This window comes from Streptomyces sp. NPDC034670, assembly GCF_055574875.1.
The window spans coordinates 1-41,085 of sequence record NZ_JBVITR010000017.1 but is presented as its reverse complement, the minus strand read 5'-3'; the positions used below and the strand labels follow the sequence as shown (position 1 = coordinate 41,085).

General features: G+C 73.6%; 42 protein-coding genes and 2 pseudogenes. 19 read left to right on the top strand and 25 right to left on the bottom strand.

Annotated features, from left to right (window positions below; translation table 11 throughout):
* Nucleotides 1-47, bottom strand: a pseudogene (locus tag ACZ56B_RS14540) (hypothetical protein); the annotation flags it as partial.
* A gap of 71 nt (nt 48-118) precedes the next feature.
* Between ACZ56B_RS14540 and ACZ56B_RS14535 the strand changes: the two are divergent.
* On the top strand, nt 119-1,090 hold the full coding sequence (locus ACZ56B_RS14535) for a GDSL-type esterase/lipase family protein (protein ID WP_468789798.1): 972 nt from the start codon (nt 119-121) through the stop codon (nt 1,088-1,090).
* Nucleotides 1,091-1,141: 51 nt separating this feature from the next.
* Nucleotides 1,142-2,779 carry a cellulase family glycosylhydrolase gene (locus tag ACZ56B_RS14530; RefSeq protein WP_468789796.1) on the top strand — a complete coding sequence of 546 codons (1,638 nt, stop codon included), beginning with the start codon at nt 1,142-1,144 and terminating at the stop codon, nt 2,777-2,779.
* Between the two features lie 61 nt (nt 2,780-2,840).
* Here the strand turns inward: ACZ56B_RS14530 and ACZ56B_RS14525 are convergent, their stop codons facing one another.
* Both ACZ56B_RS14525 and ACZ56B_RS14520 read right to left on the bottom strand, forming a co-directional pair.
* Complete coding sequence (locus ACZ56B_RS14525; RefSeq protein ID WP_468789893.1) at nt 2,841-3,494, bottom strand: class F sortase; 654 nt, start codon at nt 3,492-3,494, stop codon at nt 2,841-2,843.
* 203 nt (nt 3,495-3,697) lie between these two features.
* Nucleotides 3,698-5,245: a DNA primase gene (locus tag ACZ56B_RS14520; protein WP_468789794.1), complete on the bottom strand. Its 1,548-nt coding sequence runs from the start codon at nt 5,243-5,245 to the stop codon at nt 3,698-3,700.
* Between the two features lie 335 nt (nt 5,246-5,580).
* Here ACZ56B_RS14520 and ACZ56B_RS14515 point away from each other — a divergent pair.
* Nucleotides 5,581-6,147 (top strand): annotated as a pseudogene (locus ACZ56B_RS14515) (MFS transporter); the annotation flags it as partial.
* Between the two features lie 326 nt (nt 6,148-6,473).
* Entirely contained in the window at nt 6,474-7,352 is an 879-nt protein-coding gene (locus ACZ56B_RS14510) for an SDR family oxidoreductase (protein ID WP_468789792.1), read from the top strand.
* An 87-nt stretch (nt 7,353-7,439) separates the two neighbouring features.
* Here the strand turns inward: ACZ56B_RS14510 and ACZ56B_RS14505 are convergent, their stop codons facing one another.
* The gene (locus tag ACZ56B_RS14505; protein ID WP_468789790.1) at nt 7,440-7,832 is read right to left on the bottom strand and encodes a MarR family winged helix-turn-helix transcriptional regulator; all 393 of its coding nucleotides are present in this window, start codon (nt 7,830-7,832) and stop codon (nt 7,440-7,442) included.
* 236 nt (nt 7,833-8,068) lie between these two features.
* On the bottom strand, nt 8,069-8,821 hold the full coding sequence (locus tag ACZ56B_RS14500) for a TetR/AcrR family transcriptional regulator (RefSeq protein WP_468789788.1): 753 nt from the start codon (nt 8,819-8,821) through the stop codon (nt 8,069-8,071).
* 176 nt (nt 8,822-8,997) lie between these two features.
* Here ACZ56B_RS14500 and ACZ56B_RS14495 point away from each other — a divergent pair, with 176 nt between their 5' ends.
* On the top strand, nt 8,998-9,447 hold the full coding sequence (locus ACZ56B_RS14495; RefSeq protein ID WP_468789786.1) for a nitroreductase family deazaflavin-dependent oxidoreductase: 450 nt from the start codon (nt 8,998-9,000) through the stop codon (nt 9,445-9,447).
* Here ACZ56B_RS14495 and ACZ56B_RS14490 read toward each other — a convergent pair.
* On the bottom strand, nt 9,431-10,669 hold the full coding sequence (locus ACZ56B_RS14490; RefSeq protein WP_468789784.1) for a geranylgeranyl reductase family protein: 1,239 nt from the start codon (nt 10,667-10,669) through the stop codon (nt 9,431-9,433). The two genes, ACZ56B_RS14495 and ACZ56B_RS14490, sit on opposite strands and share 17 nt — an antisense overlap.
* Before the next feature lie 231 nt (nt 10,670-10,900).
* On the opposite strand from ACZ56B_RS14490, the gene ACZ56B_RS14485 reads away from it, so the two are divergent.
* On the top strand, nt 10,901-12,262 hold the full coding sequence (locus tag ACZ56B_RS14485) for a M20/M25/M40 family metallo-hydrolase (RefSeq protein WP_468789782.1): 1,362 nt from the start codon (nt 10,901-10,903) through the stop codon (nt 12,260-12,262).
* Between the two features lie 72 nt (nt 12,263-12,334).
* The gene (locus tag ACZ56B_RS14480) at nt 12,335-13,069 is read left to right on the top strand and encodes an MBL fold metallo-hydrolase (protein ID WP_468789780.1); all 735 of its coding nucleotides are present in this window, start codon (nt 12,335-12,337) and stop codon (nt 13,067-13,069) included.
* A gap of 15 nt (nt 13,070-13,084) precedes the next feature.
* On the opposite strand, the gene ACZ56B_RS14475 is transcribed toward ACZ56B_RS14480, so the two are convergent.
* The 3 genes from ACZ56B_RS14475 to ACZ56B_RS14465 all read right to left on the bottom strand — a co-directional run bounded on the left by ACZ56B_RS14475 (nt 13,085) and on the right by ACZ56B_RS14465 (nt 15,461).
* On the bottom strand, nt 13,085-14,125 hold the full coding sequence (locus tag ACZ56B_RS14475) for an NUDIX hydrolase (RefSeq protein ID WP_468789778.1): 1,041 nt from the start codon (nt 14,123-14,125) through the stop codon (nt 13,085-13,087).
* A gap of 144 nt (nt 14,126-14,269) precedes the next feature.
* Complete coding sequence (locus ACZ56B_RS14470) at nt 14,270-14,461, bottom strand: hypothetical protein (protein ID WP_468789776.1); 192 nt, start codon at nt 14,459-14,461, stop codon at nt 14,270-14,272.
* A gap of 31 nt (nt 14,462-14,492) precedes the next feature.
* Nucleotides 14,493-15,461, bottom strand: coding sequence for an ROK family protein (locus tag ACZ56B_RS14465; RefSeq protein WP_468789774.1), 969 nt, complete (start codon nt 15,459-15,461; stop codon nt 14,493-14,495).
* Nucleotides 15,462-15,672: 211 nt separating this feature from the next.
* Between ACZ56B_RS14465 and ACZ56B_RS14460 the strand changes: the two genes are divergently transcribed.
* The gene (locus tag ACZ56B_RS14460) at nt 15,673-16,749 is read left to right on the top strand and encodes a LacI family DNA-binding transcriptional regulator (protein ID WP_468789772.1); all 1,077 of its coding nucleotides are present in this window, start codon (nt 15,673-15,675) and stop codon (nt 16,747-16,749) included.
* A gap of 59 nt (nt 16,750-16,808) precedes the next feature.
* On the opposite strand, the gene ACZ56B_RS14455 is transcribed toward ACZ56B_RS14460, so the two are convergent.
* The 6 genes from ACZ56B_RS14455 to ACZ56B_RS14430 all read right to left on the bottom strand — a co-directional run bounded on the left by ACZ56B_RS14455 (nt 16,809) and on the right by ACZ56B_RS14430 (nt 20,825).
* On the bottom strand, nt 16,809-17,069 hold the full coding sequence (locus ACZ56B_RS14455; RefSeq protein WP_468789770.1) for a helix-turn-helix domain-containing protein: 261 nt from the start codon (nt 17,067-17,069) through the stop codon (nt 16,809-16,811).
* Nucleotides 17,069-17,566, bottom strand: coding sequence for a DUF2975 domain-containing protein (locus ACZ56B_RS14450; protein WP_468789768.1), 498 nt, complete (start codon nt 17,564-17,566; stop codon nt 17,069-17,071). Before ACZ56B_RS14450 ends, ACZ56B_RS14455 begins: the two co-directional genes overlap by 1 nt.
* Before the next feature lie 240 nt (nt 17,567-17,806).
* Complete coding sequence (locus ACZ56B_RS14445; RefSeq protein ID WP_468789766.1) at nt 17,807-18,769, bottom strand: electron transfer flavoprotein subunit alpha/FixB family protein; 963 nt, start codon at nt 18,767-18,769, stop codon at nt 17,807-17,809.
* Nucleotides 18,770-18,829: 60 nt separating this feature from the next.
* Nucleotides 18,830-19,618, bottom strand: coding sequence for an electron transfer flavoprotein subunit beta/FixA family protein (locus tag ACZ56B_RS14440; protein WP_468789764.1), 789 nt, complete (start codon nt 19,616-19,618; stop codon nt 18,830-18,832).
* A gap of 216 nt (nt 19,619-19,834) precedes the next feature.
* Entirely contained in the window at nt 19,835-20,344 is a 510-nt protein-coding gene (locus ACZ56B_RS14435; RefSeq protein ID WP_468789762.1) for a flavin reductase family protein, read from the bottom strand.
* A gap of 154 nt (nt 20,345-20,498) precedes the next feature.
* The gene (locus ACZ56B_RS14430) at nt 20,499-20,825 is read right to left on the bottom strand and encodes a thioredoxin family protein (RefSeq protein ID WP_468789760.1); all 327 of its coding nucleotides are present in this window, start codon (nt 20,823-20,825) and stop codon (nt 20,499-20,501) included.
* Nucleotides 20,826-21,182: 357 nt separating this feature from the next.
* On the opposite strand from ACZ56B_RS14430, the gene ACZ56B_RS14425 reads away from it, so the two are divergent.
* Complete coding sequence (locus tag ACZ56B_RS14425; RefSeq protein ID WP_468789758.1) at nt 21,183-21,911, top strand: lysophospholipid acyltransferase family protein; 729 nt, start codon at nt 21,183-21,185, stop codon at nt 21,909-21,911.
* Between the two features lie 162 nt (nt 21,912-22,073).
* Here the strand turns inward: ACZ56B_RS14425 and ACZ56B_RS14420 are convergent, their stop codons facing one another.
* The 4 genes from ACZ56B_RS14420 to ACZ56B_RS14405 all read right to left on the bottom strand — a co-directional run bounded on the left by ACZ56B_RS14420 (nt 22,074) and on the right by ACZ56B_RS14405 (nt 25,971).
* Nucleotides 22,074-22,646: a transglutaminase domain-containing protein gene (locus tag ACZ56B_RS14420; protein ID WP_468789756.1), complete on the bottom strand. Its 573-nt coding sequence runs from the start codon at nt 22,644-22,646 to the stop codon at nt 22,074-22,076.
* Nucleotides 22,647-22,715: 69 nt separating this feature from the next.
* Nucleotides 22,716-23,792 (bottom strand): threonine aldolase family protein, encoded by a 1,077-nt coding sequence (locus tag ACZ56B_RS14415; RefSeq protein ID WP_468789892.1) that lies wholly within the window; start codon nt 23,790-23,792, stop codon nt 22,716-22,718.
* Entirely contained in the window at nt 23,789-24,535 is a 747-nt protein-coding gene (locus tag ACZ56B_RS14410) for an SDR family NAD(P)-dependent oxidoreductase (protein ID WP_468789891.1), read from the bottom strand. The genes ACZ56B_RS14415 and ACZ56B_RS14410 overlap by 4 nt, the downstream gene beginning before the upstream one ends.
* Before the next feature lie 38 nt (nt 24,536-24,573).
* Nucleotides 24,574-25,971: a DUF6421 family protein gene (locus tag ACZ56B_RS14405; RefSeq protein ID WP_468789754.1), complete on the bottom strand. Its 1,398-nt coding sequence runs from the start codon at nt 25,969-25,971 to the stop codon at nt 24,574-24,576.
* Between the two features lie 245 nt (nt 25,972-26,216).
* Here ACZ56B_RS14405 and ACZ56B_RS14400 point away from each other — a divergent pair, with 245 nt between their 5' ends.
* On the top strand, nt 26,217-26,900 hold the full coding sequence (locus ACZ56B_RS14400; RefSeq protein WP_468789752.1) for a glycerophosphodiester phosphodiesterase: 684 nt from the start codon (nt 26,217-26,219) through the stop codon (nt 26,898-26,900).
* A 3-nt stretch (nt 26,901-26,903) separates the two neighbouring features.
* On the opposite strand, the gene ACZ56B_RS14395 is transcribed toward ACZ56B_RS14400, so the two are convergent.
* Nucleotides 26,904-27,446, bottom strand: a complete 543-nt coding sequence (locus tag ACZ56B_RS14395; protein WP_468789750.1) for a GNAT family N-acetyltransferase — start codon at nt 27,444-27,446, stop codon at nt 26,904-26,906.
* Between the two features lie 182 nt (nt 27,447-27,628).
* Between ACZ56B_RS14395 and ACZ56B_RS14390 the strand changes: the two genes are divergently transcribed.
* Both ACZ56B_RS14390 and ACZ56B_RS14385 read left to right on the top strand, forming a co-directional pair.
* A complete protein-coding gene (locus tag ACZ56B_RS14390; RefSeq protein ID WP_468789748.1) occupies nt 27,629-28,021 on the top strand; it encodes a VOC family protein in 393 nt (130 codons plus the stop codon).
* A 216-nt stretch (nt 28,022-28,237) separates the two neighbouring features.
* On the top strand, nt 28,238-29,008 hold the full coding sequence (locus ACZ56B_RS14385) for a VOC family protein (protein ID WP_468789746.1): 771 nt from the start codon (nt 28,238-28,240) through the stop codon (nt 29,006-29,008).
* 32 nt (nt 29,009-29,040) lie between these two features.
* Here ACZ56B_RS14385 and ACZ56B_RS14380 read toward each other — a convergent pair whose 3' ends face one another.
* Both ACZ56B_RS14380 and ACZ56B_RS14375 read right to left on the bottom strand, forming a co-directional pair.
* Nucleotides 29,041-29,676: a MarR family winged helix-turn-helix transcriptional regulator gene (locus ACZ56B_RS14380; protein WP_468789744.1), complete on the bottom strand. Its 636-nt coding sequence runs from the start codon at nt 29,674-29,676 to the stop codon at nt 29,041-29,043.
* Nucleotides 29,673-31,352: an FUSC family protein gene (locus ACZ56B_RS14375; protein ID WP_468789742.1), complete on the bottom strand. Its 1,680-nt coding sequence runs from the start codon at nt 31,350-31,352 to the stop codon at nt 29,673-29,675. The genes ACZ56B_RS14380 and ACZ56B_RS14375 overlap by 4 nt, the downstream gene beginning before the upstream one ends.
* A 173-nt stretch (nt 31,353-31,525) precedes the next feature.
* Here ACZ56B_RS14375 and ACZ56B_RS14370 point away from each other — a divergent pair, with 173 nt between their 5' ends.
* From ACZ56B_RS14370 to ACZ56B_RS14355, 4 genes are all read left to right on the top strand, one after another.
* Nucleotides 31,526-32,092, top strand: coding sequence for a DUF5134 domain-containing protein (locus ACZ56B_RS14370; protein WP_468789740.1), 567 nt, complete (start codon nt 31,526-31,528; stop codon nt 32,090-32,092).
* A 101-nt stretch (nt 32,093-32,193) separates the two neighbouring features.
* Nucleotides 32,194-33,129, top strand: a complete 936-nt coding sequence (locus ACZ56B_RS14365) for a M56 family metallopeptidase (protein WP_468789738.1) — start codon at nt 32,194-32,196, stop codon at nt 33,127-33,129.
* Between the two features lie 128 nt (nt 33,130-33,257).
* On the top strand, nt 33,258-33,929 hold the full coding sequence (locus ACZ56B_RS14360; protein ID WP_468789736.1) for a phosphatase PAP2 family protein: 672 nt from the start codon (nt 33,258-33,260) through the stop codon (nt 33,927-33,929).
* Between the two features lie 182 nt (nt 33,930-34,111).
* Nucleotides 34,112-34,819 (top strand): TetR/AcrR family transcriptional regulator, encoded by a 708-nt coding sequence (locus tag ACZ56B_RS14355; protein ID WP_468789734.1) that lies wholly within the window; start codon nt 34,112-34,114, stop codon nt 34,817-34,819.
* Here the strand turns inward: ACZ56B_RS14355 and ACZ56B_RS14350 are convergent.
* Nucleotides 34,807-36,309, bottom strand: a complete 1,503-nt coding sequence (locus ACZ56B_RS14350) for an LVIVD repeat-containing protein (protein WP_468789732.1) — start codon at nt 36,307-36,309, stop codon at nt 34,807-34,809. The two genes, ACZ56B_RS14355 and ACZ56B_RS14350, sit on opposite strands and share 13 nt — an antisense overlap.
* A 202-nt stretch (nt 36,310-36,511) precedes the next feature.
* Between ACZ56B_RS14350 and ACZ56B_RS14345 the strand changes: the two genes are divergently transcribed.
* Nucleotides 36,512-37,168 carry a DUF305 domain-containing protein gene (locus ACZ56B_RS14345; RefSeq protein ID WP_468789730.1) on the top strand — a complete coding sequence of 219 codons (657 nt, stop codon included), beginning with the start codon at nt 36,512-36,514 and terminating at the stop codon, nt 37,166-37,168.
* 87 nt (nt 37,169-37,255) lie between these two features.
* On the opposite strand, the gene ACZ56B_RS14340 is transcribed toward ACZ56B_RS14345, so the two are convergent.
* Entirely contained in the window at nt 37,256-37,717 is a 462-nt protein-coding gene (locus ACZ56B_RS14340) for a DUF6214 family protein (RefSeq protein WP_468789728.1), read from the bottom strand.
* 207 nt (nt 37,718-37,924) lie between these two features.
* On the opposite strand from ACZ56B_RS14340, the gene ACZ56B_RS14335 reads away from it, so the two are divergent.
* On the top strand, nt 37,925-39,343 hold the full coding sequence (locus ACZ56B_RS14335) for an NAD(P)-binding protein (protein ID WP_468789726.1): 1,419 nt from the start codon (nt 37,925-37,927) through the stop codon (nt 39,341-39,343).
* A gap of 21 nt (nt 39,344-39,364) precedes the next feature.
* On the opposite strand, the gene ACZ56B_RS14330 is transcribed toward ACZ56B_RS14335, so the two are convergent.
* Nucleotides 39,365-39,769, bottom strand: coding sequence for an ArsR/SmtB family transcription factor (locus ACZ56B_RS14330; protein ID WP_468789724.1), 405 nt, complete (start codon nt 39,767-39,769; stop codon nt 39,365-39,367).
* Nucleotides 39,770-39,893: 124 nt separating this feature from the next.
* Between ACZ56B_RS14330 and ACZ56B_RS14325 the strand changes: the two genes are divergently transcribed.
* Nucleotides 39,894-40,973, top strand: coding sequence for an NADH:flavin oxidoreductase/NADH oxidase (locus ACZ56B_RS14325; protein ID WP_468789723.1), 1,080 nt, complete (start codon nt 39,894-39,896; stop codon nt 40,971-40,973).
* Nucleotides 40,974-41,085 lie beyond the last annotated feature (112 nt).

Sequence of the window (41,085 nt, the reverse complement as noted above, 5' to 3'; positions counted from 1 at the left end):
TTGCACCACCCCCCCCCCCCTCCCCCCACCCCCCCCCCTCCCCCCCCCCCCCCCCCCCCCCCCCCCCCCCCCCCCCCCCCCCCCCCCCCCCCCCCCGAGGAGCACCCCGGTACGCGTCATGCCGCTGGGCGACTCGATCACCGGCTCGCCGGGCTGCTGGCGGGCCGTGCTGTGGAACCGCTTGCTGGACGCCGGCCACACGGACGTCGACTTCGTCGGCACCCTGCGCGAGCAGGGCTGCGCACTGGCCCACGACGGCGACAACGAGGGCCACGGCGGCGAACTGGTCACCCAGGTGGCGGACCGGGACCTGTTGCCCGGGCGGCTGGCGGCGACCCGGCCGGACATCGTTGTCATGCACTTCGGCACGAACGACGTCTGGAGCGCCCTCTCCCCCGACCGCATCCTCGCCGCCTACACGAAGCTCGTGACGCAGATGCGGGCGTCCAACCCGGACGTGCGCGTCCTCGTCGCCCAGCTCATCCCCATGAACCCCGCCGGGTGCGCCGCCTGCGCCCAGCGCGTCGCCGATCTCAACGCCCGGATCCCCGCGTGGGCCGGGGCGACGAGCACCGGCCGCTCCCCCGTGACCGTGGTCGACCAGTGGACGGGGTTCGACACGGCCACCGACACCTACGACGGCGTGCACCCCGACGCCGACGGCGACGAGAAGATCGCCGCCCGGTGGTTCCCCGCCCTGTCCGCCCTCCTGGAGGAAGGCGTCCCGGGCGGTCCCGGTGCACCGGGGGACGGCGATCCCCGGTGCACCGCGTCCTTCCGGGTCGTCGCCGCGTGGCAGGGCGGCCACCAGGCCGAGGTGACGGTGCGCAACACCTCCGCGGTCCCCGTGTCGGGCTGGACGGTGACGGTCGCGCCGGCGGACGACGCCCGCCTCGTCCAGGTCTGGAACGGCATCCTCACCACGGCCGCCGACGGCACGGCGAAGGTCACCGACGCGGGCTGGAACGGCGCCCTGGCCCCCGGCGCGAGCACCGCCTTCGGCCTCGTCGCCACAACCCCGGGAACCTCCGCCGCCCCCGCGGCGGACGTCGACTGCACGGCCACCCCGCGACACCCCCGAGACCCCTGAACACACGGCACGGAGCACACCACCCCCGCACCCCACCTCCACGGAGCCGCCATGAGACCCCCTGCCCGCACCGCCCCACGAGCGGCCGGCCTCGTCGCCGCCCTCCTGGGCCTGCTCCTCCCGCTCATCGCCCTCGGCACCCCGGCCCACGCGGCGCCCACCGGCTTCCGCGTCGAGAACGGTCGCCTGCTGGAGGCGTCCGGGAACGACTTCGTGATGCGCGGTGTCAACCACGCGCACACCTGGTACCCCGACCGGATCGGCGCGCTGGCGCACATCAAGGCCAAGGGCGCCAACACCGTGCGCGTCGTCCTCTCCAGCGGTGACCGCTGGACCCGCAACGACGCCGCCGATGTGGGGAACGTCGTCGCGCAGTGCAAGCAGAACCGGCTGATCTGCGTGCTGGAGGTGCACGACACCACCGGTTACGGCGAGCAGAGCGGAGCGGTCACCCTCTCCCGCGCCGCCGACTACTGGATCAGCGTGCAGAGCGCCCTGACCGGCCAGGAGAACCACGTCATCGTCAACATCGGCAACGAGCCCCACGGCAACACGGGTTACGCGAACTGGACGGCCGACACCAAGGCGGCGATCCGGAAGCTGCGCGCCGCCGGGTTCGACCACACCCTGATGGTCGACGCCCCCAACTGGGGCCAGGACTGGGCGTTCACCATGCGCGACAACGCCGCCTCGGTCTTCGCCGCCGACCCGGACGCGAACACCGTCTTCTCCATCCACATGTACGGCGTCTTCGACACCGCCGCCGAGATCAGCGACTACCTGGGCCGCTTCGTGGCCGCGAGACTCCCCGTCGTGGTCGGCGAGTTCGGCCACGACCACTCCGACGGCAACCCCGACGAGGACACCATCCTGGCCGTCGCCCAGCAGCTCCGCCTCGGCTACCTCGGCTGGTCCTGGAGCGGCAACGGCGGCGGCGTCGAGTACCTGGACATGGTCACGAACTTCGACCCGGACCGGCCGACCGACTGGGGACGGCGCCTCTTCGACGGTGCCAACGGCATCGCCGCCACCGCCGAGGAGGCCGAGATCTACTCCTCGGGTTCCGGCGGCGACACCACGGCCCCGACCGCTCCCGGCGCCCCGGCCGCCTCGGCGGTGACTTCCTCGTCGGCCACCCTCACCTGGGGCGCCGCCACCGACGCGCGCGGTGTCACGGGCTACGACGTCGTCCGGATCGACGGCGGCCGGGAGACCGTCGTCGCCACGACGGCCGGCACCTCCGTCACCGTCACCGGGCTCGCCCCGGCCACGTCCCACACCTTCGCCGTCTACGCCCGGGACGCCGCCGGCAACCGCTCGCCGCGCTCCGCCACGGTGACCGTCACCACACCCCCCGGCGGAACGACGGGAGCCTGCGAGGTCGGTTACCGGGTGACGGGCCAGTGGCCCGGTGGCTTCCAGGGCGAGATCACCGTCCGCAACACCGGCGGCTCGACGGTGAACGGCTGGACACTGCGCTGGACCTTCCCCGGTGACCAGCGGATCACCCACCTGTGGGGCGGCACCCCGACGCAGAGCGGCGCCGAGGTCGGCGTGACCGCCGCCCCGTACACCGCGACGATCCCCGCCTCCGGTTCCGTCACCCTTGGCTTCACGGCCTCGTGGTCCGGGGCCGGCCCCGGACCCACGGCGTTCAGCCTGAACGGCGCCCCCTGTTCCATGGCCTGACACGCGTGCTGCCCGGAAGGGATCGTTCTCCCTTCCGGGCAGCCGGCCGTGCGCCGTCGCCTCAGACCAGGTGGGCGAAGACCACCAGGTTCTCGGTGTAGTCCTTGGCGACACGGTCGTAGGCCCCCGCGCAGGTGATGAGCCGGACCTCGGCCCTGGGGGCGTCGGCGTACACGCGCTCGTCGGGGAAGTTCTTCTTCTCGAACGACTCCGTGTCGTGCACCTCGAACGTCGCCTTGCTCCCGTCGGCCCGCACCACCCGGAACCGGTCGCCCTCGTCCAGCTCGCCGAGCCGCGCGAACACGGCCGGGGACGTCGCCGTGTCCACGTGCCCGGCGATGATCGACGTACCCGCCTCCCCGGGGGACACGCCCTTGGCGAACCACCCGACCAGGTTGGTGTCGTGTGGCGGCGGGGCGTCGAGTTGCCCGTTCTTGCCGATGGCGAGATCGGTGAAGGGCGCGTCGACGCCGATCTCGGGGATGAGCAGCCGGGTCGGCTCGGACCTCGACAGGTACTTGCCGGCCGGCTTGCTCGCGGCCGGCCTGCTCGCGGCCGGCCTGCTCGCGGCCGGCTTGCTCGCGGCCGGTCCGGAGGAGGTGGAGACCGCCGGGGGAGCGTGCGGCACGCGGGCGTCGTCGGGAGGAGCCTCCCCGCCACCGAACAGCGTCATGACCAGCATCAGGCCGGCCCCGCTCCAGAAGACCGCCGTCATCGCGGCGCGCAGTCTTCGCCTCCTCGGCTTCGGCTCGGCCTCGACCGGCTCGGTTTCGCGGGGGGAAGGGGGACTGGCTGCCATCGGGGGGACCACCTCACTCGGACACGGCAGCGAACACGACAGTCTCAGGAAGCGACCGGAGCCGCCATGACGCGTCACGCGCGTACGGCGACTCCGACCGCTATCCCGCCGCACATGGCTCAGGCCACGTTCCCGGAGGCCTTCTTGCGCCGCAGCGCGTAGGCGCCGGCGCCGAGGGCCGCCAGCGCGGCCAGGCCGCTCGCGGTGACACCCTGGTCGGCGAGCCCGCCGCCACCGGCGTGCACGCCGCCGCTCGGCTTGTCCTTCCAGTCCTTGTCGTCCTTGCCGCCCCAGGACTCCTCGTCGTGCGAGTCACCCTTGTCCTTGGAGTCGTGCTTCGACTCCTTGCCGCCCCAGTCCTCGGAGTTCACAGCGGCCAGGGCCCCGCCACCGGTGTGGACTCCACCGCGCGGCTTGTCGTGCTCGTCCTCCTCGTCGTACTTGCTGTCCTTGTACTCGTCGTCCTTGTACTCGTCCTTCTTGTCCTCGTCCTTCTTGTACTCGTCGTCCTTGTACTCGTCCTTCTTGTCCTCCTTCTTGTACTCGTCGTCCTTGTACTCGTCCTTCTTCTCGTCCTTGTCGTGCTTGTACTCGTCCTTCTTGTCCTCGTCCTTGTACTCGTCCTTCTTGTCGTGCTTGTACTCGTCCTTCTTGTCCTCGTCGTGCTTGTACTCGTCGTCCTTGTCGTGCTTGTACTCGTCCTTCTTCTCGTCCTTGTCGTGCCTGTACTCGTCCTTCTTGTCCTCGTCGTGCTTGTACTCGTCCTTCTTGTCCTCGTCGTACTCGTTCACGACGGTCAGAGCCCCGCCGCCGGTGTGCACACCGCCGTGCGGCTTGTCGTGCTTGTACTCGTCCTTCTTGTCCTCGTCCTTGTACTCGTCGTCCTTGTATTCGTCCTTCTTCTCGTCCTTCTTGTACTCGTCGTCCTTGTATTCGTCCTTCTTGTACTCGTCCTTCTTCTCGTCCTTGTCGTGCTTGTACTCGTCCTTCTTGTCCTCGTCCTTGTACTCGTCCTTCTTGTCGTGCTTGTACTCGTCCTTCTTGTCCTCGTCCTTGTACTCGTCCTTCTTGTCGTGCTTGTACTCGTCCTTCTTGTCCTCGTCGTGCTTGTACTCGTCGTGCTTGTCGTGCTTGTACTCGTCCTTCTTCTCGTCCTTGTCGTGCTTGTACTCGTCCTTCTTGTCCTCGTCGTGCTTGTACTCGTCCTTCTTGTCCTCGTCGTACTCGTTCACGACGGTCAGGGCCCCGCCGCCGGTGTGCACACCGCCGTGCGGCTTGTCGTGCTTGTACTCGTCCTTCTTGTCCTCGTCCTTGTACTCGTCGTCCTTGTATTCGTCCTTCTTCTCGTCCTTCTTGTACTCGTCGTCCTTGTATTCGTCCTTCTTCTCGTCCTTCTTGTACTCGTCGTCCTTGTACTCGTCCTTCTTCTCGTCCTTCTTGTACTCGTCGTCCTTGTACTCGTCGTCCTTGTCGTGCTTGCCCTCGTCGCCCTTGTCGTACTTGCTGTCCTTGCCCTCGTCGTCCTTGCTGTCCTTGTCCTGTTCCTTGCTGTAGGAAGACTTGTCGTGGTCCCCGTCACCCGTGTAGTCGGCGAAAGCTGCGGGGGCGGCGATGGCGAGGGCCGCCGTGGCCGTTGCGGTGGCGAGCACCATGCGGGCAGAGCGCATCTGAGAGTCCTTCCCTCGGCAACCGGGCTGCTGACGCCTCATCAGCACGATGGAACCGGCCGCGTGTGATCCACAGTCATTCATGCGGCCCGCCCTCACCATCCGAGGAGGTCACACGGGTTAATCCCAGCGCCCTTACGGAGCAATCGACGGCCTCTGACCTGGGGGTACCCCCAGGTCAGAGGCCGTCGCGACGAGCGGGCCGGACGATGGGGACGAGCGCCTCCGCACCACCGGCCGTGAACCCGTGCGACCCTCCCGGCAACGCACGAACCCGCGCGTCGTGACCGCCGACGTGCTTGCCCCCTCCCTCCGCGCCGACCCGGCCTGACTTTGTGCCGTTTTTAAACAAGAACCGATCGCCCAGTGCCGTACCGGGTGCCGACCTCGTCCGACTACGACTCGCCCTGACTCTGTTCTCCGCCGTCAAGGAGCGGACCGGCGCTTCCGCCGGCCCCCTGGGCCTCGCCCTGCCGGGTGTCTCCGCCGGAGCCGTCGTCACCATGACGCTCACCGGCCGCCTGTCCCGTCGCCACGGCAGCCATCCGGTCACCGTCGTCTGCGCGGTCCTGCTCCGTCTCAGCGTGGGGCTGCCCCCGCTGACCCACTCCGCCCTCGCCCTCGGCACCGTGCTCCTGCTGTTCGGCGCGGCCTACGGCGGAATCAACGTCGCCTTCGACAGCGCCGCCGTCGACCTGGTGGCCGCGTCGCAACGACCGATCATGCCCAGCCTCCACGCCGCGTTCAGCCTGGGCGGCATGGTCGGCGCGGGCCCGGGCGCCCTGGTCGCGGGCTCCCTCTCACCCACCCGGCACCTGTGGGAACTCGCCGCCGTCGGCCTGCTCGTGACGGCCGTGGCGGGGTGGATGCTCCTGCGGTGCGAGCCGCTGCCCCGGCGGACCGGTCCGGTCTGCCGACCGCGCTGACCAGCGTGGCGGTGCCGGCCGCGGCCGCCACGGTCATCGGCTTCGCGACGCGCCGGGTGGGCACGGGCTGAGGCGGCGCGTCGCGCCGTCGGGAACGGCGTCCACGGATCCGGCCCGTACGCCCCTCGTCCCGGCCCTCGGCTCCCCGGCTCCCCGGCCGTTCAGCCGTTCAGCCGTTCGGGGCAGCCTCCCGGATCGGTCGCCCCTTGTCGGGGTACTCGATCTCCGCGCCCGTCGATCACCCGTCGGCGGGCGGCGCGAACGCGACCGCGCCGTAGAACCGCGTGCAACAGGGAGAGATCGTGACCGAGCAGCAGAACCCCGCCGAACGGCACCCGACGCCCGACTTCCCGTCCCAGGACCAGCCGCACCCCGGCTGGACCGGCCCCATGGACCCGCCGCCGGACCACGGGGAGGACTCCTACCGGGGCAGTGGCCGGCTCACGGACCGCAAGGCCGTGATCACCGGTGGGGACTCCGGGATCGGGCGGGCGGTCGCCCTGGCGTTCGCGCGCGAGGGGGCCGACGTGCTCTTCACGCACCTGGAGAGCGAGAAGGACGAGGCCGCCGAGACCGCGCGCTGGGTGGAGGAGGCCGGCCGGCGCGCCGTGCCCGTCTCGTGCGACATCCGGGAGGAGGAGAACTGCCGGGCGCTGGTCGACCGCGCCGTGTCGGAGTTCGGCCGGATCGACGTCCTGGTGAACAACGCGGCGTACCAGATGTCGCAGCCGGACGGCATCGAGGCGATCTCCACGGAGCAGTTCGACCGCGTGATGCGCACCAACCTGTACGGCATGTTCTGGCTGTGCAAACTGGCGCTGCCGCACATGCCGGAGGGCGGCAGCATCATCAACTCGGCCTCGGTACAGGCCTACAATCCGAGCCCGCACCTGCTGGACTACGCGACGTCCAAGGGGGCGATCGTCACCTTCACCCAAGGGCTGGCGCAGATGGTGATCGAGCGCGGTGTCCGCGTCAACGCCGTGGCGCCGGGCCCGGTGTGGACGCCGCTGATCCCGGCCACCCTGCCGGACACGAAGGACTTCGGCAAGCAGGCGCCCATCGGGCGGCCGGCCCAGCCGGCCGAGATGGCTCCGGCGTACGTCTTCCTCGCCTCCCAGGAGGCCTCGTACATCACCGCGGAGATCGTCAACGCGACGGGCGGGACGCCCCTGCCGTGAGCAGGCCCGCGGAGCGTTCGCGGAGGCGTCCCGCCGTGCTTGGGCGGGACGCCTCCGGCCGTGGTCCGGGGCCTTCGGCCCGGTCGTTCAGCCGTCCGCGAGCATCCGGGCCAGCACCGCGCGCTGTGCCGGCAGCGCCGCGCCGTGCAGTGCGCGCCCCTTCGCCGTGAGCGAGACCCGCACCCCCCGCCGGTCCTCCGGGCACGAGCCGCGTTCGACCAGCCCTTCCTTCTCCAGGCGGGCGATCAGCCGGGACAGCGCGCTCTGGCTCAGGTGGACACGCTCGGAGATCTCCTGGACCCGGTAGGAGCAGCCGCGCGCCGCGCAGTTCGCGGCGAGTATGTCCAGGACCTCGAAGTCGCTGGCGCACACGCCGTGTTCGTGCAGTGCGCGGTCGAGTTCGCACTGGGTGCGCGCATGTAGCGCGAGCATGTCCCGCCACCGTCGCACGAGTTCCTGTTCGGCCCGGTTCGCCGCCATGGGCGGCACCGTAGCAGGCGCGTCGGCCCCGTCGTGGCCGAGCGCCCCCGGCACGGTCCGGGTGACCGCGCACGGCGCACGGGGAACACGCACGGCGGACCCGGGGCGAACGGGACGCGTCCACCGTCGTGTCCGGGGACCCGCTGAGCGGCGCGGGCGCCGGTCCGCGGCTCCCTCCCCCTCCCCCCGGTCCTCGTCGACGGGCACGCGTGCCCGCGGCGCGCCCGGGTGCCGCGTCAGGCACCGGAGCCGCTGCCCCCGTCCCGGGGGACGCGGGTCCGGCCGGGCCCGTCCTGCCGCGAGGGCACCAGGCCCACGGTGCGGGCCAGTTGTCCCACCGCGTGCCGGAAGAACGCCCCGCGGTCCTCCACCACCCGGTGGAAGTGTCCGAACACCTCGAATCCGACCAGGCCGAACAACTGGGCCCAGGCCGCCGCCATCCCCGCCACCACCTCGGGCGGCAGGTCGGGCGCGAGGTCGGCGGCCATGCGCACGGCCTCGGGCCGCAGTCCGTCCGGCAGCGCGGGACCGGCCAGGCCCGGGCCGCGCTGTGCGTCGCGGAGGATGCCGATGAGGACGAGGGCGACGCGGAAGGCGGCGGGAACGGTCGTCCGGGGCGCGGTGTAGCCGGGCACCGGTGACCCGTAGATCAGCGCGTACTCGTGCGGATGGGCGAGCGCCCAGCCGCGCACCCCCTCGCACACCGCCGTCCAGCGCCGGGTGGGTCCGGCGTCGGCAGCCGCGTCGTGGGCCGCCTCGGCCGCCTCGCCGAGGGAGTCGTAGGCGTCGATGATGAGCGCGGTCAGCAGGTCGTCACGGCTGGGGAAGTAGCGGTACAGCGCGGAGGAGGCCATGCCGAGCTCGCGGGCCACGGCTCGCAGCGAGAGCTTCGCGGCGCCTTCCACCGCGAGCTGCCTGCGGGCCTCTTCCTTGATGGCCGCGGTGACTTCGATCCTCGCCCGGGCGCGGGCGCCGTGTGCGGTGCTCATGGGAGCAGTGTTCCATGGAAGCAGAGCACCGCACACGGAAGAGATCAGTGAACGCAAACGAGAGCACTGCTCTTGCTCCGGGGTGCGGCGTCCGGCAGACTGGCACTCGTGAGCGAGAGCAATGCTCTCGCAAGAGAGCACTGCTCACCGAAATCCGCACCCATCGGGGGTCCCGCGTGTCCGCGTACGTCAAGAAGCCCGGCTGGTTCACCGTCCACGTCCTCAACCGGCTCGTCGCCTGGCTGACCCGCCGCGGACTGAGCGTCTGGGGGTCGCGGGTGCTCGCCGTGCGCGGCCGCAGGAGCGGGCAGTGGCGGACGACCCCGGTCAACCTCCTCACCGTGAACGGCGAGCGGTACCTGGTCGCGCCGCGCGGCCACGTCCAGTGGACGCACAACATGCGCGCGGCCGGCGGCGGCGAGCTGCGCCTGGGCCGGACCACGGAGGTCTTCACCGCGGCCGAGGTGGCCGACGACGACAAGCCGCCGCTGCTGCGCGCCTACCTCGAGCGGTGGAAGGCGGAGGCCGGGGCCTTCTTCCGCGGAGTCGGCCCCGACTCCTCCGACGACGAGCTGCGCCGCGTCGCCCCCGACCACCCGGTCTTCCGGATCACGGCCGGGAGCTGACCCCGTCCTCCGCGGAGCGCCGGTCCAGTGCCGTCAGGGCACGGTGCGCCAGCGGATGCGTGCGGACCAGTTCCCCGAGGGTCGTCGAGCCCCGGGTGATGTCCATGAACGCCTTCCAGGCCGGACGGAAGCCGGTGAGGACCGCGTGGAACACCCCGGGGCGCCGTTCGAACGCCGCGAGCATCCGCTTGCCGACACCCATCTCCACGCCGAGTCCCGCCTTGACGGCGAAGGCGTAGTTCAGCGCCTGGCGGCGCGTGTCCACGGCGTCGTGGGCCTCGGCGATGCGCACCGCCCACTCCCCCGCCAGCCGGCCCGAGCGCAGGGCGAAGGAGATGCCCTCGCGGGTCCACGGCTCCAGCATCCCGGCCGCGTCCCCGCACACCAGGACCCGCCCGCGCGAGAGCGGCGAGTCGTCGGTGCGGCAGCGGGTCAAGTGGCCGGAGGAGATGCTCGGTTCGAAGCCCGCGAGGCCGAGCCGCCCGATGAAGTCCTCCAGGTACCGCTTGGTCGCGGCGCCTTCGCCGCGCCGTGAGATCACGCCGACCGTCAGCGTGTCGTCCTTGGGGAACACCCAGCCGTAGCTGCCGGGCATGGGACCCCAGTCGATGAGCACCCGGCCCCTCCAGTCCTCGGCGACGGTCTCCGGCACCGGGATCTCCGCCTCCAGGCCCAGGTCGACCTGGTCGACCTTGACCCCGACGTGCGCTCCTATCCGGCCCGCGCTGCCGTCCGCGCCGACGACGGCCCGTGCGAGCACCGTCTCGCCGCCCTGCAGCACCAGGGCGACGGTGCGCCGGTCCGGCACGGCCGGGCCGTGCTGCTCGACCCGCTGCACGGCGGTGCCGGTGCGCAGCTCGGCACCCGCCTTCCGGGCGTGCTCCACCAGCCGCTGGTCGAACTCGGGCCGGTTGACCAGCCCGAACAGCATCTGCCGGGAGCGGCGGGTGCGGCTGAAGCGTCCGTTGTGGGAGAACGTCACCGCGTGCACGCGGTCCTTCAGCGGAAGCTCGAATCCGGGCGGGAGCGCGTCGCGCGAGGGGCCGATGATGCCGCCGCCGCAGGTTTTGTAGCGCGGCAGCTCCGCCTTCTCCAGCAACAGCACGCGCCGTCCCGCGACCGCCGCCGCGTAGGCGGCCGAGGCCCCCGCGGGTCCCGCGCCCACCACGACGACGTCCCACACCTGCCGCACGTCGTCCGCCGAAGAGTTCTCGCTGCTCACGATGGTCTACTGCTCCCGATCAAGCCGCCTGCCTCCCCCACGCTCCCGGCTTCGTCGAGCAGGGGGTACCCCCATCTGTCCCCCGCATCCTACGGCGGTGATCGCCGCGGGCCGCTGTGGGAGGATCGGCGACGTGAGTGCCCCGTACACGGGACCTCGCGCACCCGCACGATCGTCGCGTACCCGGACGTACGCGAGAAGCAGAACGTCGCACCCACAAGGAGCGTGCCCATGTCGTCGCATCCGGTCGCCGCCACCGTCGCCTCTCTGATGCCCAGGGCGAAGGAGGAGCTCACCGAGCTGGTGGCCTTCAGGTCGGTGGCGGACTTCGGCCAGTTCCCGCGCAGCGAGAGCGAGGGCGCCGCCCGCTGGATCGCGGACGCGCTCACCGCCGAGGGCTTCACGGACGTGGCGCTGCTCGACACCCCGGACGGCACCCAGTCGGTGTACGGCTACCTGCCCGGCCCCGAGGGCGCGAAGACCGTGCTCCTGTACGCGCACTACGACGTGCAGCCGCCGCTGGACGAGGCCGGCTGGGCCACCCCGCCCTTCGAGCTGACCGAGCGGGACGGCCGCTGGTACGGGCGCGGGGCCGCCGACTGCAAGGGCGGCGTGATCATGCACCTGCTGGCGCTGCGCGCGCTGAAGGCGAACGGCGGCGTGCCCGTCCACGTCAAGGTGATCGCCGAGGGCTCGGAGGAGCAGGGCACCGGTGGGCTGGAGCGGTACGCCGAGGCCCACCCCGAGCTGCTGGAGGCCGACGCCGTCGTCATCGGCGACGCGGGCAACTTCCGCGCCGGCCTGCCGACGGTCACCTCCACCCTGCGCGGCATGACGCTCGTCCGGGTGCGGATCGACACCCTGGAGGGCAACCTGCACTCCGGCCAGTTCGGCGGTGCCGCGCCCGACGCGCTGGCCGCGCTCGTCCGCGTCCTGGACTCGCTGCGCGCCGAGGACGGCTCCACGACCGTCGACGGGCTGACCGGTGACGCCTCCTGGGACGGACTGCAGTACGACGAGGAGCAGTTCCGTGAGGACGCGAAGGTGCTCGAGGGCGTGGAGCTGGTCGGGTCCGGCACGGTCGCCGACCGCATCTGGGCGCGCCCGTCGGTCACCGTGCTCGGCATCGACTGCCCCCCGGTGGTCGGCGCCACGCCGTCCGTCCAGGCCAGCGCCCGCGCCCTGATCAGCCTGCGGGTCCCGCCGGGGGTCGACGCGGCCGAGGCGACGAAGCTGCTCCAGGCGCACCTGGAGGCGCACACGCCGTGGGGCGCGCGGGTGAGCACCGAGCAGATCGGCCAGGGACAGGCGTTCCGCGCGGACACCACCAGCCCGGCCTACCGGGCCATGGCCGACGCGATGGCGGTGGCCTACCCGGGTCAGGAGATGCAGTACGCGGGGCAGGGCGGCTCCATCCCCCTGTGCAACACGCTCGCCGCCCTCTACCCGCGGGCCGAGATCCTGCTCATCGGCCTGAGCGAGCCGGAGGCGCAGATCCACGCGGTGAACGAGAGCGTCTCCCCCGACGAGCTGGAGCGGCTGTCGGTCGCGGAGGCCCTGTTCCTGCGCGCCTACGCGTCCGACGCGGGCTGAGCGCGGCGCCCACCGCTCTGCCCGCGGCAGAACCCCCGCCTCCGGGCGGGGGATCCGCCCTACCGTCCTCCCATGGACGTCGTCGAACTCCTCCCCCGCCTCCACCTCCTGCGCTTCCCGGTCGGCCAGGCCTACCTCTGGCGCGACGGCCGGGGCGCCGGCGACGGCGCGCTGACGCTGGTCGACGCCGGCCCGGCCGGTTCCAGAGCGCCGATCGCCGAGGCGCTGACCGCGCTGGGCCGGCACCCGCGGGACGTGCGCCGGATCGTCCTCACCCACTTCCACGAGGACCACGCGGGCGGCGCGGCCGAGGTCGCGGAGCTCACCGGTGCCGAGGTACTGGCGCACCGGCTGGACGCGCCGCACGTGCGCGGCGAAGTCCCGGGACCGCCCCCGGTGTTCGAGGACTGGGAGCGACCCCTGCACGAGCGGGCGGTGCGGCTCCTGCCCCCGGCGGACTTCGAGCACCCCGCCCGGGTCACGGAGCTGTCCGACGGGGACGTCCTCGACCTGGGCGGCGGAGCGCACGTGGTGCACGTCCCGGGACACACGCACGGCAGCATCGCGCTCCACCTCCCCCGGTACGGCGTGCTGTTCACCGGGGACACGGTCGCCGCCCCGCCCGCGGGCGGGGCGGTGGTGCCGGGGGTGTTCAACCTCGACCGGCGCCGGGTGCTCGCCGCCTGCCGCCGGCTGGCCGCCCTCGACGCGGAGGCGGCCTGCTTCGGCCACGGCGCTCCGGTGCTCACCGGGGCGGCGCGGGCGCTGCGCGCGGCGGCGCGGGCGGCGGACTCCGGCGGCCGGTGAGCGCGGGGCCCGCGCTCATCCGACCGGCACCCCGGCCTCCAGGTACACCGCCTTGCCGCACTCCCGCGCCCGCAGGGCCCGGCACAGCCGCTCGTAGCGGACCGGCGGCAGCAGCTCGGCGGCCTCGGCCTCGGAGACGAAGCGCCAGCCGCGCAGTTCGGGCCCGGGCAGCAGCAGCCGCCCGGCCTCCGCGGAGTCGAGGCGGCCGCCGTCGAAGAGCAGGCGCAGGCCGCCGTACCCGGGCGGTGCGGGCGGCTCCCAGTCGACGACGAGCAGCGCCGGTACGTCGGCGAGGCGTATCCCGGTCTCCTCGGCGACCTCGCGCATGCCCGCGCGTGCGGGCGCCTCCCCGCGTTCCACGATCCCGCCCGGGAACTCCCAGCCCGCCTTGTAGGTGGGGTCGACGAGCAGCACCCGGTCCTGCTCGTCGAACAGGAGGACCCCGGCGGCGACGGTCTCGGTGGTGGGCTCGGGCGTCTGCACGATGTCGCAGGCGGGCGCCGCGCCGCTGCCGACCGCCTCGGCGATCCGCAGGGCGGTGTCGTACGGGGTCAGGGCGCCGGTGTCGATCGGATAGGCGTCGGCGGTGAGCCAGGAGGCGAGGGCGGACTTGTACGGCTCGATGTGGTCGTAGGACCACTGCCGGACGCGTATCTCGCCGTCGGGGAGGTCCCGCGGGACGTCACGGCCGGCTATGCGTTCCCGCAGGATCGTTTCCGCCGGAGCGAGGAGGATGTGGCGGACCGGGATGCGGCGGGCGGCGAGGCCGCCGAAGATCTCGTCGCGGTACTCCTGGCGCAGCAGGGTCATGGGGACCACGAGGGTCCCGCCGAGTTCGGCGAGCATCGCGGCCGCCGTGTCGATCACGAGCCGCCGCCAGATCGGGAGCTCCTGGAAGTCGCCGACCTCGGCGAGGCGTTTGGGCGGCAGCAGACGGCCCAGCGCTCCGCCGATGACCTCGGGGTCGAAGAGCGCGCTGTTCGGGATCAGCTCGATCAGTTCGCGCGCGGCGGTGGTCTTCCCCGCGCCGAACGCGCCGTTGATCCAGACGATCACGGTTCCCCCTCTTCTGTTGGCCCCCTGAGGCTTGCCCGCTCCACCCTGCCACGGAAACCAGCTCCAGTTGAGAACGCACGACAACGGCGCCGGTGCTCCTCGGTCCGAGGGGCACCGGCGCCGTGCGGTCCTGCCGCGGGCCGGTCAGTCCCCGCCCTTCTGCGACTCGTCCAGGTCCAGGACGGCGTCGGTGCCGACGGCCTGGTCGAGGGTGCTGAGGGCGTCGTCGGTGCCGAGGCCGCCGACGTTCCCGCCGAGCGCGTGCGACGGGGTGACCGCCGCGACGACGAAACCGGTGGCGAGGGAGGCGATGGCGAGCATGCTGCGCTTCTTCATGCCGGGTTCAACGGCCGGAACGGCCCCGGGGTCACGCGGGTGTTCCCGCGACCGCGCCGGCGGCCGTGTCCGCCCGGCGGGCCAGCGCCGCCGCCGCGGCGCCCACGAGCCCGGCATCGGTGCCCGCCCGGGCCGGGGCCACCACGAGGCGCCGGACGAAGGACAGGGTGGCGTACTCGGCCAGGGCCCTGCGCAGGGGGGCGAGGAGGACCTCGCCGGCCTTGCCCACTCCGCCGCCGATCACGGCGATGTCGATCTCGACGAGGGTCGCGGTGGCCGCGATGCCGGCGGCCAGCGCCCGGGCGGCCCGCTCGAAGGAGGCGGCCGCCACCGGGTCCCCGGCCCGGGCGGCCGTGGCCACCGCGGCGGCGGAGGTGTCGCCGTCCGGGCCGGGGCGCCAGCCGTCGGCCAGGGCGCGACGGGCGATGTTCGGGCCGCTCGCGATGCGCTCCACGCAGCCGCGCGAGCCGCACGGGCACGGGTCGCCGTCCAGGTCGACGCTGATGTGGCCGATGTGGCCCGCGTTGCCGGTCGGTCCGGGGTGCAGCCGGCCGCCCAGCACCAGGCCGCCGCCGACCCCGGTCGAGACGACCATGCACAGCGCGTTGTCGTGGCCGCGGGCGGCGCCCTGCCAGTGCTCGGCCGCCGTGATCGCCACGCCGTCGCCGATCAGCTCCACGGGCAGGTCCCCGGCCGCGTCCCGGACCCGGGCGACGAGCGGGTAGTCGCGCCAGCCGGGCACGTTCACCGGGCTCACCGTGCCCGCGGAGGCGTCCACCGGACCGGCGCTGCCGATGCCCACGGCGCGGACGCGACGCCACCCCGGTGACGCGCGGAGCTCGCCGAGCACGGCCTCGACCGCCCGCATCACGGTCTCGCCGTCCTCCTGCGCGGGCGTCGGCCGCCGGGCGCGGACCAGGATCCGGCCCCGGCCGTCCACCAGCGCGCCGGCGATCTTGGTGCCGCCGATGTCGAGCGCGGCCACGAGGTCGGTGTGCATCAGTGTCGGATCCCCCCGTCAACCATCGGAAAACGCCCGGAAGAACCATGTGCGGCCGGAAGGCGGCACACGGGGCAGGCCGCGTCCCCGGCCTCGCCGTGACGCGCGGGCCGAAGAGCGCGGGGGACAGTGTCCCCCGAGCTTGACAACGTTGTCCAGGCTCTATGCTCGACGCCACATCCTCATACCGACCCGTGCCCCCACGCATCCCGTGGACGACAGGACAGGACACCGCACCGTGCCGGAGACGCCCCGCCGCACCGACCGCATCCCAGGGACCCGTTACGGCAGCCGTCCGACGATGAAGGACGTGGCCGCCCGCGCCGGGGTCGGGCTCAAGACGGTCTCCCGGGTGGTCAACGGCGAACCCGGGGTCACGCCGGAGACGGAGCGCCGCGTCCAGGAGGCCATCGGGGCGCTCGGCTTCCGCCGCAACGACAGCGCGCGGGTCCTGCGCAAGGGGCGCACCGCCAGCATCGGGCTGGTCCTGGAGGACCTGGCGGACCCGTTCTACGGGCCGCTGAGCCGGGCGGTCGAGGAGGTGGCCCGCGCGCACGGCGCCCTGCTGATCAACGGCTCCAGCGCGGAGGACGCCGAACGCGAGCAGGAGCTGGTGCTGGCGCTGTGCGCCCGCCGGGTGGACGGGCTGGTGGTGATCCCCGCCGGCGACGACCACCGGTACCTGGAGCCGGAGCTGAAGGCGGGCGTGGCCACCGTGTTCGTGGACCGGCCGGCCGGGAGGATCGACGCGGACGTCGTCCTGTCGGACAACCACGGCGGCGCCCGCGACGGCGTGGCGCACCTGATCGCGCACGGGCACCGCAGGATCGGCTTCATCGGCGACATGCCCCGCATCCACACCGCGGCCGAGCGGCTGCGCGGCTACCGGACCGCCATGGAGGACGCGGGCATACCGGTGGCGGACTCCTGGATGTCGCTGGGCGTCACCGACCCCGGGCGGGTGCGCCGGGCGGCCGAGGAGATGCTCTCCGGCCCGGACCCCGTCACCGCGATCTTCGCGGGCAACAACCGGGTGACGGTCACCGTGATCCGGGTGCTGGCCGGGCACGCGCGCCGGGTCGCGCTCGTCGGCTTCGACGACATCGAGCTCGCCGATCTGCTCCAGCCGGGCGTCACGGTCGTCGCCCAGGACGCGGCGGCCCTCGGCCGGACCGCCGCCGAGCGCCTCTTCCGCCGGCTGGACGGCGCCCCGCTCCGTCCCGAGCGCATCGAGCTGCCGACCCGGCTGATCACGCGCGGCTCCGGCGAGCTGCCCCCGGCGGACTGACCGGGGCACGGCCCCCTCCCCGGGCGGGCGGGGCCCCGTCCGCCCTCCCGGGGCCGGCGTCACGAACGGCCGGCGTCCTCCGCCAGGGGCGCCTGCGCACCGGGGTTCCCGGGCCCTGCGGGCTCCCACCGCAGCAGGTCGCCCGGCTGGCACTCGAGCACCTCGCAGAGCGCGGCGAGCGTCGTGAACCGCACCGCCTTGGCGCGGCCGTTCTTGAGGACCGCCAGATTGGCGGGCGTGATCCCGACGCGTTCGGCGAGCTCGCCCACGGACATCTTCCGCCGGGCCAGCATCACGTCGATGTCGACGGCGATCGGCATCAGATCACCTCGGCCAGTTCGGCCCTCATCCGCGACGCCTCGACGTCGCGCGCCACGGCCTGGGCGAGCAGCATCCGCAGCACGAGCACGACGAGCGCGACCCCCAGGACCGCCAGGCCGACCCCGCCCAGCAGGAGCACGACGCCCGGGGCCACGGCCTCGCCCGGGGCCAGGAGCACCCCGAGCGCGAACACCAGGAGCGCGGCGGCCACGAACGCGCTGATCACCACGTGCACGTACCGGAAGGCGGCGTGGGAGAACACGGTCCCGCGCCGCACCATCGTCACCAGCCGCCAGACGCAGACCAGGACGACCTGGGCCGTCACCACCGCGAGCACCACGAAGAGCAGGAACGGGGTGCGCAGGTACGCGTGGTCCGGGTCCAGTCCCTCCAGATCGCTCGCCAGCAGCGGCACCATCACCGCCTGCACCCCCACCGAACCCACCAGCAGCACCCCGAGCACGGCGCGCAGCGCGAACACCGCCACCTGTCCCATCGCCTCTCCTTCCATCGAAGCACGATGGAAATCTATCGAGAGTCGATAGGCCGGGCAAGCGGGCGGCCCGGACCGCGGCCGTGCGCCCGCCGTGGGCCGGGCCGGGCCGCCGGTCCGGCTACCGCGCCGAAGCCGCGGGGCCACCCCGCCGGCGCGTGCGTCACGCGCGCTCCGATCGCACGGGACCCCCGCGACCTTTGGAGGTCGCGGGGGTCCCGTGCGGTCCGGAGTGCCGTGCGATCAGCCCTTGCGGGTCTTGATCTCCTCGGTCAGCTGCGGGACGACGTCGAACAGGTCGCCGACGACGCCGTAGTCGACCAGCTCGAAGATCGGGGCCTCGGCGTCCTTGTTGACGGCCACGATGGTCTTCGAGGTCTGCATGCCCGCGCGGTGCTGGATCGCGCCGGAGATGCCCGCGGCGATGTACAGCTGCGGCGACACGCTCTTGCCGGTCTGGCCGACCTGGTTGGTGTGCGGGTACCAGCCGGCGTCGACGGCGGCACGCGAGGCACCGACGGCCGCGCCGAGCTGGTCGGCGAGCGCCTCGATGATCGCGAAGTTCTCCGCGCCGTTCACCCCGCGGCCGCCGGAGACCACGATCGCGGCCTCGGTCAGCTCGGGACGGCCCGTCGACTCGCGGGCGGTGCGGCCGGTGACCTCGGTGCCCCTCGCCTGCTCGGAGAAGGTCACGTCCAGGGCCTCGACCGCGCCGGCGGCCGGCGCCGGCTCCACGGCGGCCGAGTTCGGCTTGACCGTGATGACCGGAGTGCCCCTGGAGACACGGGACTTGGTGGTGTAGGACGCGGCGAACACCGACTGGGTGGCCACCGGGCCGGCCTCGGACGCCTCCAGGTCGACGGCGTCGGTGATGATGCCGGAGCCGATGCGCAGCGCCAGGCGGGCGGCGATCTCCTTGCCCTCGGTGGAGGACGGCACCAGGACGGCGGCCGGGGAGACGGCCTCGTGGGCGGCCTGGAGGGCGTCCACCTTCGGTACGACCAGGTAGTCGGCGTACTCGGCGGCCTCGTGGGTCAGGACCCGGGTCGCGCCGTGCTCGGCGAGGGCGGCGGCGGTGTCCGCGGCGCCGCTGCCCAGCGCGACGGCGACCGGCTCGCCGATGCGGCGGGCCAGGGTCAGCAGCTCCAGGGTGGGCTTGCGGACGGCGCCGTCCACGTGGTCGACGTAGACGAGAACTTCAGCCATGGGACTTCTCTCCTGCTTGCGAAGGGGTGCGGGGCGGGAAGCGAGCTCGAGCCTCTGATCTCAGAGGAACTTCTGGCTCGCGAGGAACTCGGCGAGCTGCTTGCCGCCCTCGCCCTCGTCCTTGACGATCGTGCCGGCGGTGCGGGCCGGACGCTCGTCCGCGGACTCGACCGTCGTGTAGGCGCCCTCCAGGCCGACCTCCTCCGCCTCGAGGCCGAGGTCGGACAGGTCCCAGGACTCGACGGGCTTCTTCTTCGCCGCCATGATGCCCTTGAAGGACGGGTAGCGGGCCTCGCCCGACTGGTCGGTGACCGACACGACCGCCGGCAGGGACGCCCGGAGCTGCTCGGAGGCGGTGTCGCCGTCCCGGCGGCCGGTGACCGTGCCGTCCTCGACCGCGACCTCGGACAGCAGCGTCACCTGCGGCACGCCCAGGCGCTCCGCGAGCAGCGCCGGGACGACGCCCATCACGCCGTCGGTGGAGGCCATGCCGGAGATGACCAGGTCGTAACCGGCCTTCTCGATCGCCTTGGCCAGGACCAGGGAGGTGCCGATGGCGTCGGTGCCGTGCAGGTCGTCGTCCTCGACGTGGATCGCCTTGTCGGCGCCCATGGACAGCGCCTTGCGCAGGGCGTCCTTGGCGTCCTCCGGGCCCACCGTCAGCACGGTGATCTCCACGTCGTCGTCGGAGTTCTCCGAGATCTGCAGCGCCTGCTCGACCGCGTACTCGTCCAGTTCGGAGAGCAGACCGTCCACGTCGTCCCGGTCGACGGTCAGGTCATCGGCGAAGTGCCGGTCGCCAGTGGCGTCGGGCACGTACTTCACGGTGACAACGATCCTCAAGCTCACGCCGGCTCTCCTACTGCATCGTCATTTCTGGCTGCCTGCCTGCAGGCAGCATAGGCGCCTGGAGCGGGCGATCCCGGTCGGGGCGGCCCACGCTCCGAACGAAATATTACTCGTCAGTACACCCAGTGCGTTCCCGCTGAGCAAGCGCTTTGAACTGTGACCTTCGCAACGCAGCGTAACCGGGACCCGACCGGGTCGCAGCAGGAGGCGCCCGGCTCAGTCCCGCAGCCCGCTGAAGCGCCCCCGGTGGTAGAGGAGCGGGCGGCCGCGGCCGGTGGAGTCGCCCACGAGGATCTCGGCGAGCACGACCCGGTGGTCCCCGGCGGGTACCCGCGTCACCACCCTGCACACCGTCCAGGCCGGCACGTCGTCCAGGACGGGAACGCCCTCGGGCCCCTCCCGCCAGGCGGTGGCCGGCCCGAAGCGGTCGGCGCCGCTGCGCGCGAAGGTGGCCGCCAGCTCCCGCTGGTGCTCCCCGAGGACGTGCACGCCGACATGACCGCTCGCCGCTATCGCGGGCCAGCTGGAGCCCCCGGTGCCGACGGCGAAGGACAGCATCGGGGGGTCGGCGGAGACGGAGGCGAGGGAGGTGGCGGTGAAGCCGACCGGGCCCGACCGGCCGCGCGCGGTGATCACGGCGACGCCCGCCGCGTGCTTCCGGAAGACGGAGCGCAGCAGATCGGGCGAGGCGGGGCGGGCGGCACCGAGGCCGGACGTGGCCGTCATGCGACTGTCCTTCTGCGGGAGACGAGGGGGCGGCCGGGTACCCGCCGGGGGCACAGGAGTTCCGACGACATGCTGTCAGGCTGACGATAGCTGCACGGTACAGTCAAGCCGGTCCCGGGAGGTGGGAGGCGGCTCACGCCGGAGCCCGCGGCCGTCACACGGCCTCCCCGAGGGCGGCGATCACGTCCACCTTGCGCGGCAGGCCGGCCGCGCGCCGCACGACCCGGCCCCCCGCGTCGAGCACCAGCACCGTCGGGGTCCGCAGGACCTCCAGGCGCCGGACGAGGTCCAGCCGGCCCTCGGCGTCGATCTCCACGTGCGCCACGCCCGGAACCATCCCGGCCACCTCGCCGAGCACCCTCCGGGTCGCCCGGCAGGGCGCGCAGAACGCGCTCGAGAAGTGCACCAGCGTCGCGCGCTCCCCGAGGGGCGCGCCCAGTTCCGCCGCCTCCAGCCGCTCGTCCTCGTCCCGCCCGCGCACCCGCGTCCTCCCGTTTCCGTCGTCGTCCGCACCGCCACCGCGGTCCTCACCCGTGCGAAGCGCTCGCGCGACCGCGGGGATTCCCGGCCGCGCGCAGCGGTGCCCCGTCGGCGGCCCGCCCCGCCGCGGCGCCCCGGGGCGGCGCCGGTCCACTCCCCCGGAGTAACGGCGACGCAAAAGCCCGAGGTGGGCCAGGGGACGGACGTGACGAGAATCTCTCCGCCGGCGGGCACCAGGGCTGGTTCACGGGCCGTTCTTGGGGCACCATCGGCGACAAGCCGTAAACCTACGGCTCCGTAACTTTCGACTGGGAGCTTTCCCCTTCCCAGGCAGAGCAGGAAGGGTTCCACCTCACCCATGGCAGAACTCGTCTACCGTCCGGTCATCGGTTTCGCCCAGACCCTGTTCAAGGTGTGGGACCTGAAGATCGACTGCCGGGGCTCGGAGAACATCCCCCGCTCGGGCGGGGCCGTGCTGGTGAGCAACCACATCAGTTACCTGGACTTCGTCTTCAACGGCCTGGCGGCGCTCCCGCAGAAGCGCCTCGTGCGCTTCATGGCGAAGGAGTCCGTCTTCCGGCACAGGATCTCCGGTCCGCTGATGCGCGGGATGAAGCACATCCCCGTGGACCGCGAGCAGGGCGACGCGGCGTACGCGCACGCGCTGCGGTCGCTGCGGTCGGGCGAGATCGTGGGCGTCTTCCCGGAGGCGACGATCTCCCAGTCGTTCACGTTGAAGAGCTTCAAGTCGGGCGCCGCGCGCATGGCGCAGGAGGCGGGCGTGCCGCTGATCCCGATGGCGGTGTGGGGCACCCAGCGGCTGTGGACCAAGGGCCGTCCGCGCAACTTCAGACGCAGCCACACCCCCATCACCATCCGCGTCGGCGAGGCGATCGAAGCGTCCAGGGACAAGTACGCGGGCGCGATCACCCGGCAGCTGCGGGAGCGGGTCCAGGAGCTGCTGGAGGCGGCCCAGCGCGCGTACCCGGTGCGGCCCAAGGGCCCGGAGGACACCTGGTGGATGCCCGCGCACCTCGGCGGTACCGCCCCGACGCCGGAGCAGGTCCGCGCGGCCGAGGCGAGCTGACCGGGCCGGACGGCGGCCGCCCGGGGCCGCTCGCACCGGCGGGTGGACGGCGCTGCGCGCGCCGGCACCGGACTCCTTTGGCGGCGACGGGGACGGAGCCGGGCGCGGGCGTCCGCGCCTCCCCGGACACGGCCGGGAGGAGCGTCGCGCTCCCTCCCGGCCTCAGAGCGCGGTGGGGAGCGTCCGCCACAGGTGCGGCCGGTCGACGGCGCTCCTGAGGGCGTTCAGCACGGCCGGGTGCGGCGCGGCGTACAGGACCGGATGGTCCCCCTCGCCGGCCGCCGCGTCGGGCGTGAAGGCCAGGCGCTCGCCGTCCAGGGAGAACCGGGCGTCGACCCCCGGCTTGTCGCCCCGCGGGTCCTGCCGGTGCCAGGCGCCGCCGAAGCGGACGGCGACCAGCCCGTGCACCGCTCCGAGGTTCTGGTAGCAGAACGCGGTCGGGATGTCCTCGGCCCGGAGCAGCGCCGCCAGCGCGTGGGCCTTGGCGTAGCAGATGCCGGTGCGCCGCTCCAGGACGTCGGAGGCGCGCCAGGTGACCCGGAGGTCGCCGGAGTCCTGCGAGTGCGGGACGGCGTCACGCACGAACTCGAACGCCCGTCGCGCATAGTCATACGAGTCGACCGCCCGCTCGGCGAGGCGTGCGACCGTCTCCCGGACCAGCGGATGATGATGGTCGACGACCTCGTCGGCGGCCAAGTAGGCGGACAGGTCGGGGGTTTCCTGGATCAGCTGCATGCCGCCGGAGCATAGGCATGCGGCCGACCGGAGCTCAATGCATTTCCGATCGGCCGCATACTCATGCACTCAGTGCTGTCGGGCCATCTCCTCCTTGAGGGCCGCCACGAACGTGTCCACGTCGTCCTCGGTGGTGTCGAAGGCGCACATCCAGCGGACGTCCCCCGCGGCCTCGTCCCAGAAGTAGAACCGGAACCGCTTCTGCAGGCGCTCGCTCACGTCGTGCGGCAGGCGGGCGAAGACCGCGTTGGCCTGCACCGGGTGGAGGATCTCCACGCCGTGCACGGCGCGCACGCCCTCGGCCAGGCGCTGGGCCATCTCGTTGGCGTGCCGGGCGTTGCGCAGCCACAGGTCCCGGGCCAGCAGGGCCTCCAACTGCACCGACACGAAGCGCATCTTGGAGGCGAGCTGCATGGACAGCTTGCGCAGGTGCCGCATGTGGCGGACGCCGTCCGGATTCAGCACGACGACCGCCTCGCCGAACAGGGCGCCGTTCTTGGTGCCGCCCAGGGAGAGGATGTCGACGCCGGCCGCGTTGGTGAAGCTGCGCATCGGCACGTCCAGCGCGGCGGCGGCGTTGGCCAGCCGGGAGCCGTCGACGTGCACCTTCATGCCGCGGGCGTGGGCGTGCTCGCAGACGGCCCGGATCTCGTCCGGGGTGTACACCGTGCCCAGCTCGGTGGCCTGGGCCAGGGAGACCACCTGCGGCATGGCCCGGTGCTCGTCGTCCCAGCCGTACGCCTGCCGGTCGATCAGCTCGGGGGTGAGCTTGCCGTCCGGGGTGGGCACGGTGAGCAGCTTGATGCCGGCCACCCGCTCCGGCGCGCCGCCCTCGTCCACGTGGATGTGGGCGCTCTCGGCGCAGATCACCGCGCCCCAGCGGTCGGTGACCGCCTGGAGCGCGACGACGTTGGCGCCGGTGCCGTTGAAGACCGGGAACGCCTCGGCCGTGGGGCCGAAGTGGCTGCGGATCACCTGCTGGAGGTTCTCGGTGTACGCGTCCTCGCCGTACGCGACCTGGTGCCCGCCGTTGGCCAGGGCCAGGGCGGCGAGCACCTCCGGGTGGGCCCCCGCGTAGTTGTCGCTGGCGAAACCGCGGACGTCCGGATCGTGGTGACGACGCGCGTCGGTCCTCGGTGGGTTCACGGCTTCTCGGTCAGCCACAGGCGGTTTCCATTCACTTCCGCGGCGGGCTTCTCCCAGACTCCGGCGATGGCCTCGGCCAGGTCCTTGACGTCCGTGAAGCCCGCGAACTTCGCGTTGGGACGGTCGGCGCGCATCGCGTCGTGCACCAACGCCTTCACCACCAGGATCGCAGCCGCCGACGTGGGCCCCCGTTCGCCCCCGGCCTTGCGGAAGTAGTCGGCCATGGCGAGCGTCCACGCCTCGGCGGCGGCCTTGGCGGCGGCGTACGCCGCGTTGCCCGCGGTGGGCCTGCTCGCGCCGGCCGCGCTGATCAGGACGTACCGGCCGCGGTCGCTGCGCTGGAGCGCCTCGTGGAAGGCGAGGGAGGTGTGCTGCACGGTGCGCACCAGCAGCAGCTCCAGGAAGTCCCAGTCGTCCAGGACGGTCTTGGTGAAGGTCTCGCTGCCGCGCCAGCCGCCGACGAGGTGGACCAGCCCGTCGACCCGGCCGAACTCCTTCTCGACCCGGGCGGCCCAGTCGCGGGTGGAGTCAAGGTCCAGCAGGTCGACCGTGTCGCCGGTGACGGTGGCGCCGCCGTGCGCGTAGCGCGCCGCGTCGACGGCCTCGGCCAGCCGCTGCGGGTCGTTGTCGGAGCCGACGACGGTGGCCCCCGCCTCGGCCAGCCTGAGCAGCGCCGCGCGCCCCGCGGGACCCCCCGCGCCGGCCACCGCGATCACCGCACCGTCGAGCGCGCCGTTCCCCATGGTCCTCGCCTCCTGAGCAGTTGTGGACTCGCGATCGCTCACGCGGCGACCCGCTCGGCGCCGTCCGCCGTGATGCCCCGGGTGGAGGCGATCACGTTCTTCAGCTTCTTGGACAGTGCCTCGTAGAACATGCTCAGCGGAAACTCGTCCGGAAGCACGTCATCGACGAGTTTGCGCGGCGGCTGCGACAGGTCCAGGGCCTCGGGGCCCTTGGCCCACTTCGAGCCGGGGTGCGGGGAGAGGTAGGTGGACACCAGCTCGTAGCCGGCGAACCAGTGGACGAGCTTCGGGCGGTCGATGCCGTCGCGGTACAGCTTCTCGATCTCGGCGCACAGCTGGTTGGTGACCCGCGGGGCGCGCTCCCAGTCGACGGAGAGCTTGTTGTCGGTCCAGCGCACGACGTCGTGCCGGTGCAGGTAGGCGAAGAGCAGCTGGCCGCCCAGCCCGTCGTAGTTGCGGACCCGCTCGCCGGTGACCGGGAAGCGGAACATCCGGTCGAAGAGCACCGCGACCTGCACGTCCCGGGCCTGCGGGACGCCTTCGCCCGCGAGCTTCACGGCCTCCTTGAAGGCGGTGAGGTCGCAGCGCAGCTCCTCCAGGCCGTACATCCAGAACGGCTGGCGCTGCTTGATCATGAACGGGTCGAACGGCAGGTCGCCGTGGCTGTGGGTGCGGTCGTGGATCATGTCCCAGAGCACGAACGCCTCTTCGCAGCGCTTCTGGTCGTGCACCATCGCGGCCACGTCCTCGGGCAGTTCGAGGCCCAGGATGTCGACGGCGGCGGCGGTGACCCGGCGGAAGCGGGCGGCCTCGCGGTCGCAGAAGATGCCGCCCCAGGTGAACCGCTCGGGGGCCTCGCGCACGGCGATGGTCTCGGGGAAGAGCACCGCGGAGTTGGTGTCGTAGCCCGCGGTGAAGTCCTCGAAGGTGATGCCGCAGAAGAGCGGGTTGTCGTAGCGGGTGCGCTCCAGCTCGGCCAGCCAGTCGGGCCAGACCATGCGCAGCACGACCGCCTCCAGGTTGCGGTCCGGGTTGCCGTTCTGCGTGTACATCGGGAAGACGACCAGGTGCTGCAGACCGTCCTCGCGGCGCTCGGCCGGCTGGAAGGCCAGCAGCGAGTCGAGGAAGTCGGGCACCTCGAAGCCGCCCTCGGCCCAGCGGGTCAGGTCCTTCACCAGGGCCTCGTGGTAGGCCCGGTCGTGGGGCAGCAGCGGGGACAGCCGCTCGACGGCCTCGGCCACCTCGCGCACCGCGTGCTCGGCCTCGGCGCGGGCCGGGGCGCCCTCGGCGTCGAAGTCGATCGACCCGTCCTTGGACTGCCAGGGCCGGATCCGCTCCACGGCATCCTTGAGCACGGGCCACGCCGGGTGCTCGACCACCCTGCTCACCGGAGGAACCTTCCCCTCCGCACCCACCTGCACAAGAATTTCCGTCATGACCCATCCTCCACGGGAGAACCTGCGTAAGCAGACCGTATCCGGAGGAGGTTTCCCCCAGCAAGGGGACCTCAGGAAATCATCCTGCCCCGCCCCACTCCTGACCGCACTTTTTCCTGTGGATCACGCATATGAGGGAGGGTCCGTGTGAACGGGGTTCAGCCTCTGGACGGGGCGGGCACAGGCGATACGGTCCACAAGGGCCGCAAGGACGCGGCCCGCCGTCGACGGAAGCGAGTCGCACCTTGAACTTCCTCACCATCGGTCACCGCGGAGTCATGGGTGTCGAACCCGAGAACACCCTCCGGTCCTTCGCCGCCGCCCAGGAGGCGGGTCTCGACGTCATCGAACTCGATCTGCACCTGAGCAAGGACGGCGCGCTCGTCGTCATGCACGACGCGGACGTGGACCGCACCACGGACGGAACCGGTCCGGTCGCCGACAAGACCCTCGCCGAGCTGCGCGCCCTGGACGCCGGGCGCGGCGAGCGGATCCCCGTCTTCGAGGAGGTGCTCGACGCCGTCCGAACGCCCGTGCAGGCCGAGATCAAGGACGTCCGGGCGGCCCGGGCGCTGGCCGAGGTGATGAACCGGCGGGACCTGGCCGGCCGGGTGGAGGTGTCCTCGTTCCACGACGAGGCGATCGCGGAGATCGCCCGCCTGGTGCCCGGGGTCCGCACGGCGCTCGTGGCCGACCGCTACGGCACCAACGTGGTGGAGCGGGCCGTCGGGGCCGGCGCCTCCACCGTCTGCCTCGACATCCGCCGGCTCACCCTGGAGATCGTCGAGCACGCGCGCAAGGCCGGCCTGAGGGTCATCGGCTGGGTGGTGAACACCCAGGACCACCTCAGGCTCGTGCGGGCCCTGGGGCTCGACGGGGCGACCACCGACTACCCGGAGATCAAACGCACCGGGCGCTTCACCGCGTGACGGTCAGGCCAGTTCCTTCACCAGCAGCTCGAACCGCAGGTCGTCGCGGAGCGGGATGCCGAAGCGCTCGTCGCCGTACGGGAAGGGGGTGGTCTCTCCCGTACGGCGGTAGCCGCGCCGCTCGTACCAGGCGATCAGGTCCTCGCGCACGGAGATCACGGTCATGTGCATCTCGCGCACGCCCCACATCTCACGGGCCCGCCGCTCGGCCTCCGCGATGACCGTCCGGCCGAGGCCGGCGCCCTGGAGGGCGGGGCTGACCGCGAACATCCCGAAGTAGGCGTGCTCCCCGCGGCGCTCGAGCTGGCAGCAGGCGACGATCCGGCCGTCGCGCTCCACCGTCAGCAGCCGGCTGTCCGGGGACGCGATGACCTCCCGCACGCCCTCCGGGTCGGTCCGCTGCCCCTCGAGGATGTCCGCCTCGGTGGTCCAACCGGCGCGGCTGGCGTCCCCCCGGTACGCCGACTCGATCAGCGCGACGAGGTCGTCCACGTCGGCGTCGGTGGCGTCGCGGAAGGTCGGTGCGGGGGCGGTGGCGGATTCCATGGGGCGCTTCTCCGGTTCCTCTGCTGCGTCTGCGGCCGCGGCGCGCTCCGGCGCGGCCGGGCCGGGGACGAGACTAACCCGGGCGCCGGGGACGCCGTCCGGCCCGGGCCGGCTCCGGGAAACGGCGTCCCGCCGCCCGCGCCCCCGGCGGGACCCGGACGAAAGGCCCTAGGCTCGGCCGCATGGTGCATGTACTGAGCAGCCGCGTCCTCCTGCGCCCCACCGACCCCGAGCGTTCCCGCGCCTTCTACGGTGAGCGGCTCGGGCTCGCCGTCCACCGCGAGTTCGGCACGGGGCCGGAGCGCGGCACCGTCTACTTCCTCGGCGGCGGCTTCCTGGAGCTCTCGGGCCGCTCGGACGCCGCGCCGTCCCCGGAGGTGCGGCTGTGGCTCCAGGTCGAGGACGTGGCGGCGGCGCACGAGGAACTGCGGGCCGGGGGCGTCGAGATCGTCCGGCCGCCGGTGAAGGAGCCCTGGGGGCTGGTCGAGATGTGGATCGAGGACCCGGACGGGGTCCCGATCGTGCTGGTGGAGGTCCCGTCGGACCACCCCCTGCGGTACCGGCCGGGCATCTGAGCGCGGCCGGCGGGGCGGGCGGTGTTCCCACCGGGACGCGCCGGTCCCGGCGCCGGCGCGGTGGCGCGGCGGAGGGGGTCGCGGCGACGGCGGTCCGCGCCGCCGGGCGGCGGGCGGGGCCCGCGCCGGATGGCCCGGGACCGGCGCCGGGCTTAGCGTGCTGACAGGGGTGTTCCCCGGAAGAACCGCCGCGCAGGGAGCACCGGAAGGAGCGCCATGGGGCCGATCCCGACCGCGCCGGCAGCCGGCGGGCCGTGCTGGGTCGAGCTGACGACCGGCGACCCGGAGGCCGCCCGGCGGTTCTACACGCGGCTGTTCGGCTGGCGCCCGGAGGCGGACGCGCGCCGGGAGACGGGCGGTTACACCGTCATGCGCCTCGGTGGCGCGGCGGTCGCCGCGCTGGCGCCGCTGGACCAGCGGTCGCAGCCGGTCGCCTGGAACGTGTCGTTCGCGGTGACCGACGCCGAGGCCGCCGTCCGCGCGGTGACCTCGGCGGGCGGGACGGTGCTCCTCGGCCCGGTGGACGTGTTCGACGAGGGCCGCTTCGCGGTGGCCGTCGACCCGTCCGGCGCCCTCTTCCGGCTGTGGCAGCCCGGCGCCTTCCCGGGTGCCGGGCTGTCCGACGCCCCCGGGTCGCTGGGCTGGGTGGAGCTGCTGACCCGCGCGCCGAAGGAGGCCGTGGCCTTCTACACCACCGTGTTCGGCTGGAGCGTGGACCCCTCCCTGCGCTACCCCCGGTGGGGAGCCGGCGGCGCGGACTTCGGGGGCATGGTGGCGCTGGACGACAAGTTCCCGCACGAGGTGCCGGCGCACTGGCTGCCGTACTTCGCGGTCGAGGACGTGGACGCCGCCGCCCTGACGGCGACCCGGGTGGGGGGCACCGTGCTGATGGAGCCCACCTCGCCGCCCGACGTCCCGCGCATCGCGGTGCTCCGGGACCCGCAGAAGGCGATGTTCGGCGTGTACCGGGCGGGCGGCGGGGGCTGAGGCCCGGCGGGAGCCCCGGGCCGGGCCCGGTCTCAGGCCCGCAGGGTGCCCGGGCGGCCCTCCAGTTGTCCGAGCAGTTCGCCCAGCAGGGCGGCGAGCGCGCCCAGTTCCGGTCCGCCCAGGCCGGACAGCACGGCGCTCTCGTAGGCGAGCTGCGCGGGCAGGAGGCCGTCGACCAGGTCGCGCCCGGCGTCGGTGAGGCGGACGTGCGCGACACGGCGGTCACGGGCGTCGCCGCGGCGCTCGACCAGTCCGCGTTCGGTGAGCTGCTTGAGGCGTTTGGTGACGGCGGCGCCCGAGGAGAAGGTCTCCCGGGCCAGTTCGCTCGGGGTCAGTTCGCGGCCGGTGCGGCGCAGCGCGCCGAGCAGGTCGAACTCGGGACGGGTCAGGCCGGCCCGGCGCAGCGGGGCGTCCTCGGCCTGCTGGAAGAGGGCGGAGCAGCGGTTGATGCGGCCGATCACCTCCATGGGACCGGTGTCGAGGTCGGGGTGGACGGCCCGCCACTGCCGGACGACCGCGGCGACGGTGTCGACCCGCCCGCGGCCGGGCGCGGCCCCGGGGGCCGTCCCCGTCCCCCCGGCGGCCGGTGCCCCCGCGGTGTCCGTCCGGCGGTCGTCGCCGGTCACCGGTGCCGCCTCGCCGGCCGATGGTCCTTCGGTCGCCGTCATGGCCGTGCGTCCTCCGTGTGCGTGCTCGTGCCGGGGTCCGGGAGCAGCCCCTGGCGTCGTACCGTCGCCGCGAGCGTACGGTGTGCCGCCTGCTCGGCGAGCACGACCTGCTCCTGCGGCAGCGCGCGCTGCCACCATTCCCCGGCCGCGGCGTCGGCGGTGGCCCGCAGGTCGACCAGGGCGGCCGCGAGGCCGCGGCGGGCGGTCTCCAGGGCCGCGGGCGCGGCCTGCGGGTCGGCCAGCAGGCGGACGGTGCGTTCACGGGCGTGTCCGACGGCGGCGAGCGCCCGCTCGACGCGCCGGCCCGCCCGCCGGTTGGTGACGGCCACCGCGGCGACGAAGCCGACCAGGGCGCCGACGAGGGTGTCCACCACGCGGTCGGCGACCAGGTCGCCGGTCGGCTGGTATCCGGGGAGCTCGGTGACGAGCAGGGCCAGCGGGGTCACGCAGACGCTGCCGAGCCAGTAGTTGCGGCCGATGAGCGCCTCGGCGCCGAAGTTGCAGACCAGGATGCACAGGACGAGGGCGAGCGGGCCGAGGTGGGCGAGCGGGGCGATGGCCGCGAAGAGCAGGACGCCGACCAGGTTGCCGACGACGCGCTGCACCGCCCGGCTCCAGGTGAGGGTGATGTTGGCCTGGTAGAGCGAGGCCGCGGTGACCAGGGCCCAGTAGGGGCGGCCGACGCCGAGGGCGAGGGAGGCGTAGCCGGCGAGCGCGCAGCCGAGCCCGGTGCGCACGGCGATCGGGGTGAGCGGTCCGAGCCTGCTCCACAGCGGGCGCGGCTCGGTGGCGCGTTCCGCGGCCACGCCCAGGAGTTCGCCGGTGTCCGCGCGGGAGTCGTCGGTGTGCGGGACGGGGCCCGTGCCGCGCAGGGCGCGGGCCGCGTCCCGCAGGCGTACGGGGTCGGCGTCGGCCGGGGCGGCGAGCGCGACCTCGGCGCGGACGACGAGCCGTTCGAGGGCGCGGCGGGTGTCCGAGGGGCGGTTCCCGGCCGCCAGCAGTGTCTGCCAGGCGGCCTGGACGGCCGCGTAGGCGGCGGCCCGGGCTCCCGGGTCCCCGTCGTCGCCGTCGCCCGCGGTCCCGGCGTACGCGGCGGCGGCGTTCAGGGCCTGGGCGGTGGCCCGGCGTTCCGGGCCGTGCGGCCGGAGCGCCGCGGGTGCCATGCCGACCAGCCAGGCCCACCCGCCGGCCGCGGCGGCGAGCGCGAGGTGGCCGGGGACCTGGCCGGGGGTCTGCGGCACGAACAGCGAGGCCGAGCTGACGAAGGTGAGGATGACGTGGGCGGGCGGCCCGATGCGGGTGACGTCGCACAGCGCCTTCTGGACGGCGGCCAGCGCGGCGCCCACGGTGACCAGGACGACGGCGTCCTCGGTGAGGGAGGCGGCGACCAGGGCCGCGGCCAGGCCGCCGAGCATGCCGAGGACCACTCCCGCCAGCGCCCTGGCCCGGGCGGCGTACGGGCGGTTGTGGGCGTACAGGGCGCACAGGGACCCGGCCATGGTGTACACCCCCAGGTCGAGCCGGCCGAGCGCCACCAGGAGCAGGCTGGGCGGTGCGACCGCGGCGACCACGCTGAGGGCCGGCTTGAACCAGATGTCGGAGGGGCGCCCGAGGCGCAGCGCACCGACGACCGGGAGGCGCCGGGTGCGCGAGGGGGTGGGGGTCGCACTGCTCATGAGGAACCATGTTAACAGGTGTTTTACCTGTAAAGTAATTTCTCCGCCCCTTTGCCCCTCCGGGTGCCCGCGCTCCCCCGAACGCCCCCCGGGTACCCCCTCGCGCTCGCGTGCACGCCGTCGGGCCGGGGCATCCCTTGACCGACCGTTGGAGCGGATCGAGGGGGGTTCGCATGCACGGACCGGCGTCGTCCGGCTGGCTGCTGGTCGCGCTCTGCGCGGCGACCGGGGCCTACTGCCTGCTGCGGATGCGCAGCAGCGTCGAGGAGCAGCGCAGCGCCGCGGGCGGCGAGGCGCTCATGGGCTTCGGCATGGCCGCGATGGCCGTGCCGGCGGCGGTCTTCACCCCGCCGCCGTGGGCCTGGCCCGTCTACGCGGTGGTGTTCGGCGCGGCCGGGCTGCACGCGCTGTGGGCGGCCCGCGCGAACGCGCGTCACCTGCATCACCTGGTCGGGGCCGGGGCCATGGTCTACATGGCCGTGACGATGGCCGCGTCGCCCGGCCACGGGCACGGCGGCTCGGGCGTCCCCCTGCTGACCGGGACCCTGCTGCTCTACTTCACCGGCTATGTGCTGATGACGGGCGTCCGGCTGGTGCCCGTGCCCGCCGCGGCGGGCCCGGGCGGGTCCACCGCGGCGGGCCCGGGCGGGCCCGCCCGGTGGGGCGACCGGCCGGAGCTGGCCCGGGCCTGCCGGCTCTCCATGGGGATGGCGATGGTGGCGATGCTGCTGACGATGTGAGGCGGACCGGGAGTCCGCCGGCCGGGGCGGGGGCCGTTGGCTGCGTCACTTCGCCCGGGAGGCCGTACCCACGTGCGGCGCCGCGCTCATAGGCTGCACGCATGATGCTCCCCGCGGCCCTGCTGCTGCTCGGCGTCCTGATCGCCGTCGCCGGTCCCCGGCTGCTCGCCCGGGCCGACTGGCCGGACCGCGAACCGGTGGTGGCGTTGTGGGTGTGGCAGTGCGTGATCGCCGCGGTCCTGCTGTGCTGCGCCCTGTCGATGACGTTCAGCGCGGCGGCCGCCTGGCAGGCGGTGGGCGGCCACGTGTTCGCCACCGCGCCCCGCGCGGTCGCCGAGGCGTACGCCCTGGGGACGGCCGGGGTCTGGGCCAGGGCCACCGCGGTGGCCCTGGCGTGCGGTGGGGTGTGGAGCGCGGCGATGCTGGTCCGGGAGGTCGCACGGGCCCGCGCCCGGCGCCGGGCCCGGCGGGCCGGACTGCGGCTGCGGGCGCCGCTGCTGCCCGGGGAGGAACCGGGCTCCGAGCGGCTGGTGGTCCTGGAGGGGGAGCGGCCCGACGCCTGGTGGCTGCCCGGCACCCCGCCCCAGCTGGTCGTCACCACGGCCGCGCTGCGCCGGCTGAAGGGCCGGCAGCTGGACGCCGTCCTCGCGCACGAGCACGGGCACGCGCGGGCCCGGCACGACTGGCTGCTGCACTGCTCCTCCGCGCTGGCCGACGGCTTCCCGCAGGTGCCGGTGTTCGCCGCGTTCCGCGACGAGATGCACCGGCTGGTCGAACTCGCCGCCGACGACACCGCCTCCCGCCGCTTCGGCCGGCTGACCACGGCCCTCGCCCTGGTGGAACTCAACGAGCACCGGGGGGTGTTCGGCCCCTGCCCGGCCCCGCAGGCGAACGTCCCGGCCCGGGTGCGCCGGCTGCTCACTCCGCCGGACCGGCTGACGGCGGGACGGCGGCTGCGGCTGACGGCCGCGGCGTCCCTGGTGCCGGTGATCCCGGTGCTGGTGGCGTTCGCGCCGGGATTGCGGGCACTGGGGTAACCGGCGGACCCGGATCAGGCCGGGGACGTCCTCCGGACGGTCCGACGGATACGGCGACCGGGTTCCGGTACACCAGGACGGAGACGGATGACCGGCCCCGCACCCCGCCGGTCGGCAAGGATCACCCCATGCACACCTCCCGCGTCGATTCCCCGCCCCGGTCCGCGGACCGCCCTCCCGCCGCCCTGCCCACCGGCGCACTGGCGCTGTGCTCGGCACTGCTGCTGGCCCTGGTCGCCGTCGAGTGGCGTCCGCTGCTCGATCTGGACGGCGACATCTCCCGCACCGCCCACCGCTGGGCGGTCGGGGAACCCGGCTGGACGCAGACGGCCCGCGTCCTGACGGACTGGGTCTGGGACCCGTGGACGATGCGGGTGCTGTGCGGCGTGGCGGCGGCGCTGCTGGTGTGGCGCCGCGCGGCCCGGTGGACCGCGACGTGGCTGGTGGTGACGGTCGCCCTGGGGACAGCCGCGCAGCAGGGCCTGAAGGCCGCGGTGGACCGCGCCCGCCCGGTCTGGCCCGACCCGGTCGACTCCGCGCACTACGCGGCCTTCCCGTCGGGCCACGCCATGACCGCCACGGTCGTCTGCGGGCTCCTGCTGTGGCTTCTGCGCCGCCACGGCGTGAGCCGCCCCGTGTGGCGCGCGGCGCTGGCCCTGGCGGTCCTCTCGGTGACCGGCGTCGGCCTCACCCGCGTCTGGCTCGGCGTCCACTGGCCCACGGACGTCCTCGGCGGCTGGCTGCTCGGCGCGCTGGTGGTGGCCGTCGCGGTCCGGTTCCACCGGCGCCGGCACCCGTGAGCCGCCCGCCCCGGCACGGAACCGGGCGACGGCGGCCCGGACCTCCTGCCAAAACTGTGCCGTCCGTCTCGGACGATCCCCCGCGTCGCCCGAGACGGACGGCAGCCCGGAGCGGACCCCGAGGGGCCGACCGGACGCGCTGAGTATAGTTGGCTGCCAACCAGTCAACGCAGGAGTCAAGCATGTCCCCGCGCAGCGCCCTGGTCAATGAAGAGTTGCGGAGGCGTTCGAAGGAGCGGCTCCTGCACGCGGCCGTCGAGCTGGTGAGCGAGCACGGGTACGAGGCGACGACGCTCGGCGACATCGCCGACCGGGCGGGCTCCGCACGCGGTCTGGCCTCGTACTACTTCCCGGGGAAACGCCAGCTCGTGCAGTCCGCCGTGCACCGGCTGATGCACCGCACCCTGGAGGAGGCCCTGGAGCGCGAGCCGCGCACCGGGGACGGCCGGGAGCGGATGGCGCGGGCCATCGACGCGATCCTGGGCCTGGCCCGGGACCGGCCGGTCCTGATGCGCCAGCACATGGCCGGGCTGCTGCAGGCGGAGGGGTTCGTCGCCTGTCCCGAGCAGCGGCGGCTGGCCGAGCTGCTGAGGGACACCGTCGTCCGGCACGGCTCCCGCGACGTCGACGCCGACTACCCGATGCTGCGCGCCCTGCTGATGGGCGCCGTGTTCGCGGCCCTGATGCCGGGCGCGCCGATGCCCGTTCCGGTGCTGCGCGCGGAACTCTTCAAGCGCTACCGGCTCGACTGGGAACTGGGGGTCCCGCCGGACACCGAGGTGCCCGGCGGGACGGGCCGGACGGACCTGTCCCGGTTCTTCGCGACCGGGCCCGCGCCCGGCCGCCCGGCTCCGGCCGCGGGGCCGGAGCCGGACGCTCAGCCGAAGTAGTCCGGCTGCGTCTGCACGTTGAGCTCGCGCAGCTGGACCCGTCGGGCCGGGTCCGTGCGCCGGTCGTCGATCCTCAGGACGTCGAGGCCCTTGGCGATGTCGTTCGAGTAGATGTAGCCGTTGTAGTAGTACGCCGACCAGGAGCCGCCGGTGACGACCTGGTCGGTGGACAGCGGGCCGCGCTCGAAGTAGGCGATCTCCCTGGGCTTCGAGGAGTTCGTGAAGTCCCAGACGGAGACGCCGCCCTGGTACCAGGCCTGGACCATCAGGTCCTTGCCCTTGACCGGGATCAGCGAGCCGTTGTGGGCCACGCAGTTCTCGGTGTCGGCCTGGTGGCGGGGGATCTTGAAGTAGCTGCGGAAGACCAGCTTGCGCTTGTCCCCCTTGCCCACGATGTCGTAGATGCCGTCCGCACCGCGGTTCGGGCCGATCTCCGCGCTGCAGGTGGCCGCGCCGCCGCCGCCCAGCTCGTCGGTGAAGACGACCTTGTCCGCCTTCTGGTTGAAGGTCGCCGAGTGCCAGAACGCGAAGTTGACGTTGTCCTGCACCCGGTCGATCACCTTCGGGCGCTCCGGGTTCTTGATGGAGAACAGGATGCCGTCGCCCATGCAGGCTCCGGCGGCCAGGTCCTCGGACGGCAGCACGGTGATGTCGTGGCAGCCGGTGGTCTTGGAGACGCCCGGGTTGGTGGGCGCGCCCGGGTTGCCGCCGCCGTCCGGGCCCTCGCCCGGGAACAGCACCGGGAAGCCGACGACCGCCGCCTTGTGCGGGGCCTTGCGCGGCACCTTGATGACGGAGATGCCGTCGTGCGGCGGCTGGCAGTCGGGGTAGGCCGCGTTCGGCGAGTACGAGGAGACGTAGACGTAGACGTTCTTCCGCTCGGGCACCAGCGTGTGGGTGTGCGAGCCGCAGGCGGTCTCGACGGCGGCGACGTAGCGCGGGTTCCTGATGTCGCTGATGTCGAAGACCTTCATGCCCTCCCACGAGGACTTCTCGGTCGCCGGCTGCGTGGTGCTGTTGCAACTGCTGTCGCTGCGCGAGGAGTCGGTGGACAGGAACAGCAGGTCCCCGGAGACGGAGATGTCGTTCTGCGAGCCGGGACACAGGACCTGGGCGACCGTCTTCGGCGACCTGGGGTTGCTGATGTCGAAGATGCGGAAGCCGTCGTAGTTGCCCGCGAAGGCGTAGCGGCCCTGGAACGCCAGGTCCGAATTGGTGCCGGGCAGCGCGTCCTTGGGGATGTTGGCCACGTGCCGGATGTTGGCGGAGTGCACGACCTCGTCCTGGCCGGGGATCTCGCCGGCGGCGATGGCCGCCCGCGCCTCGGCCTGGTCGCTGCGCGAGACCTCCTTCGGCGCGGCCGGCGCGTCCCCGGGGTCGGGGATCGCCGCGGCCGGGGCGGCGGTGAGGAGCGCGGCCAGCAGCCCGCCGGCCGCGGCGACAACTCCCAGACGTCTGCGTCGGGTTCGGGGAACACTTAACAGGATCACTGTTTTCCTCCCTGATTCCGTTCACCTCGGAACGGTTTCGCTCCGGCAGTATCGTCTTCGACATGCACATACCAACAGGGGGGCAACGCACTTGCAATGAAGTTTTCCGATCACCGACGCGCGGAAGCGTGCTAGGACGGTCGTCAGCACTCACGAGGTGCTCCGCGCCCCGGAGGGGCACCCCCAGCCACAGGAGGTCCTTGTGCTCCACCGCCGTGTGCCCCGTGTGTCCGTCGTCGCGGCCGGGCTGACCGCCCTGGCCGTACTGGGCCTCACGGGCTGCGACTCCGGCACGGACGACGCCGGACCGGCCGCGCCGAGCGGGCCCCCGGTCATCGCGCCGGGCGAACCCGGGGAGGCGAACCGGACCCTGTCGGCCGGCGAGGCCGCACGGCAGCGCACGGAGGACGACTCCCCCAACTCCGCCGACGTGTCCTACGTGCGGATGATGATCGAGCACCACGCGCAGGCCCTGGAGATGACCGAGCTGGTCCCCGACCGCGCCGGGTCGCCGAAGGTCGTCAAGCTGGCCGAGCGCATCGCCGCCGCGCAGCGGCCGGAGATCGGGGCGATGAAGGGCTGGTTGAAGACCCACGGCGAGGCCGCGCGCGGCGACGGACACGACCACGCGACGATGCCCGGGATGGCGACGCGGGCCCAGTTGGAGAAGCTGCGCGCGGCCGACGGCGAGGCCTTCGACCAGCTCTTCCTCACGCTGATGATCACCCATCACGAGGGGGCGGTCACCATGGCCACCGAGGTGAAGGGGCAGGGCAACAACATCCAGGTCGAGGAGATGGCCGACGACGTCGTCGCCCAGCAGACGAGCGAGATCACACGGATGCGCGACCTGCTGTGAGGCGCGCCGGCCGCCGGCCGGGCCCGGGCCGCGGGGCGGGGTCCGGGCAGCGGGGCGGGGCCCACGGGCGCCGTCCGGCCGGTCCGCTCACCGCCGGGCACGGCGCGGGGACAGCAGGCCCGCGTCACGCGCCCGGCCGATCAGCCGGAGCGCCCCGCGGCGGCTGTGTCCGGTCGCGTCCATCACGGCGAGGACCGGATCGGCGCCCCGTTCCCGGGCCGCCCGGTACTCCCGGGCCGCCAGCCGCCACCCCTCCGTCCCCCGCGGCGGGGCCGGGCGGCCCCGGTGCGCCCCGGTTCCGGCGGCGTCCCCGCCGTCCGGCCCGTCCCCGGCACCGCACGCCCGCGCCAGCGGCTCCTCGATCCAGTCGGCGAACACCGCCAGGTCCTCCAGGGCCAGCGCGGGCCGGGCCCGCACGTCCTCGACGCACACGCTTCCCTCGGACACCGTCGCGAGCGCGTCGACCCGGGCCCCGTCCCCGAAGGCCAGCCGCACGTGGAGCCACCGCGTCGCACGCTCCCCCTCCCGCACCTCCCAGGCGGGCCACACGGATACCGCCCCCTCCGTCGGAGAGCGATCGGAAAGTTGAAGAAAAGACGCCTCAAGCACGCACGCAACGTAGCCATGTGATCACTTTTCGCTCGGCGGACACGCACCCCGGGCGGCGGACGGCACCCTGTCAGCGGAGCGCCGACGGTGCGATGCTGGAGACACCAGCGATCCCCCTGTCGGTCTCCCGGGGTGAGGAGTTCGGCCGTGCTGCATGTCGCCGTCGTAGGTTCCGGGCCGAGCGGGTGCTACACCGCCCAGACCCTCGTCCAGCAGGACCCCCGGGTGCGCGTCGACGTCCTGGACCGGCTGCCCTGCCCCTACGGTCTGGTCCGCTACGGCGTGGCACCGGACCACGAGAAGATCAAGTCCCTGCAGGGCACGCTCCGTACGGTCCTGGAGCACGAGCGGGTGCGCTTCCTCGGCGGGGTGCCGGTCGGCCCCGACGGGGTGCCGGTCGCCCGGCTGCGGGAGCTGTACCACGCGGTGGTGTACTGCGTGGGCGCCGCCGCGGACCGGCGGCTGGGGATCCCGGGCGAGGACCTGCCGGGCAGCTGGTCGGCGACCGAGTTCGTGTCCTGGTACAGCGCGCACCCGGACTCCCCCGGGCTCCCGGCCGCTCCCCCGCTCCCGGCCTCACCCGAACGGGGGCACCCCCACGGGCGGAAAGACACCCCCGCCGACGGCGGTTTCCTGCGGGGCGTCCGGTCGGCCGTGGTCGTCGGCGTCGGGAACGTCGCCGTGGACGTCACGCGGATGCTGGCCCGGGGCGTGACGGAGCTGAGCCCGACCGACATGCCGCACGCCGCCCTGACCGCGTTCGCCGCGAGCGGGGTGACGGAGATCCACATGGTGGGCCGGCGCGGACCGTCCCAGGCCCGCTTCACCACCAAGGAGCTGCGCGAGCTGGGCGCGCTGCCCGGCACGGGGGTCGTCGCCGACCCGGCGGAACTGGCGCTGGACCCGGCGTACCCGGACCCCTCCGCGCTGCCCGCCCCGCAGCGCCGCAACGTCGAGGTGCTGCGCGGCTGGGCCGGGGCGGCGGCACCGGACGTCCGCCGCCTGATCCGGCTGCGCTTCTTCCTGCGCCCCGTCGAGCTGCTCGCCCGGGAGGGCCGGGTGGGCGCGGTGCGCTTCGAACGGACGGTCCCGGACGGGCGCGGCGGCGTGACGGGCACGGGGCGGTTCGAGGACGTCGAGGCCCAGCTGGTGCTGCGTTCCGTGGGCTACCGGGGCGTGCCGCTGGAGGGCCTCCCGTTCGACGCCGTCACCGGCACGGTGCCGCACCTCGCCGGGCGCGTGCTGCGCGGGGGCGCCGTCGCGCCGGGCGAGTACGTGGCGGGCTGGATCAAGCGCGGCCCGACGGGTGTCATCGGCACCAACCGGCCGTGCGCGAAGGAGACGGTGACGTCCCTGCTGGAGGACGCCCCCGCCCTGGCGGGCCGCGACGTGGCCGGCGATCCGCTGGCGGCACTGCGGGCCGAGGGGACCGAACCGGTCGAGTGGGCGGGGTGGCGGGCGATCGAACGGGCCGAGGCGGAGCTCGGCGCCTCGCTCGGACGGAACGTGGTCAAGCTGCCCGACTGGGACTCGCTGCTGGCGGCGGCGCGGAACGCCGGCGCGTGAGGCCCCCGGACCGGGGGCGGATCACGTCCCGCCCGGTCCCGTCCGGCGGACCGCGCCGGACGGGCCCCGGTCCTCGCCGTGGCGCGCATCCTGGCGGTCGGCGGCGGTGAGCAGGCGGTCGAGCAGCCCCGGGAAGAGCTCGTCCAGGTCCTTTCGGCGCAGGCCGTTCATCTTGGCGGTGCCCTCGTAGACCTGCCGGATCACGCCGCTCTCCCGCAGCACCCGGAAGTGGTGCGTGGTGGTGGACTTGGTGACCGGCAGGTCGAAGTGCGAGCAGGACAGCTCGACCCCCTCGGCGGCGAGCGCGCGGACGATCCGCAGCCGCACGGGGTCGGAGAGCGCGTGCAGCACGCCCTCGAGCCGGATCTCCTCGCGTGCCGGGTGCGGCAGGTCGCGGCTGCTGGGGGCGGGGACGACGGTCGTCACGGCGGCTCCACATTCGGTCCGGGAGCCCTCATCGTACGAGAGTCCTCGTAGTTTGACACCTCTCGTACTACGAGGTTTATCGTACGAGCCGCACCCGTCCCGGCCCCGCCGAATGGAGTCCCCCGTGAGCATGCTGTTCGAGTCGTACACCCTGCGCGACGTGACGATCCCCAACCGGGCGTGGATGGCCCCGATGTGCCAGTACTCGGCCGCTCCCGAGGGCCCCGGGACCGGTGCGCCCGGCGACTGGCACCTCGCGCACTACGCGGCCCGCGCGACCGGCGGCACGGGCCTGATCGTCGTCGAGGCCACCGCCGTGTCGCCGGAGGGCCGCATCTCGCCGTACGACCTCGGCATCTGGAACGACACCCAGGTCGAGGCCTTCCGGCGGATCACCCGCTTCCTGACCGCACAGGGCACGGTGCCCGCCGTCCAGCTCGCCCACGCCGGCCGCAAGGCGTCGACCGACCGCACCTGGAAGGGCGGCGCCCCGCTGGCGCGGGACGCGCACGGCTGGCGGCCGGTGGCCCCGAGTCCGCTCGCCTTCGCCGAAGGGCACCCGGTGCCGGACGAGCTGACCGCCGAGCAGATCCGCGAGGTGGTGGACCGGTTCCGCGCCGCGGCGCGCCGGGCGCTCGCCGCCGGATTCGAGATCGCCGAGATCCACGGCGCCCACGGCTACCTGATCAACGAGTTCCTCTCCCCGCACTCCAACCACCGCACCGACGCCTACGGCGGCCCGTACGAGAACCGGACGCGCTTCGCCCTCGAGGTCGTCGACGCGGTGCGCGAGGAGTGGCCGGACGACAAGCCGCTGTTCTTCCGCGTCTCGGCCACGGACTGGCTGGAGGAGTCCGGCTGGACCCCGGACGACACCGTCCGCTTCGCCACCGAACTGCACGCCCGCGGCGTCGACCTGCTCGACGTCTCCACCGGGGGCGTCGCCCCCGGCGCCCGCATCCCGACCGGGCCCGGCTACCAGGTCCCCTTCGCCGCGCGGGTGCGGAACGAGACGCCGATGCCGGTCGCCGCCGTCGGGCTGATCACCGACGCCGCGCAGGCCGAGAAGATCCTGGTCAACGGCGAGGCGGACGCGGTGCTCCTCGGCCGCGAACTGCTCCGCAACCCCTCCTGGGCCCGGCACGCGGCCCGCGAGCTGGGCGGTGAGGTCCACGTGCCGGACCCGTACCACCTCTCGGTCTGACCACGCATCCGTCCGGTGGCGGGGGGGGGGGGGGGGGGGGGGGGGGGGGGGGGGGGGAGACCAAGCCGCCGCGGGAGCAAAAACGGAGAGAGGGACGGAGGAAAGGCCGTCG

Excerpts from the sequence above, each read along its gene's own strand:
- ACZ56B_RS14535 (WP_468789798.1), top strand. The coding sequence starts at position 119 with ATGCCGCTGGGCGACTCGATCACCGGCTCGCCGGGCTGCTGGCGGGCC.
- ACZ56B_RS14530 (WP_468789796.1), top strand. The coding sequence starts at position 1,142 with ATGAGACCCCCTGCCCGCACCGCCCCACGAGCGGCCGGCCTCGTCGCC.
- ACZ56B_RS14525 (WP_468789893.1), bottom strand. The coding sequence starts at position 3,494 with ATGACGGCGGTCTTCTGGAGCGGGGCCGGCCTGATGCTGGTCATGACG.
- ACZ56B_RS14520 (WP_468789794.1), bottom strand. The coding sequence starts at position 5,245 with ATGCGCTCTGCCCGCATGGTGCTCGCCACCGCAACGGCCACGGCGGCC.
- ACZ56B_RS14505 (WP_468789790.1), bottom strand. The coding sequence starts at position 7,832 with ATGGCGGCGAACCGGGCCGAACAGGAACTCGTGCGACGGTGGCGGGAC.
- ACZ56B_RS14500 (WP_468789788.1), bottom strand. The coding sequence starts at position 8,821 with ATGAGCACCGCACACGGCGCCCGCGCCCGGGCGAGGATCGAAGTCACC.
- ACZ56B_RS14485 (WP_468789782.1), top strand. The coding sequence starts at position 10,901 with ATGTCGTCGCATCCGGTCGCCGCCACCGTCGCCTCTCTGATGCCCAGG.
- ACZ56B_RS14480 (WP_468789780.1), top strand. The coding sequence starts at position 12,335 with ATGGACGTCGTCGAACTCCTCCCCCGCCTCCACCTCCTGCGCTTCCCG.
- ACZ56B_RS14470 (WP_468789776.1), bottom strand. The coding sequence starts at position 14,461 with ATGAAGAAGCGCAGCATGCTCGCCATCGCCTCCCTCGCCACCGGTTTC.
- ACZ56B_RS14465 (WP_468789774.1), bottom strand. The coding sequence starts at position 15,461 with ATGCACACCGACCTCGTGGCCGCGCTCGACATCGGCGGCACCAAGATC.
- ACZ56B_RS14455 (WP_468789770.1), bottom strand. The coding sequence starts at position 17,069 with ATGCCGATCGCCGTCGACATCGACGTGATGCTGGCCCGGCGGAAGATG.
- ACZ56B_RS14450 (WP_468789768.1), bottom strand. The coding sequence starts at position 17,566 with ATGGGACAGGTGGCGGTGTTCGCGCTGCGCGCCGTGCTCGGGGTGCTG.
- ACZ56B_RS14445 (WP_468789766.1), bottom strand. The coding sequence starts at position 18,769 with ATGGCTGAAGTTCTCGTCTACGTCGACCACGTGGACGGCGCCGTCCGC.
- ACZ56B_RS14435 (WP_468789762.1), bottom strand. The coding sequence starts at position 20,344 with ATGACGGCCACGTCCGGCCTCGGTGCCGCCCGCCCCGCCTCGCCCGAT.
- ACZ56B_RS14425 (WP_468789758.1), top strand. The coding sequence starts at position 21,183 with ATGGCAGAACTCGTCTACCGTCCGGTCATCGGTTTCGCCCAGACCCTG.
- ACZ56B_RS14420 (WP_468789756.1), bottom strand. The coding sequence starts at position 22,646 with ATGCAGCTGATCCAGGAAACCCCCGACCTGTCCGCCTACTTGGCCGCC.
- ACZ56B_RS14410 (WP_468789891.1), bottom strand. The coding sequence starts at position 24,535 with ATGGGGAACGGCGCGCTCGACGGTGCGGTGATCGCGGTGGCCGGCGCG.
- ACZ56B_RS14405 (WP_468789754.1), bottom strand. The coding sequence starts at position 25,971 with ATGACGGAAATTCTTGTGCAGGTGGGTGCGGAGGGGAAGGTTCCTCCG.
- ACZ56B_RS14395 (WP_468789750.1), bottom strand. The coding sequence starts at position 27,446 with ATGGAATCCGCCACCGCCCCCGCACCGACCTTCCGCGACGCCACCGAC.
- ACZ56B_RS14390 (WP_468789748.1), top strand. The coding sequence starts at position 27,629 with ATGGTGCATGTACTGAGCAGCCGCGTCCTCCTGCGCCCCACCGACCCC.
- ACZ56B_RS14385 (WP_468789746.1), top strand. The coding sequence starts at position 28,238 with ATGGGGCCGATCCCGACCGCGCCGGCAGCCGGCGGGCCGTGCTGGGTC.
- ACZ56B_RS14380 (WP_468789744.1), bottom strand. The coding sequence starts at position 29,676 with ATGACGGCGACCGAAGGACCATCGGCCGGCGAGGCGGCACCGGTGACC.
- ACZ56B_RS14375 (WP_468789742.1), bottom strand. The coding sequence starts at position 31,352 with ATGAGCAGTGCGACCCCCACCCCCTCGCGCACCCGGCGCCTCCCGGTC.
- ACZ56B_RS14370 (WP_468789740.1), top strand. The coding sequence starts at position 31,526 with ATGCACGGACCGGCGTCGTCCGGCTGGCTGCTGGTCGCGCTCTGCGCG.
- ACZ56B_RS14365 (WP_468789738.1), top strand. The coding sequence starts at position 32,194 with ATGATGCTCCCCGCGGCCCTGCTGCTGCTCGGCGTCCTGATCGCCGTC.
- ACZ56B_RS14360 (WP_468789736.1), top strand. The coding sequence starts at position 33,258 with ATGCACACCTCCCGCGTCGATTCCCCGCCCCGGTCCGCGGACCGCCCT.
- ACZ56B_RS14355 (WP_468789734.1), top strand. The coding sequence starts at position 34,112 with ATGTCCCCGCGCAGCGCCCTGGTCAATGAAGAGTTGCGGAGGCGTTCG.